The sequence below is a fragment of the Patulibacter brassicae genome, assembly GCF_033949425.1.
Classification (GTDB): Bacteria; Actinomycetota; Thermoleophilia; order Solirubrobacterales; family Solirubrobacteraceae; genus Patulibacter; species Patulibacter brassicae.
In genome coordinates this window covers 1-54,380 of sequence record NZ_JAXAVX010000016.1, presented here as the reverse complement: position 1 = coordinate 54,380, position 54,380 = coordinate 1, and the positions used below count along the sequence as shown (strand labels likewise).

The window sequence follows — 54,380 nt, the reverse complement described above, 5'->3', positions numbered from 1 at the left end:
GGCCCGCGGACGTGACGGCCTCCGTGCGACGGGCGTCGCCGCTACGTGGTGCGGACGATGAGCACCGAGCAGGGAGCGTGGTGGCTGACCTTGTTCGGCACCGAGCCGAGGAGGAAGCGCTTCGCGCCGGTCATGCCCTTGTTGCCGACGACGATGAGGTCGGCCCCGGACTCCTCGGCGACGTCGAGGATCGCGTCGGCCGGGTCGCCCTGGCGGGCGTACGTCCGGACCTGCTTGACGCCGCGAGAGGTCGCCATGTCCTCGGCCTGGCCGAGCGTCACCTCGACGTCGGCGCGCTCGTTGACCATCCACTCGATGTCGCTCGGCGCCTGCTTGGCCTCCTCGCGGAGACGGGCGCTGGAGACGGGCTCGTAGGCCGAGACGATCTCCATCCGGGCCCCGACGGCGGCGGCGATGTCGATCGCCTCCTTGACCGCCTGCTTGGCGGTGTCGGAGCCATCGGTGCCGACGACGATCGAGCCGAACATGGATCTCCTTGGCGAGCGTGCGAGAAGGGGTTGCGAGGCGCCGTCGAGCGGGTCCCGCCCGGCGGCGCGCCGATCATCGCACACCGCCGCGCGCCCGAGGGAGCGATCCGCGCCCGGCCGAACGCGGGTCCGGCCGAGGCCGTCCGGTCAGGCCCAGAGCTTGATCGCGGCGATGACCATGCTGATCAGCACGCAGACCACGAGCACGACCTGCATCCAGAACCACGTCGGCGGCATCGCTGCAGGGTACGGGCTGCCCCGCCCCGCGCGCCGAGCCGTCCTGGCGCATCGGCGCGCTCGCGGCGCGCCGCGGCGTCGTGCGAGGATGCCGGGCGATGCTGATCGGTCCCGATCGCGATCCGCCGCCGCGGCCGGCGAAGCGGGGGAAGAAGGCGAAGGCGCGCAAGGCCCGCGCGACCACGAGCCCGGCGGCCGAGCCGCTCGTGCCGGAGCCGGCCCCGGACGCGGGCACCGGCTTCGCTCGTCCCGCGGTCTGGCCACTGATCCCGGAGCCGGACACCGCGCCGGTTCCGACGGACGCCGATGCCTCGTCGTCCGGCCCGCCGTCGGACGAGCCCGCTCCGGCGGGATCCGCCGACCCGACGACCGCCGACCCGACGACCGCGGCCGCGCCGCCCGCCGACGTCCCGCCGGCCGATCCTCCCGCGGCGCCCGGCGACGTCCCGCCGCCGTCCGACGCCGACGCTCCCGAGGACGCGCTCGTCCTCCTGGACCGGATCCGCGAGCGCGTGGGGCACCTCATCGAGCGCGGCGCCACCTCGGCGGCCCCCGCCGGCGGTCCGGCCGCCGAGGACGCCGCGATCCCGGACGCCGCGGTCCCGGACGTCCCCGCGGAGCCGGCGCCGGAGCCCGCCGGACCTCCGTCCGCGGCGACCCTGCTGGCGCGCGAGCTGCTCGCCGGCGGCACGCCGCCCGCCGAGGTCGCCCGCCGTCTCGGCGAGCACTACGGGGTCGCGGATCCCGGCGCCGTCCTCGCCGGGCTGGCGCCGGCGACCGGCTGAGGCGCGCGAGACGAACGCCCGACCGGCGCCCGGGTCGATCAGGCCTCCGCGTCGCGGAGGTAGCGGTCGTAGCTGCGGGGCGTGGACGCCGGTCCCGAGACGACGAGGACCCGCGGGGCGCCCGGGGGCAGCAGCGCCGCGGCGCGGGCGAGCTCGTCGCGGGTGATGCGGCCGGGGCGCGCCACGAGCACGACGGTCCCGTGGCGGCCGTGGGCCAGCAGCTCGCGGGTGTCGGCGACGGGCAGGAGCGGCGCGGCGTCCAGCAGGACGAGCGCGTCGAGCGCGCGCAGCTCGTCGAGGACCCGCGCGCCGTCCTCGCTGCCCAGGAGCTCCGGGGCGTTCGGCGGCAGCGCGCCGGCCGGAACCAGTCGCAGTCCGGGCTCGACCTCCACGAGCAGGTCGGCCACGGGCACGCCGCCGACGAGGGCGGCCGTGAGGCCCTGCGGCGGCGTCGGGGCGCCGAGCAGGGCGGCGAGCCCGGGGCGGCGCAGGTCCGCCTCCACGAGGACGACCGGCCGGCCGGCGCGCGCCAGGGCGCGTCCGAGCCCGGCCACGACGGTCGTCTTGCCCTCGCCCGGTGCCGCGGAGGTGACCGCGACGATCGGTCCGGCCTCGCCGTCGTGCAGGCGCAGGGCCGCCCGGAGCATGCGGAACGCCTCCTCCTGGCGCCGCCGCTCGGGCGCGTGGTCGCCGGGCGGCGGGACGTGCGCGACCGGGGTCAGGCCGGTGATCGCCGCCGCGTCGGCGCCGTCGCGCACCCGCCGCCGGCGACGGGCCCACAGCGCGGCGGCGGCCGTGCCGAGCGCGAGGCCCGCCAGGGCCCCGGCGGCGGCGGGCCACGCGCGGTCGGGGTCGGCCAGCAGACCGGCACCGGCGCCGAGGGCGGCGAGCAGCAGGGGAGGGAGGAGGAGCACGAGCCGCGGCATCGGGATCAGCGCTGCGGATCCTAGGGGCCGGGGAGGACCGCGGCCGACCGCGCGGCCGGTCGAGCGCGGCGACGCCCGTCGGCTAGCCTTCGCGCCCGGTGCGGGCCGGGACGACCGTCGTCGCCGATCCGCCACGACGCCATGCCCCAGCCCGCCGCCCCGCCCGCCCCGAACGACCGCGCGGCGCGGCGCGTCGGACGCGCATGAGCGGCGGGGACGCCCCGAGCGGTCGCGATCTCGCCGCGCGCGGGGTGCAGCGGACGCTCCTCCGGGTGCTCGGCGCCCGGTTCTCGCCGGTCGAGGTGCGCGCGGTCGACGACCTCGCGCCGTGCTACCGGCGCGTGACCTTCCACGGACCCGAGCTCCTCGCGCGCCGGCCGATGACGCCCGCGCTCTGGCTGCGGCTCTGGTTCGAGGACGGCGACCGACGGGCCCAGCGCGCGTTCACCTTCGTCGATCCGGACCCGGGATCGGGCACCTTCGACGTCTGGTTCGCGCTGCACGACGCCGACGGGCCTGCCGTGCGATGGGCGCGGACCGCCCGCCCGGGCGACGTGCTCGGGGCGACCGTCCTCACGCGCCCGCTCGTGCTGCCGACCCCGCCGCCCGCCGCGGCGCTGCTCGCGGGGGACGAGACGGCGGTCCCGGCGATCGCCTCGATCCTGGCGGCGCTGCCGCCGAGCGTCGCCGTGCGGGTGCTGCTGCAGGGCCCGCCGGGGCTGCCGCTGCGCTCGGCCGGGCACGTCCGGGTCGAGCACGTGCCGGACCTCGCCGGCGCCGTCGCGACCCTGGCGCTCGAGCACCCCGACACCTACGCGTGGGTCGCGGCGGAGTCCGACGTCGTGCGCGACGTCAAGCGCCTCCTGCGCGAGCAGCACGGGCTCCCGCCCGCCCGCGTCGGCGGACAGGGGTACTGGCGGGCGGGCCAGGCGATGGGCTCCTCGCGCTGAGCGCCGTCCCGGCGAGGGCGGTCAGTCCGACAGGTCGCGCAGCGCCTCGTTGATCCGCCGTCGCGCGTCGTTCACCCGCTCGACGACGGCCCCGGACTCGCTGTCGAAGCGGACCTTCGCGCGCAGGGCGGCCTGGACGTCCCGCCGGCGCAGCGACCGCCGGAACTCGCGCAGCGGCGCCGACCACTGCTGGAACGCGGCGATGAGCGAGCGGTGGGCCCCGGCGACCGCCGCGGGCGGTCGGACCTCCTCCAGCTCCCGCCGCACGCCGTCGATCCGGCGCTGCAGGCGGGCCGCCGCGTCGGCGACGTCCTGGCGCTCGCGCGCCGCGGACACGGTCCGGTTCAGCGTCGCGAGATCCCGCTCGAAGGCGGCCTGGATCGCGTTGACCCGCTCGGCGTAGGCGTTCGCCTCGCGGACCTCCTCGGCCTGCCCGCCGCACCCCGTCGCGCCGATCGCGGCGAGGACGGCGAGCAGCAGCACGAGGGAGCGGCGGAGCACGGCGCGGACCCTATCCGTTCGCCGGCCGCGGCCTCCCCGCCTGGCCCGCGCCGCGCCGCGCGCCCGCGGGCGGGAAGATCCGCGGATGGCGGTCGCCGCACCACCCGCGCCCGCCGACGGCGCGCTGCCGGCCGCCGCCGTCGACGAGCTGCCCCAGCACGCCCTCGGCGTCTACGTCCACGTGCCCTGGTGCGCCTCGCGCTGCGGCTACTGCGACTTCAACACGTACGTCCCGCCGGAGGGGGCGCTCCCCGGCCTGGGCCGCCGGTTCGCCCGCGCGGCCGACGCGGAGCTCGCCCTCGCGGCCCGGGTCCTGCGACCGTCCACGGGCACGCGCCCGGCGGTCGGGACGGTGTTCCTCGGCGGCGGCACGCCGAGCCTGCTGGAGCCGGAGGCGCTCGGCGACGTCCTGCGGGCGATCGACGCCCGGCTCGGGCTCGCGCCGGGCGCGGAGGTCACCTGCGAGTGCAACCCCGAGTCGGTCGATCCGGCGCGGCTCGCGGCGCTGCGCGCGGCCGGCGTCACGCGCGTCTCCTTCGGCATGCAGAGCGCGCGGGGCCACGTGCTGGCCGCGCTCGACCGCCGGCACACGGCCGGGCGGGCCGTCGCGGCCGCCACCGAGGCGCGCGCGACGGGCTTCGACGCCGTCGGGCTCGACCTCATCTTCGGCGCGGACGGCGAGACGGACGAGGACTGGCGGGCCTCGCTCGACGCGGCGATCGCGGCCGGCCCCGACAGCGTCTCGGCGTACGCGCTGACCATCGAGCCCGGCACCCGCTACGGCGCGCTCGTCCGCCGGGGCGAGCGGCGCGTCGCCGACGACGGGACCCTCGGGCGGCGGTACGCGATCGCCGACGAGCGGCTGGCGGCCGCCGGGTACGCGCCGTACGAGCTGTCGAACTGGGCCCGGACGCCGGCCGGGATCTGTCGGCACAACGTCGGCTACTGGCGGGGCGCGAGCTGGTGGGGCGTCGGCCCCGGCGCGCACTCGCACGTTGGCGGGGTGCGGTGGTGGAACGTCCTGCGGCCCGAGGCGTGGATGGCGCGGCTGGAGGAGGGCCGCTCGCCGGCGGCGGGCCGCGAGGTCCTCGACGCCGAGCAGCGGCACCTGGAGCGGCTCATGACCGGCGTCCGGCTCCCCGACGGGCTCCCGGCGACGGCGCTCGGCGAGGCCGGGCACCGGGAGGCGGCGGCGCTCGTCGAGGACGGGCTGCTCGACGCCGGGGCGTGGCGCGCCGGACGAGCGGTGCTCACGCCGGCGGGACGCCCCCTGGCCGATGGGGTCCTGCGGCGGATCGCGACGTGAGCGCGGCGGCGAAGCACCGAGGACTCCCGGAGCGGGTCACGAGCGCCCGCGATCCGCGCGTCGTCCGCCTGCGGGCGCTGCAGCGCGACGCCGCCTCGCGCGACGCGGCGGGCCTCGCCGTCGTCGACGACGAGGCGCTGCTGCTCGCCGCGCTCGATGCGGGGTGCGCGGTCGAGCTGGCGCTCGCGGACGCCGACGCGGTCGACGCGCCGGTGGCGGGCTGGCGCGCCGCGTTGCCGGCTCCGCCGGTCCCCGCGTCGAGCGACGCGCTGCGGGCGCTGGGCGCGCTGGGGCGCCGCCCCCGGGTCGTCGCCGCGGTCCGGCGCCCGCCGGCGACGCCGGAGCCGGCCGCCGGCCTCGCGCTCGCGGGCGTGCGGGACGCCGGCAACGTCGGCGCGATCGTGCGGACCGCGGCGGCCCTGCGCCTGCCCGCCGTGACGCTGCTGCCCGGGTGCGGGGATCCGTGGGGACGCAAGGCGCTGCGCGCCGCGCAGGGCGCGACGTTCGCGCCCGGCCTCGTGCGCCGCGCCGACGACGTCGCCGCGCTCCGCGGATCCGGACCGGTCCTCGCGGCGGTGCCGCGCGGGGGCGCGGATCCCGCGACCCTCGACGGCGCCGCGACCGTCCTGCTCGGCGCGGAGGACGCGGGGCTCGGCACGGCGCTCGTCGCCGCGTGCGACGGCGCCGTGACGATCGCCGCCGACGGCTTCGAGTCGCTCGGCGTCGCCGCCGCGGCCGCCATCCTCGCCGACGCGCTCGCGCGCGCCCGCCGCGCCGCGGGCCTGCGTCCGCCCGCCGGACCGCGGCCGGGTGGACGACGCGCCTGAGCGCGAGCGCCGAGGGCTCCGCGCCGCATCCGCCGCGGTGGAACCCGCAACGCACCACGCCGATGCGGGGAGCGCGCCGGAGCGGGGGCGTCGCGGCGGGCGGACCCGACGCCGGGTCCTGCCGGCTGGCAGCGGTCAGCCGCGCTCGACGACGGTGAGCGTCGCGCGGCCGGCGCGGTCCGCGTCGCCGAGCTCCACGGTCCAGCCGGCGGCCTCGATCCGGGAGGCGACCGCCTCCGCGGTGCGGGGCGGACGTCCGTCGTCGACGAGCAGCGCCCGAGCGACGGCGCCACGGGTGGCCTTCGCCATGTGGCTGACGACGGTCCGGCGGCCGGCCTGCTCGCGCACGACGTCGACCCCGACGAGCGGCGCGGCCTCCGGTCGCCAGAGCGAGCGGTACGAGCCCGACCGCAGGTCGACGCAGAGCTCGTCGGCCGGCAGCGCCTCGCGCAGGACCGGTGCCCAGACGGCGGCCGGCGTCGCGAGGCCCGGCAGCCGGGCCCCGGCCGACAGGCGGTAGGAGGGGATCCGGTCCGCGAGCCGCAGGACGCCCCAGAGGGCGCTGAAGACGAGGACCCGCCGGCTCGCGCGCCGCTTCGCGCCGGCAGGCAGCCCCTCGACGTCGAGGTGGTCGTAGAGCACGCCGGTGTAGATCCGCGAGGCGGGCGCGGTCGGCTGGGCGCGCAGCGCTGCGTTGCGCGCGACCTCCTCCGCGCCGCGGGCGCCCAGGCCGAGGACGTCGACGGCCCCGGCCGGGTCCTCCCGGCAGAGCCCGATCAGCGCGTCCAGGACGGCCGCCCGGGTCGCGGTGAGCTCCGGATGGGCGAGCGCGTCGAGGTCCAGCGGCCGGCCTCGCCGGGGGACGGCCTTGCCCTCGGAGGGCGGCAGCAGCAGGAGCACGCGGGGGGACGATACGCGCCGCCCGTCGCGGCCGACCGGCCGTCGCGCTCAGGGACGCGCGACGAGCGCCAGGCGCAGCGCGTTGCCCGACGGGTCCCGCACGACCGGCGCGTCCTCGACCTCGTCCTCGGGCGCGAGGCCGACGTCCGCCAGGCGCAGCAGCGCGTCCTCGCGCGCCGTCGCGTCCGCGTACTCGAGCGTCACGTGGCGCAGGCCACGGGCCCCCGGGACCGCCGGGCGACCCTGGGAGCCCCACGTGTTCAGGCCGACGTGGTGGTGGTAGCCGCCCGTGGCCACGAAGAGCGCTCCCGGGTAGGACTCCGTCATGACGTCGAACCCGAGCAGCTCGACGTAGAAGCGGCGCGTCGGGACGAGGTCGGCGACCTGCAGGTGGACGTGCCCCATGGTCGTGGCGTCGGGCGCGGTCGGCGCAGGGTCGCTCGTGCGGGCGGTCGCGAGGACGTCGCGCAGGTCCAGGGGCAGCGTCGCCATCGCCACGCTGCCGTCCTGCCAGTCCCACGCCTCGCGCTCGCGATCGCGGTAGAGCTCGATCCCGTTGCCCTCGGGATCGCGCAGGTAGACGGCCTCGCTGACGAGGTGGTCGGAGGCCCCGTCGAGCCGGCCACCGGCCCGGCCGAGCCGCAGCAGCGCCTCCGCGAGGTCGCCGCGCGAGGGGTACAGCAGCGCGAGGTGGAAGAGCCCGGACGCGCGCGGCGCCGGGACGGCGTCCGGACGGGCGTGGAGGGCGACGAGCTCGCGGTCCCCCGTGCCCAGCCGCACGGTCCCGCCGTCCGCGTCGCGGACCTGCAGGCCCAGCGCGTCGCGGTAGAAGCCGGCGACCCGGTCGAGGTCGGCGACGTCGAGGGCCACCACGCCGGCACGCAGGGTGGTCTGGGTGGTGGTGGTCATGCGACGAGGGTATCAGTGATTGCACAAGCAATCAAAAGACGGGCGGACGTCCACCGCGGACGCCCTGGGCGGCGAGGGGCCTCGCCGCCCGGCCGGATCAGGCGTTGGGCAGCTCGGGCCCGTCCTCGCCCTCCTGGACGTTCTGGGCCATCTGCTCGGCGAGCTGCGGCAGGAGGTCGGCCACCTGCATCCCGAGGACCTGGGCGAACGTCGCGACGACCTGCGTCTCGCCGTCCTCGACCTCCACCTCCTGGATCTGCGGCGAGAAGATCGCCTCCGCCTGGACCTCGCCCGGCTCCTCCGGATGGTCGGAGAGGATGATCACCGCGCGGCCGGGGCCGTCCGGCACGACGCTCCCGCCGAGGACGTCGCGGACGGCGCCGAGGATCTCGGCCACCATCTCGGACCAGAGGACGCGGGCGTCCTCGCGCTCCTCGTCGTCCATGTCCGCCAGGTGGTGGCGGTTGCGGCGGGCGAGCGCCTCGACGCCCGCGGCGACCGACCGCTGCTCGAGCAGCTGGTCGAGGTGCAGCGGGACGGAGGGCTGCGGGATCGGGGCGGCTTCGTCGCTCACCCGTCGCACGCTACGCCATCGGCGGGAGCGAGCGTCCCGCCGCCCGCGAGCCCGGTGTCCCGGAACGACCGACGGCGCCCATCGGGCGCCGTCGGCATGGTCCGCGACCGGACCGCGGTGCGGGCGTGGCTCAGCCGGCGCCGACGCCCACGGCCTTGCCGCCCTTGCGGATGACGCGGGTCGAGCTGACCTTGCGGCAACCGCGCAGGAACGGCACGTCGTCGCGGTTCGCGCGCACCGTGTCGCGCGGCGAGCGGCAGGTGACGCGCGCCGGCGGGCCGGCGATCGCGACGCTCACGTGCGCCTTGCCGCTGCGGTGCGTCGTGATCCGGTCGCCGAGGCGGGTCTGGGCGCTGCCGGCGTCGACGGAGTCGTTGCCCGCGCCCGTCGTGATGACGTCGTCGCCCGAGCCGCCGAACAGGGAGTCGTTGCCGCTCCCGCCGTCGATCCGGTCGTCGCCCTGGGTGCCGTAGATCACGTCGCGGCCGTCCTGGCCGTAGAGGCGGTCATCGCCGCCGCCGCCGACGATCCGGTCCTTGCCGGCGCCGCCGTAGACGCGGTCGTTGCCCTCGCCGCCGGAGATCCGGTCGTTGCCCTGGTTGCCGTCGAGGCAGTCGTTGCCGTCGACGCCGTAGAGGCGATCGTTGCCGCGCAGGCCGAGGATCCGGTCCGCGCCGCGGGTGCCGTAGATCTTGTCGGCGCCGTTGGTCCCGACCACGACGTAGTCCTTGCCGGGCCCGTAGAGGCAGCGGGAGTTCGGCAGCTGGCCGAGGCCGGCGAGACGACGCGCCTCGACGAGCGGGATGACCGTGCCACCGCGCGGGACGTCGGTGCTGTTCGGCACGCCGATGACGATCGCGCCGTAGCGGTCGGTGCCCGGGATGACGCAGACGACCGGCTTGGAGCCCTGGCCGATCGAGCCGGGCGGGCAGAGCTGGTTCTCCGGGTCGGTCGGATCGATCGGCCCGTTGTTGCCGCAGACGTCGCCGTCGGCGGCGATCTTCGTCTGGCCGATCACGACGTCGGCCAGCGGGGTGCCGGCGGCGGCGAGGACCTTCACGCGCAGCGGCGTGACGACGATCGAGTTGCCGGTCTTCACGACCTGGTTGACCGGGTCGATGCTCAGGACGCCGTCGAGGCCCAGGCCGCGGAGGAGGTCCCCGAGGCCGTTGACGAGCTGGTCGAGCGTGACGGGCACGCCCGCGAGCTTCACGTCGGTCAGCACGGAGCTGCCCTGGAAGTCCGGCACGCCGCCCTTGCAGACGGCGGTCGCGGTCGCCTTCACCGCGCCGACGGAGAGCAGCGCGCCGCCGATCGGCAGCTCGATGTTCGCCGTCGTGGTCTCGGCGGTGACGGTCTGCGCGTTCGTCGCGCCGGTCTGCGGCGTGATCGTCGTCTTCGCCTTGACGGCGGTGGCGGCGGCGAGCTGGTTCACCAGCGGGACCGCGGCGCCCGTGTCGCCGGCACCCTGCTCGTCGGACGTGCAGGACGGCTTGTCGAAGGTCGCGCCGGGGGCGCTGCCCTTGATGCCGTTGGCGAGGATCGGCTCGACGGCCGACTGGCCGGCGAGGGAGGCGTAGAGCGCGCTGGCGCGACACTGCCAGGATGGGGTCGCGGCGTCGGCGGCGTGCGGCGCGGCGAGCGCGACGAGCGTCGCCAGGGCGAGCGTCACGGCGACGAGGGTCCGCCTCGCACGCAGGCGCCCGTCCGCGAGTGACGGGGAGAAGTTGGGGGTCGGCACCCGACCATTCCTACCGAACGCGCCCCGCTCCCGGCGCACCGAACCGTGCGATCGCGCCAGAACCAACGGACAGCGGGGTCGACGGCTTGAGGGATATCCAACGAATGTCCAGTTAGAAGTCCCCGATCGGGGGGTTTCCTGCGATCGGGGGAGGGGCGGGCTCCGGCCGGTCAGTGGAGGGCGGCCGCTCTCGGCACCCGTGATCGGCGGAACGGGCGTCCCACCGTCCAGTCGCTGCCGGACGCCGTGACGCGGACCGTCCGCCCGTGGTCGCCGCCGATGATCAGCGGTGCGGTCCACGCGCGAGCCGACGCGCCGGACCGCACGGTCCCGGAACGACGACGGCCCCGCCGAGGCGGGGCCGTCGAGGCACGTCGAAGGGGGTGTCGGCTAGGAGCGGCCGGCGAGCTCGACGATCAGGTGCTCGGTGATCGGCACCTGGATCTCCTGCCGGGTGGGCAGGCGCAGCACGCGGCCCGAGAGCCCGTCGTGGTCGGCCTCGAGCCAGGCCGGGACGATCGCGATGAGCTCGGTCGACTCCTGCGCGAGCGGCTTGATCGGGCTGCCGTCCTTGATCGTCACGACGTCGCCCGGCTTGAGCCGCGCGGAGGCGATCGTGTGGCGCACGCCGTTGACGAGCACGTGGCCGTGCGAGACGAACTGCCGCGCCTGCGCGCGGGTCGACGCGAAGCCGAGGCGGGTCACGACGTTGTCGACGCGCAGCTCGAGGAGCTGCAGCAGGCGCTCGCCGGTGACGGTGTCGTCGGCGTTGCGCTTGGCGGCCTCCGTCAGGAGACGGCGGAACTGCCGCTCGCGCACGCCGTAGTAGCGCTTCGCCCGCTGCTTCTCGCGCAGCTGCTGCGCGTAGACGGACGTCTTCATGCGGCGACCGCCGCCGTGCTGCCCGGGGGGCAGCGCGCCGCGGCGCTCCAGCGCGCCCTTGCCGGCCAGGCGGCGGGCGCCCTTCAGCTCGAGGTCGACGCCCTCACGGCGGGAGAGCCGCTCGACCGGTCCGGTGTAACGACCCATGTCCGAGGGCCTCCTAGATTCCTGCTCCGAAAGTCACGAGCCGGATAGGGTAGCCGACCCGCCGCGGCCGTGACTGCCGCCCTCGCGCGGCCCTCGCGCGGGGACGTCCGGGCCCTCCGGCATTCTCGCGCAGTCCCGCGTCGATGTCGTCCTCGGGGCAGGAACGACGCACGCGACGGGCAATCTGCGCATGATGGGCGCTCGTGACGGGCGCCCGGCGCCCCGCCGGGCCCGTCCACCGCCGTCCCCTCCCGCTGCGACCCAGATGAGCGACACCTCGACCGACCGCGACGCCGAGCGCGCCGACACCGGCGACGAGGAGCTCGTGCGCTCGTCGGGCGACGAGGCGTCCGAGCGCCCCGCCGTCGCGTCGGAGGACGCGCCCGAGGGCGCCGAGGGGCTGACGGGCGCCGACGCCGGCGGCGGTCCTCCCGACGGCGACGATCCGGCGGACGACCGCGGGACCGGCGGCGGCGACGGCGAGCCCGAGCCGGAGGACGAGGACGGCGAGCCCGAGGCCGGCGATCCCGTCGGCGACGAGGAGGGCTCCGACGAGGAGCCCAGGGGCGAGCTGGGCTCCGACGGCGAGGATCTCGAGCCGGACGACGAGGCCGCCCCGCCCGTCATCGGCTGCCTGCGCTGCGACGCGCGCGTGCCGCTCGGCTCGCGCTACTGCCCGCGCTGCGGGACCCCCCTCGTGCGCTCGGGGGAGGACGCCGCCGTCCGGCTCTCGCGGACCCGGCGCAACGCGCCGATGCTCGTGCGCCTCGTCGTCCCGGCGATCGTCGCCGCGATCGTCGGCGTCGTGGCGTGGCTCGCGGTCCTCCACGATCCGACGGCCGCGTTCGACCGCGATCTGGAGCAGCAGCTCGAGATCGCCGTGGACGCCAACCGCGAGCTCTCCGCGACGCTCACCGCGCTGAAGCCGGGCGACGCGACGCCGCCGGTCCTCGCCCGCGCGCAGCGTGCGCTGGACGGGGTGACCGCGGCCCGCGACGGCCTCGACCGGCTCGACGTGCCCGACGGCGACGAGGGGCGCGTCACGCGCGCCCGCGCGGCGCTGACCTCCGACCTGCGGTACCTCGCGACCGTCGTCGCGGTGCTGCGCGACGTCCGCAGCGACCAGCTCTCCGAGCTCGGCTCCGCCTCCGCCGGAGCCGCCGCCGCGTTGCGGACGATCTCCGACGAGGTCGAGATCGATGGGGCGATCGACGGCACGCGCGAGCTCGGCATCGCCGTGCGCGCGGCGCGTCGCTCGGCCGGGGGCGGCGGCAGCAGCCGCGCCGCGTCGCCGACGACGTCGCCGTTCCTCGCGGCGATCGACACCGTCCTCGGCGACCAGCGGCCCGCGCTCGACGCGACCCGCCGCGCGTTCGCGCTGCTGCGCGCCGCCCGCGACGGCGCGACGACGTACGACGGCCCGGGCGAGGCTCCCCGCGACGCGGGCGCCGCGGTGCGCGAGGCCGACAAGCTCCTGCAGCAGGTCGCCGAGCAGCGCCCGGCCGGCGCGGCGGCGGCGCGGGGCGTGACGGCTCGGCAGGAGAACCAGCAGTCGATCGTCGCGAAGCTCGCGGCGGCCTTCGAGGCCGCCGGCCGCTCGGCCACGACGCTCGTGTCGTGCCTCGACGAGGACGGCGAGGCGGTCGCGAAGGCGGAGCGCTGCCTGACGGCCGTCCGGGGTGACTCCGAGCGCGAGAACGACGCGCGCGCGGCGTTCCTCGCCTCGATCGCGCCGGCGCGCCAGGCCGCCGACCTGTCGCCGCTGTCGGCGGACTTCTAGCGCGGCCGCGGCGCGGCGCCGTCAGCCCGCCGCCGCGGCGCTCGCGCCGAGCGACGCGACGACGAGGCGGCGGACGGTCTCGCGGACCTGATCGCCCGCGATCGGGAAGAACCAGGGCAGGCCGCCCGGCAGCTCGCGGATGCCGTTGCCGACGCGCGCGAGGTGGGCGAGGCCCAGGATCTGCACGTACATCGCGTTGGCCGCGTAGTCGGCGTCCTCGACGCGGAACTCGCCGGTCGCCTCGCCCTGGCGCAGCAGGGCGACGGGCCGGTGCAGGGCCTCGGCCACCGCCCGGCCCATTCGGAGCATCGCGCCCTCGTCGATCTGCTCGAGCAGGACCGTGCCGGGCTGGCGGAGCATGGAGAGCGCGACGTCGACGAACGCGGGGTGCTCGAGGCAGAAGTCGAAGAACGCCTCGGTCAGCCGCAGCAGCCCCTCGGTCGTCGACTCGTCCTCAAGCAGTGCCGCGAACCGCTCGAGCAGGTCGTCGACGTAGCTCACGATCGTCAGCGCGAGCAGCTCCTCCTTGCCGGAGAAGTGGCGGTAGATGATCGCGCGGTTCAGCCCCGCCTCGCGGGCGACGTCCTCGATCTGCACGTCGCGGCCCTCGCTGCGGTCCAGGAGCGCCTTCGTCGCGGCGAGGATCTCGCGCTCCCGATCACGGCGGCGGGCGGCGGCGCCGGAGCGTCGGGCAGGGGGGTCCGCGGTGGTCATGGGCGATTGATCGTAGACGAGTTGTAACTCTCAGTTACACTTTCGTTCCACGACGACCCCCCGGTCGTCCGACCGGCACCGCGGCGCGGCCGCCGGACTGGCCCTCTCTCCATCACCAGCAACGGGAACCACCACCATGAGCAGCACGACCGGCGTCGACGTCATGGCTCTCGCGGGCGAGCTCGCGCAGGAGCGGATGAAGCCCGAGTGGACGACCTTCAACCTCGAGCTCAACGAGGAGCAGCGCGAGCTGCAGGCCTGGGTCCACGACTTCGCCGAGCACACCATCCGGCCGGCCGGCGCGGAGTGGGACGAGCGCGAGGAGTTCCCCTGGCCGATCGTCAAGGAGGCCGCGCAGATCGGCCTCTACGGCCTCGACGGCACGCTGTCGATGTTCATCGACCCGTCCGGCCTGCTGACGCCGATCTTCCTCGAGGAGATCTTCTGGGGCGACGCCGGCATCGGCATGGCGCTCCAGGGCACGGGCCTCGCCGTCTCGGCGATCTTCGGCCAGGGCACGCCCGAGCAGATCAACGAGTGGCTGCCGCGCTGCTACGGCACGCCGGAGGACCCGCAGGTCGCGGCCTTCTGCTCCTCGGAGCCGAACGCCGGCTCGGACGTCTCGAACGTCCGCACGACGGCGAAGTACGACGAGGCCACCGACGAGTGGGTCATCAACGGCTCGAAGTCGTGGGCGACGAACGGCGGCATCGCCGACGTCCACGTCGTGATCGCGTCGGTGGACCCGTCGCTGGGCTCCCGCGGGCACGCCGCGTTCGTCGTGCCCAAGAGCGAGGTGAAGGGCATCTCGCAGGGCGCGAAGGTGAAGAAGCACGGCATCCGCGCCTCGCACACGGCCGACGTCAACCTCGACGACGCCCGCGTCCCGGGCCGCTACCTGCTCGGCGGCAAGGAGAAGCTCGACGCTCGCCTGGCGAAGGTCCGCGAGGGCAAGCGCTCCAAGGGCAACGCCTCGATGGCGACGTTCGAGGCCTCGCGGCCGGCCGTCGGCGCGATGGCGATCGGCATCGCCCGCGCCGCCTACGAGTACGCGCTGGACTACGCGAAGGAGCGCGAGCAGTTCGGGCGCAAGATCATCGAGAACCAGGCGATCGCGTTCAAGCTCGCGAACATGAAGACCGAGCTCGACGCCGCCCGGCTGCTCGTGCACCGCGCCGCCTGGATGGGCGCCGGCACGCTGCGCGGCAAGCCGATCCCGTTCGAGAACGCCGAGGGCTCGATGGCGAAGTACAAGGCCTCCGAGGCGGGCGTCCGGATCACCGAGGAGGCGATCCAGATCCTCGGCGGCAACGGCTACACCCGCGAGTACCCCGTCGAGCGGTTCCACCGCGACTCGAAGATCATGACGATCTTCGAGGGGACCTCCGAGATCCAGCAGCTCGTCATCGCGCGCACGATCTCGGGCATCCGCGTCCCGTAGCGGCCTGCGCGGCCCGCGCGGTCGCCGCCGCCCCCGAAGACGACGAAGGGCGCCCGGTGGGCGCCCTTCGTGCGTTCCGGCCGCCCGCGCGCGGCGCGGGCGCGACCGCGGGTCAGCTCGCGGTCGAGCTGCCGCCCAGGCTCTTGCAGGACGGTGCCTTCTCGCCCAGGGCCTTCGGCAGCGGCTCGCTGGAGCCGAAGTCGAGCGACTGGATGTTCTGGAGCACCGAGCCGAGCTGCTGCGGCGTGTTCGCCTTCGCGATCTGGGACTTCACCTGCGTGATCCCCTTCTGGACCTGCTCGGAGCCCTTCTCGACCGAGTCCTGGAACTTCTCGAACTCCTTCGGCGCGTCGGCGTCGGCCATCGCCTTGATCTGCGTGCCGAACGTGTCGAAGAGCTTCGTCATGCCGGACTTCATCGCCGGGACGATCTTCGTCTGGTCCGAGCCGGCCGCCTTCGCGGCGTCCGTCACCGACTTCTGGAGCGCCGCGACCTCGTCGTTGACGGCCTTGCAGGCGGTCTCGTAGGTCTTGACGTAGTCGGCCTCGTTGCCTCCGTCGTCGCCCCCGCAGCCGGAGAAGGCGAGGGCCGCGACCGCGGCGATCGCAGGGACGGAGAGACGGCTGTACGCGCGCATAGGGGCGCCACCCTACTGGCCGGATGGCGCCAGGGGGGATCGATCGCGCCACGCGGCGGCGCCGACGACGTCCGGAGGCGTGGCGACCCGCCAGGAGCGCGTCCTCGCGCCATCTCCGGGCGCGGGGTCGTCCCGCGCGCCCCCGCCGACCGCAGGCGACCGCGCGCGCACGGGGAACGGTCGTACCCTGCACGGGTGCCTCGCGACGCCGCCACGCCGCCCGTTCCCGGCCTGCCCGACGCCGTGGCGGGGCGCGACGTGCCGCTCGCGCGCCTGACGACGCTCGGCCTGGGCGGCCCGGCCGAGCGCGTCCTCGTGGCGCGCGACGAGGACGCGCTCGTGGACGCGGTCACCGACGCGGACCGCGAGCAGCGACCGCTGCTCCTCGTCGGCGGCGGCAGCAACCTCGTCGTCGCCGACGACCCGCTGCCCGGCGACGTCGTCGTCGTGCGGACCGCCGGGACGACCGACGTCGACGGCCCGGAGCGCGACGGTCGTCCGACGGTCGACCGCACGGTGGCCGCCGGCGCGTCGTGGGACGCGGTCGTCGCGAGCGCCGTCGCCGACGGACTGGCCGGGATCGAGTGCCTCTCCGGCATCCCGGGCGCGACCGGGGCGACCCCGATCCAGAACGTCGGCGCGTACGGCCAGGAGGTCGCCGACACGATCGTCGCGGTGCGGGTCCTCGACCGGCGCACCGGCGAGGTCCGCGAGCTCCCGGCGGAGGCCTGCGGGTTCGCCTACCGCGACAGCGCGTTCAAGGGCCGGGCGCGATACGTCGTGCTCGCCGTGACGTTCCGGCTGCCGCGCGACGAGCGCAGCGCCCCGATCCGCTACGCGGAGCTCGCCGCGACGCTCGGCGTCGCGGTCGGCGAGCGCGTCCCGGCGGCGGAGGCGCGCGACGCGGTGCTCGCGCTGCGACGCGGCAAGGGGATGGTGCTCGACCCGGGCGATCCGGACACGCGCTCGGCCGGCTCGTTCTTCACGAACCCGATCCTCGACGCGGAGGCGTTCGCCGCGCTCGAGCGCCGGGTGGCCGAGCGGCTGGGCGCCGACGTGGCGCCGCCGCGGCATCCGGCGGGCGACGGACGGTGGAAGAGCTCGGCCGCGTGGCTCATCGACCGGGCCGGCTTCGGGCGCGGTCACGCGCGCCCCGGTGCGGCGATCTCGTCGAAGCACGCGCTCGCGCTCACGAGCCGCGGCGGGACCACCGACGACCTGCTCGCGCTCGCGCACGAGGTGGCCGACGGGGTGCGGGCGGCGTTCGGGGTGCAGCTGCACCCCGAGCCGGTGCTCGTCGGCGCCCGCTGGGACGCCGACCGGGACGGACGGCGCTAGAGCGCCGAGCAGGCGGGGGCCTTGTCCTTCAGGCCCTGCGGCGCCTCGACGCTGCCGTTGAGCTTCTGCAGGTCGCTGCTGGAGAACGCGGCCTGGAAGCCCTTCGCGTCGCCCTGGGCGAGGGCGCTCTTGGCCTTGTCGAAGGCCTCGCTGATCTTCGAGATGTTGCCCGTCACGCCCTCGTCGAACTTCTTCCACGAGTCGGGGGCATCGGCGTCGTCGATCCGCTTGAGGACCGTCTCCATCGTCGAGATGTAGCTCGAGACGGGCTTGCCGGCGGCCTGCAGCGCCTGCTTCTCCTGGTTGGCCTTGAACTTGCCCTGGAGGGCGACGAGGTCGCTCTGGAGCGTCGTCTGGGCCTTCGTGAGGTCGGTGCAGGCGGTGTTCCAGACCTTCGCGTAGTCGTCCTCGCTGCCGCCGGAGTCCCCGCCACAGGCGGCGAGGCCGGTGGCGAGCGAGACAGCGGCGAGGAGTCCGACGGCCCGGTGCATGCGGGAGGAAGGCATGAGCGGGACCATACGCGACCGACCCGCTCGGAGAGGCACTCGTGCCCCGCGGGGCGCCGCGGGGCCGGTCCGCCCGACGCTCAGAGCCCGCCGCCGCCCTGGCAGCTCTCCGCCTCGGCGGCCAGCTCGTTGGGCAGCTCGGGGAAGCGGACGGGGGTCTCGGCGGCGCCGCCGACGGCGCCCGAGGTCACGCGGTCGCGGATCTGGTCGATCTGCCGCAGCCCGGCGTCGATCGCCGTCCCCATCTCGCGCTGGAACGCGGCGAACTCGTCGGGCGCCCGGGCGCTGCGCAGCGTCCGCAGCACGCGCTCGCGGCGCTCGGCGAGCGCGAGCACCGGCTCCTGGACCGCGCGGGGGACGGTCGTCGTGGTCGTCGGCGTCGTGCCCGTCGCTCCCTGCCGGATCGCGGCGATGAACTCCTGCTGCGCGGCCTTGAGGTCGCGGCAGCCGCGGTCCCACGTCCGGACGTAGGCGGTCCGGGCGTCGCCGCCCGAGTCCGCGTCGTCGCCGCACGCGGCGAGGGTCGCGCCGAGGACGAGGAGGAGCAGGAAGGAGGAGAGGCGCCGCACGGCGGCGATGCTACGGCGCGGTGCGGGCGGGTGCGGGGACGGCCGTCGTCGGGCGCGTGGCCGCTCCGCCGGGCGCGGTCGGGGTGCCGCACGCCGGCGTCCGGCGACGCAGCTCGTCGGGCGCCGGCGGGGTCCGCAGGCCGCCGAGATCGAGCGCCGCGGCGGGGTCCGCGGCCGCGTCGCCGCGCAGCCGCTCCCGGGCGGCGACGATCCGGCGCCGGGCCTCGGCGAGCGCCCGCACCGCCTCGCGGTGGTACGTCGACCAGGCCCGGGGCGGACGGGCGGCGTCGATCCGCGCGAGGGTCCGCTCCGCGCTGGCCAGCCAGCGGAGGACCGACCGTCGGTCGAGGCGCCGGGCGGCGGCCGCGGCGCCGGTGCGCAGGTCGCGACAGACGCCGGTCCAGGTCGCGGCGTAGCGCGCGGCGGCGCGCGCCTCGGGACCCCGGTCGGGCGGCGGTGCGGCCGGATCGCCGCCGCCCGCGACGAGCGCGACGGTCGCGATCGCGACGAGCACGAGCACGGACGCGACGGCGGCCGCGATCCGGCGCCGCCGGCTCACCGCAGCGCGGTGCAGTCGGGCGTCTCGTCCCGCAGCACGGCCGGCGCGTCGGCGCGCGCCGGGCCGACCCCGCCGAGCGCGAGCGCGGCGAGACCCGCGGCGTCCCCGCGGCGGACGCGGTCCGCGCCGTCGGCGACGACGCGCGCCTGGCGCTCGAGGTCCGCGATCGCGGCGCGGTGCCAGGCGCGGAGGCCGTCGGGCGGCGCGACCTCGCGCACCTGCCGCAGCTCGGTCGCCACGGCGCGGGAGAACCGCTCGGCGGCCGGGCCGGCCTCGCGGCCGACGACCGCGGCGGGCAGCGCGGAGCGGGCGGCCGCGTCGCCGGTGTCCGGCGTCTGGTCGGCGGCGCTCACGAGCGCCTGCTGGAGCTCGCGGGCGCCGTCCTCCAGCGCGCGGCAGCTCGCGCTCCAGGCGTCGGCGTAGCGGTCGTCGTCCCCGCCGCAGCCGGCGAGCACGGCGATGACGGCGAGCACCGGGAGGCCGGCGCGCAGCGCGCGCCCGAGGGGGGCGGCGGGCATGCGCCGGATCGTACGGGGCCGGTCGCGCAGGCGCCCGGCGCCCGCCGGCCGCCCGTCGTCGGGCTTCAGCCCGCGAACGCCTTGCACGCGGGCGCTCGGGAGGCGATCGCCGCGGGGACCTTCACGCCGGCCGCGCCGCTGGCCTGGACCTTCGTCGCCACGCGGCCCAGGGCGGCGGTGTCGCCGGCGAGCAGCTGCGACCGCGAGCCGCCGATGGCCGACGTGATGCTGTCCAGCGCGCTGAGGGTCCGGGTGTGGAAGCCGCGCTGGCTCGCCGGCGGGGTGCCCTTGCGCAGGGCCGACGCCGCGCCCTTGAGCCCGTCGCTGAACGCGACGGTCGCCTGCCCGAGGAGCTTGCGGGCGCCGGCGGAGCTCGTGTCCCCGCCGGAGGCGAGCTCCTGGAACGCCTGGTTGTACGCCTGCCCGGCGCTCGTGAACTGCTGGCAGAAGCCGTTCACGGCGCTCGAGTAGGACGCGATCGTCGGGCCGCCGCCGGTCCGGCCCGTGGAGCCGCCGTCGCCACCGCCGTCCCCGCCGCCGGCGGACGGCGTCGAGCGGGTCGTCGTCGACGTGCTGCGCGACGAGCTCGTGCGCGTCGTCGTCCGGGTCTGCCCGTCCGTGGAGCCGCCGGTCGCGCCGTCCTGCGGGACCGTCGCCCCGGCGACCGGGGCGGCGCCGTCGCCGCCGGCGACCGGCTCGCCGTACCCGGCGCCGCCGCACGCGGCGAGGGTCAGGGCGCAGCTCGTCGCCGCCAGGGCGAGGCCGGCGCGCAGGAGCGGGGTCGGTCGGGACCGCAGCACGGCCGCTCAGGGTACCGCCGCGCGACGTCGCGGTGCGCCGGGCGGCGCCGCGCGCGACGGGCCGCGGTCAGCGGACGGCGGCCCGGCAGGCCGGCGCGCTCTCGAGGATCCCGTCGGGGATCTCGGGCAGCGCGGCGGGACCGGTGCGCTCGAGCTGCTGGGCCAGTGCGGTGGGCAGCGTGCCCGACGCGGCCTGACGGGCCGCCCGGCGCAGCGTCGCGGCGTGCTCGCGCAGGGCGCCGACCGCCCCGTCGCGGAAGTCGCGGTCGTCGTCGGGCGCCTGCGCGTCGGCGAGCGTGGACGCCGCGCGGTCGACCCGCTGCGCGTACCGGTCCACGGCGGTGCGCAGCGCGGCGCTGACGGAGTCGCCGTCCCCCCGCACGAGCTCCTCGCGCAGCGTCGTGACCGCCGCGGCCACGTCCCGGCACGTCCGGTCGGTGGCGGCCGCGAACGCCGTCGGGTCGGCGTCGTCGCCGCACCCCGCGAGGGTCATCGCGAGCGCCGCGGAGAGCGCGGCGGCGGTGCGGCGGGCGGGCATGCCGGACACCCTACGCCTACGCTGGCGCCATGCGGCTGCCGCTCGAACGCCTCGCCGACGCCTCCGCCGCGCTCTCGCGCGGGGAGGAGGCGACCGAGGAGCAGGCCTGGACGTCGGCGCGCGACGCGCTGGACGACGCCGACCGCGTGCTGGAGGAGCTGCGGGGCGCCTACCGGGACCTGCCGGAGGAGGCGCGCCCGCGCCTGGCGGCGCTCGCCGGCCCGCTGCGGCAGCGGCGCGATGGGCTGGCCGCGCGGATCCCGGCGCCGCGCGCGGTCAGCGAGGGCAGCGCGGTCCACGACCCGGACGAGGACGAGGATCCCGCCGGGGAGGCCGGCGCCACCGGCGCCGGGCCCGCCGTCAGTTGACCGACGGGTCCTCGGGCGGGTGCGCGAGGCGGGCGAAGGGCCCGCCGAGCCGCTCGAGCGCGCGGGTCCACAGCTCCTCGGCCTCCGGCAGGAAGAGGTCGTCCGGACGGGCCGGCAGGGCGATCCAGTCGCCGCGTCCCAGCTCCTCCTCGAGCTGGCCCGGCGCCCAGCCCGCGTAGCCGGCGTAGGCGCGGGCCCGGTCGACGTCCGGCGCCTCGTCGTCGTCGCCCCGGACCATGCCGACGCGGCCGAGCACGAGCAGCGCCGCGTCCGCCGGATCGCGGAACTCGGCGACGGTCAGCAGCGCCTCCGGCTGCACCGGTCCGCCGTCGTGGACCACGTCCTCCGGCGAGAAGAGCCCCGAGAGGTCGGGCACCGCGACCTCGACCGCCGTGGTGGTCGGGCGGTTCAGCACGACGCCGAGCGCACCCTCCTCGTCGTGGTCGACGAGCAGCACGACCGTGCGCGTGAAGCTCGGGTCGCCGATCGTGGGCGACGCGACGAGCAGGTGGCCGGAGAGCCAGCGCGGCACGCCCCTGATGCTGGCAGACCGGGCGCCCGACCTCCACCACCACCGGGATCGCGGCCGCGGCGGGCGTACGCTCGGGGCATGCGCCTCGCGAGCTTCCGGCGACGCGACGACCCCTCCGGCGCCGTCCTCGGCGGCGAGATCCGCGACGACGTCGTCGTGGCGTTCGCCGACGGCGAGAGCGTGCTGGACCGCCTGCGCAGCGGCGACCGCCGGCCCGCGACGGGCCCCGTGCTGCCGCTGGCGGAGGTCGAGCTGCGGATGCCCCACCCGCCGCCGGTGCTCTACGGCGTCGGGCGCAACTACGCCGCGCACGCCGCCGAGCTCGGGAACGAGGCACCGGGCGAGCCGCTGGTCTTCACGATGCCGCCGACGGCCGCCGGGCATCCGGACGACCCGGTCTCGCGGGGGCGGCTCACGACCCGCCTGGACTACGAGGCGGAGCTGGCGGTCGTGCTCGGCACCCTCCCGAGCGGCGAGGTCGGCGTCGCCGGCTACGCCGTGGCCGACGACGTCTCCGCGCGCGATCTGCAGGCGAGCGAGGAGCAGTGGACGCGCGCGAAGGGCAGCGACGGCTGGTGCCCGTTCGGACCCTGGATCACGACCGCCGACGAGGTCCCCGACCCGCACGCCCTGCGGATCCGCAGCTGGGTCGACGACGAGCCGCGCCAGGACGCGTCGACGGCCGACATGGTGTTCCGGGTGCCGCGGATCGTCGACCACCTGCGGGCGGCGATCACCCTGCGCCCGGGCGACCTCGTCCTGACGGGGACCCCCGCCGGCGTCGGTCACGGGCTGCGGCCTCCGCGCTACCTCGAGCCGGGGCAGGTCGTCCGGGTCGAGATCGAGGGCCTCGGCGCGATTCGCCACGCGGTCGTCCCGTAGCGCGCCGCCCCGGACGGGCCGGGTGTGGCGGGACGGATGCGGGAGCGGTCGCCGTTGTGCGCCGGCCACAGGACCGCCGGGCGGCGTGGGCGCATCATGCGAGACGCGATGTCGACCACCAGCCCCGCTCCCGCCGCCCCGACGCCCGCGACCGGCGGCCCGCGCCCGTCGATCGCCATCATCGGCGCCGGCTTCGGCGGCATCGGCGTCGCCATCCGCCTCGCGCAGGCGGGCTTCCGCAACCTCCGGATCTTCGACCGGGCCGATGGCGTCGGCGGCGTCTGGCGCGACAACACGTACCCGGGCGCCGCGTGCGACGTGCCCTCGCCGCTGTACTCGTACTCCTTCGCGCCGAACCACGAGTGGCCGAACCGCTACTCCGAGCAGCCCGCGATCCTCGAGTACATCGACGGCTGCGTGGACCGCTTCGGCCTGCGCGACCGGCTGCAGCTGTCGACCACCGTCGAGCGCGCGGTGTTCGACGACGCCGAGGGCCGGTGGCGGCTGGAGACCGATCGCGGCGCGTTCGACGCCGACGTGCTCATCCCCGCCTGCGGGCAGCTCAGCGAGCCGGCCTACCCGGCCATCGACGGCATCGACCGGTTCACCGGCACGGCGTTCCACAGCGCCCGCTGGCGGCACGACGTCGACCTCTCCGGCAAGCACGTCGCGGTCGTCGGGACGGGCGCCAGCGCGATCCAGTTCATCCCGCGGATCGCGCCGCAGGTCGAGCGGCTGACCGTCTACCAGCGGTCGGCGCCCTACATCCTGCCGCGGTTCCAGGCGACCTACGCCGAGCGGCACCACCGGCTCTTCGCCCGCCTGCCGATCCTCCAGAAGCTCGAGCGGCTCGGCTGGTTCGCCTTCGGCGAGGCGGGGACCTACGGCATGGTGCGCCACCCGATCACGAGCGAGCCGTTCCGTCGCTGGTGCCTGCGCCACCTCCGCAGCAAGGTCGCCGACGACGAGCTGCGCCGGATCCTCACGCCCGACTACGCGTTCGGCTGCAAGCGCGTCCTCTTCAGCGAGAACTACTACGACGCGATGGTCCGCCCGAACGTCGACGTCGTGCCGGAGTCCGTCCGCGAGGTCACCGCGACCGGCCTCGTCTCGACGTCCGGGGTCGAGCGGCCGGCCGACGTCATCATCTACGGGACGGGCTTCCGCTCGAAGGACTTCGTCGCGCCGATGGAGATCGTCGGCCGCGGCGGGCGCGAGCTGAGCGCCGAGTGGGCCGCCGGCGAGCGCGCGCACCTGGGGATCACCGTCTCGGGCTTCCCGAACATGTTCCTCGTCTACGGGCCGAACACGAACCTCGGTTCCGGATCGATCGTCTACGTCATCGAGAGCCAGGCGAACTACGTCGTCGACGCGCTGCAGCGGCTGGCCGCCCGGGGCGGCGGCTGGATGGACGTGCGTCCCGAGGTGCTCGAGTCGTTCGACCGCGAGACGCAGGAGCGACTGTCGCGGACGGTCTGGCAGACCGGCTGCGAGAGCTGGTACGTCGACGCGAACGGCCGCAACGCGAACAACTGGCCGGCCCAGGTGCTCGAGTACCGCCGCCGCACCCGCCAGGTCGATCCCGCCGACTTCACCTGGGTCGCGCCGACGACGGCGCCCGCGTCGCCGGACCGCGTCGCCGTCCCGGCGTAGCGCCGGCTACCGCGACCGGTCGCCGAGCACCAGCGGCGCCAGGCGGCACGCGAGCAGGATCTCGGTCGGGTGCGCGTCGAGGGGATGCCCGAGCGCGCGCTCGATCCGCCGCACGCGGTTGGCGACGGTGTTCTCGTGCAGGTCCAGGCGCAGCGCCGCGCGTCGCGGGCGGCTCTGCTCCTCCAGGTGGACCTGGGCGGTCCGCAGGAGCTCGTCGCGGTCCGGCAGGGCCAGCAGCGGCCCCAGCCGGCGCCGGACGAGCGCCCGGGCCCCGTCGAGCTCGACGCTCGCGAGCGCCTCGACCGCGATCTCGCCGTAGGGCCAGACGGCGCGGTCGCCGCCGTGGAGCTCGGCGACGCGCCGCGCGTGCAGCGCCTCGCGGTGACTGCGCCGGAAGCCGTCGAGATCGCGACCGGCGGTCCCGATCGCCAGCCGCGGGCCGTGCCCGGCGCGGGCGGCGATCGCCGCCAGCAGCGCGGGCTCGTCGGGAGCGGCGCTGCTGCCGACCCACCCGAACGCCGCGGCGCCCTCGAGCGCGACGACGAGCGGGGTCCCCGTCCCGAGGCCGGTGAGCGCGGCCGTGAGCGCGCGCTCGAGCGTCGCGCTGCCCTGCGTGGCGTCCTCGCGGCCGGCGGGCCAGGCCACGACGGCGACGTGGTGCCGGCGCAGGTCGTAGCGCAGCCGGCCCCCGGCGGTGGTCAGGTCGATCGCGCCGCCGTCGAGCAGCGCGCGCACGGTCTCGGCCCGCACGGCGGCGCTCGAGCGCGTCCACTGCTCGCGCTCCTCGTGGAAGACGTCCCGTGCCCGGTCGGAGAGCAGCTCGATGAACGCGAACATCGCCTCGGCGCTCTCCGCGAGCGCCTGCCCGACGAGCGCCGGGTCGTCCAGCCGCTCGCGCACGAGCCCGACCCAGATGTGCCAGACCGTCGCGTGCGCCGTCTGGTAGGTCCGCAGGAGCGCGTCCAGGGGCACGCCCCGGTGCGCGAGGCGCCGGGCGTACTCGACGGCGAGCGCGGGCAGGTCGATCCGCGCGGGATCGACGCGCCGCTCGCCGATCGCGCCGAAGAGGCGCAGGTTGTCGGCGACGCTCTCGCGCGTGGCGCGCTGCAGATCGGCGTCGCCGCCGAGGTCCGGCACGCGCCGGTGGATCGCCTCGGTGACCGTGTCCACGACGGCGTCGAACCACGCCGGGTCGGCGACGAGCGACGCGACCAGGGCCCCCCAGGGCGGCAGCGGATCGGCGGCGCCGCCACCGGCGCGCGCGGGATCGGGCGGGGGAGGCATCCGGCGGCGACCCTACCGGCTGCCCGGCCGCGCGACGGCCGGTCCGGACGACCGACGGACCGCGCCTCGGGGTGGGGCCGCGGCACCGCCGCGTCGCCGCGAACGGTGCCGACGACCCACGCGACGGCCCGGGGGGCGCGCCTAGGCTCGATCCGCGATGCCCTACCTGCCCCGAACCGTCCTGCGCTCGACCATCCGCGCCGGGGTCCGGCCGCTGCTGCACCCGCGGGTCCCGTTCGCGGTCCAGCGGACCGGCCTGAGCGTCGTCGGCGCCCTGCTGCCGTCGCCGGGGCCGGTCGAGCGCGAGCGCACGACGCTCGGCGGCCAGCCGTCCCTGCGGGTCTCGCCGGTCGGCGGCGGCAGCCGGACGGTGCTCTACCTCCACGGCGGCGCCTACACGACCGGGTCCTCCCGCAGCCACGGCGCGCTCGGGGCCGGCCTCGCGCTCGGCGCCGATGCGGACGTGCACCTGCTCGACTACCGCCTCGCGCCGGAGCACCCGTTCCCGGCCGCGCTCGAGGACGCGGTCGCGGCCTACCGGCAGCTCGCCGGCGCGACCGGCCCCTCGCGCCTGCTCCTCGCGGGCGACTCGGCCGGCGGCGGCCTCGCGCTGGCGACGCTCGCCGTGCTGCGCGACGAGGGCGTCGGCCTGCCGGCGGCGGTCGGCCTCATCTCGCCCTGGACCGACCTGACGCTCTGCGGGCCGACGGTGACGGCGAACGCGTCCCGCGATCCGCTGCTGTCCGTCGGCTGGCTCTCGCAGAGCGCCGACGCCTACGCCGGCGGGCGGCGGCTCACCGAGCCGGGGATCTCGCCGAAGGACATCGCGCTGGACGGCCTGCCCCCGCTCGTGGTCCAGTCCGGCGCCGACGACGTCGTCGTCGGCGATGGCGACGCGCTCGTGGCTCGGGCGCGCGAGGCCGGGCACCCCGTGAGCTACGAGCGCCTCGAGGGCCTCTGGCACGACTTCCAGCTCCAGGCCGGCACCCTGCGCGAGGCCGACGAGGCGCTCGAGCGCCTCGGCCGCGATCTCGTCGCGGCCGCCGAGCGCGGCTGACCCGGAACGTGGCGCGCCCGCCGGTCGGCGGGCGCGCGGCCGCGTGGCGGACCCCCGTGCGGGGGTCGCGGCCGGTGCTCGGTCAGTCCTTGTCGGACGGGGTCGGCGAGACCTCGTCCTCGGCGCCGAGGACCCGGTCGATGAGGCCGTACTCGCGGGCCTCCTCGGGGCTGAAGAAGCGGTCGCGCTCCATGTCGCGGTCGATCGTCTCGCGCGACTGGCCGGTGAGGCCCACGTAGATCTCGTTGAGCTTCGAGCGCGTCTTCAGGAGCTCGCGGGCGTGGATCTCGATGTCGGAGGCCTGCCCCTCGAAGCCCGTCACCGACGGCTGGTGGGTGAGGATCCGGCTGTTGGGGAGCGAGAAGCGCTTGCCCTTCGCGCCGGCGGCCAGCAGCAGCGAGCCGGCGGACATCGCGATGCCGACGCAGATCGTGCGCACGTCCGGGCGCACGAAGTTCATCGTGTCCATGATCGCCAGGCCGGCGGTGACCGAGCCGCCCGGCGAGTTGATGTAGAGCGAGATGTCCTTGTCCTCGTCGTCCGAGGCGAGGTGCAGCAGCTGCGCGACGACGAGGTTCGCGATCTGGTCGTCGATCGGCTGCCCGAGGAAGATGATCCGCTCGTTGAGGAGGCGGCTGAAGATGTCGTACTCGCGCTCACCACGCGCGGTGCGCTCGACGACGACCGGAACCAGAGGCATGCGGGACACCCTACTGGCCGGCGGATCCCGCCCCGGTCGCCGCGGACGGACGCCGCTCGGCGCGGGGCGGGCGCGCCGCGCCGGCTCGCGGACGGGACCGGCGCGCCGCGCCGGACGCGGGGCCGAACGCCCGTCGCGGCCGGGAGCGACGGACGCTGCCCTACAGTCGGAGAGGTGCGCCGCTCGTCGATCGACCAGCGCACCGATCATCACCCCCTCCCGGAGTCCCCGGCGACCCTCGCGCCGGCCCTGCGGGTCAGCGGCTTCACGAAGACCTACGCCGACGGCTTCACCGCGGTGCGCGATCTCGCGCTCGAGGTGCCCGCCGGCAGCTTCTTCGGGCTGCTCGGCCCCAACGGGGCGGGGAAGACGACCCTGATCGGTGCGATCACCAACCTCGTGCGTCCCACCGCGGGCCGGATCGAGGTCTTCGGCCACGAGCACGAGACCCGCCACGCGCGGCGGCTCGTTGGGCTCGCGGAGCAGGAGATCAACCTCGACCGCTTCCTCGACGTCGAGGAGGTGCTCGTCTACCACGCCGGCTACTTCGGGATCTCCCGCCGCAACGCGAAGGCGCGCGCGAAGGAGCTCATGGACGTCTTCGACCTCTCGGCGAAGGCCCACGTGCGCCCACCCGCGCTGTCGGGTGGCATGCGCCGGCGCCTGCTCTTCGCCCGCGCGCTCATGCACCGGCCCCGGCTGCTCATCCTCGACGAGCCGACCGCGGGCGTGGACGTGGAGCTGCGCAGCGAGCTCTGGGAGTACACGCGGCGCCTGCATCGCGAGGGCACGACGATCCTCCTCACGACGCACTACCTCGAGGAGGCCGAGGCGCTGTGCGAGGACCTCGCGCTCATCCGTGGCGGGCGGATCGTCGCCCGGGACAGCGCGGCGGGGCTCCGCGCCCGCTACGGCGCCCGCGACATCGCCGAGGTCTACGCGAAGGCGATGTCGGCGGCCGCGGCCGACGGGATCGCGGCCACCGGCGCGGACGCGCAGGCCGCGGCGGCGATGACGCCGGCCGAGGAGGTGGCGCGGTGAGCGCCGCCGCCGAGCCCTACGTCGAGGAGCGCCCCGGGGTCGTCTGGCTCTGCGAGCGCGAGATCGTCCGCTTCCTGAAGCTCTGGGTCCAGACGATCGTCGCGCCGTGCGTCTCGTCGCTGCTGTTCATCGTCGTCTTCGGCATGGCCCTCGGCGACAGCATCGCCTCGGTCGGCGGGGTGCCGTACGACCAGTTCATCGTGCCGGGGCTCGTCGTCCAGGCCGTCCTCACGGCCGCGTTCTCGAACAACAGCTCGACGGTCTTCCAGGCGCGCTCGGACCGGTTCATCAACGACGTCCTGTCGAGCCCCCTGCGGTGGTGGGAGGTGAACCTCGGCCTCGCGATCGGCGGCGTCGTGCGCGGCCTCATCACGGGCGTCCTCCTCACGGCGGCCGCGATCGCGATGACGGGCATCGGCGTCGAGCGCCCGCTCGTGCTCGTCGTGGCCGGCGCGCTCGTCCTCGTCGCGTTCGCGCAGTTCGGCGTGATCGCCGGGATCTACGCGCGGTCGTGGGACTTCATGGCGTTCGTCACGACGCTCGTGATCCTGCCGCTGAGCTTCCTCGGCGGGGTCTTCTACTCCGTCGACCGCCTCCCCGACGCGTGGGAGGTCGTGAGCCACGTCAACCCGATCTTCTACCTCGTGCAGGCGTTCCGCTACGGGTTCTCGGGGCAGGCCGACGTGCCGGTGGGGATCTCGCTCGCGGTGATCGCCGCGCTCGCCCTCGTGCTCAGCGCGTGGTGCGCCTGGCTCTTCCGCACCGGGCACCGGCTGAAGCCGTGAGCGGCGCGCCGCGCCGACCGGTGAGCGCCACCTCTGCTTCTACCTCGGCGTGGACCGGGTGGACCTCGGCGTCGCCGTGGCGATCGAGTTCCTCGGGCCGCTGACGGTCGGTGCCGCGCTCGCGCGTCGCCCGGCCGATCGCCTCTGGGTCCTGCTCGCTGCCGCGGGCGTGCTCGCGCTCACCGAGCCGTGGAGCAGCGGCGGCGCCGATCTCGTCGGCGTCGGGTGGCTGCTCGGCGCGGCGGCCTGCTGGGGCGCCTACATCCCGCTCGGCGCGCGGGCGAGCACCGCGCTGCCCGGCCTGCAGCCCGTCGCGCTGGCGATGCTCGTGGCCCTGCTCGTGGCGCTCGTGCCCGGCGTCGTCCAGGGCGGCGACGCGCTGCTGCGCGGCGACGTCCTGCTCGTCGGACTGGTCGCCGCGACCGCCGGCTCGGCGATCCCCTACGCCCTCGAGCAGCTGGCCCTGCGGGACATCGCCCCCGGGGTCTTCGGGGTCCTCATGGCGATCGAGCCGGGGGTCGCGATGCTCGCCGGCCTCGCGGTCCTGCACCAGGAGCCGCGCCTGCTGGGCCTCGCGGGACTCGTGCTCGTCACCGCCGCGGGCGTCGGCGCGACGCGCGCCTCGGTCCGCGCCGCGCGGGCGGTCGCGGCCGGGCCGCAGCCCTGACCGGCCGCACGCCCGCGGCGTCGCAGTGGTGCGGACGCTCCCGGGGCGCGCCATACTTCCGGCGCCGTGCCGCCCGCGAACGTCCCCAACGTCCTGACCGTCGGGCGGATCCTGCTCGTGCCGGTGTTCATCATCGCGCTGCTCGAGCGGACGGAGACGGGGGACGACGTCGCGGCCGCGGTGTTCGTCGTCGCCTCGGCGACCGACTTCGTCGACGGCTGGCTGGCCCGGCGCAGCGAGCAGATCTCGAGCTTCGGGAAGCTCGCCGATCCCCTGGCCGACAAGCTCCTGGTGGGCGGCGCGATGGTGGCGCTCGTCCACCTCGACCGCCTCGCGCTCTGGGTCGCGGTCGTCGTCATCGGCCGCGAGCTCGTCGTCCAGCTCGCCCGGACGTTCGCCGCCCGCCAGGGAGAGGTCATCGCCGCCGCGTGGCTGGGCAAGTGGAAGGCCGCGATCCAGATGCTCGTGATCCTCCTGCTGATCCTCGTCGTCCCGTCCCCCGGCTGGCTCGACGCGCTCGTCTACGCGATGGTGGCGATCACGCTCTGGAGCGGCGCGGACTACTTCCTCGGGATGCGCCGGGCCATGCGGTCCGGCGACGCCACCGCGGCGACCTGAGCGATGGCGCGGACGACCCCGGCGGGCCGGCGCCCGCAGCGGCCGGCGCCCTCGCGCGGATCGCTCGGACCCGAGGCGATCGTGGCCGCGGCCCGCGAGCTCGTCGCCGAGGTCGGGCTCGAGGCGGTCTCGATGCGCCTGCTCGCGGAGCGCCTGCGCTGCACGCCCCGGGCGCTCTACCGCCACGTCGCCGGCAAGGACGAGCTGCTGGAGCTCCTCGCCGACGCCGTCCTGGCCGACGTGCCGGAGGCGCGCGCGGGACGGCCCTGGGAGGAGGAGCTCGCGACGTTCTTCGTCGCGATGCGCGAGCACCTCGTCGCGGAGCCGGCGCTCACCCGGCTCGTCGCGGAGCGGACCGTCTCCGGGCCGCACTTCCGGCGCCACTTCGACCGCCTCGTGGCCCTGCTGCTCGACGCGGGCTTCGACGAGGTGGCCGCCGTCGACCTCGTGCTCGCGGTCGCGTACTACACGCTCGGCGCGTCGCTGCCGGGCACCGGCGACGCGATCCAGGCGCGCTACGCGGCCGGCTGGGACGCGGCGCTGGACGAGTCGGTCCCGGCCCTCCGCCGGGTCGCGCCGGCGCTCGCCGAGGGCTCCGCGGAGTCGCGGTTCCGCGCCGCGCTGCGGCGGATGCTCGCGGCGTACGCGCCCTGACCGCGGATCAGCGCGCGGCGTCCAGCCACTGGCGCAGCGAGGTGTGCTGCGCGGGCTCCTCGCCCCGGGCGAGCTCCGCCCGGAGCTCGCCGAGCGTGCCGTAGCGCTCGGCGACGACGTCGTGCTGGTGGATCGTCTCGAGGTTCTCCTGCTTGGCCAGGACGAAGGCCCCGTCGGCGAGACCGCCGAAGCGCTCGAGCGTCGACCGCAGCATCTCGCGCACGCAGTCCTCGACGAAGCGCGGGTTGCGGTGGGCCTTCTCCACGACGGTGCCCTCGTCGGAGCGCTTCATGAGCTCGTAGATCTCGGCGCTCATCGAGCCCTCCACGACCCGCACGAGATCCAGCGCGTCGACGTCGACCTCGGAGTCCTCGGTCCGCCCGATGAGGAGCGTGCCGAGGCCGCGCTGGTTGTGGGTGGCGACCGGGACGGCCTCGAGGATGGTCGCGATCTGCTCGTCGTCGAAGCCGGCGTCCCGCAGGCGGCCGGTCGAGGAGTCCCGCAGGTGCTCTTGCGCGCACGGGCAGGCCGTCATGCCCTGCGCGGTGACGCCGGTGACGGTCCGCGAGCCGTGCTCGGTCGCCGCCGCGATCCCGTGGAGGGTGAAGATCTCCTGCGTCCGGATGCCCGAGACCGGCGCGGTGCGGTCCTCGGGGTAGCGCGCCGTCAGCCGGACCTCGGCGCGGCGGGCGCCCTGGCGCTCGCGGATCGCCTCGGCGACCCGGCGGGCGAGGTGCTCCGCCCGGACGGCGCGACCGCCGCCCTCGCCGACGATCTCCTCGGCGATGACCTCGTTGACGACCTCCTCGAAGCGCGACATGTGCGCGCCCTTCTGGTGCGGTCCGAGGTCGACGACCGTCTCGAACGTCGCGAGGTACGGCAGCTCCTCGCCCGGCCGGCCGACGCGGATGACCTTCTCCACGCCGGCGACGCCCACGCGCGAGAGGGCGACGGCGACGGTCGGGCGCTGGGCCTGGACGTCGAGGGCGGACGGGACGGGCGTGGTGGGCATCGTCGACGGGCGGGTCGGGGGCCGGCGAGCGCGGCTCGCCGGGGGCTCCGGGTGGAGCGGCGGTCCCCACAAGGTACCCCTCGCCGGGCCCCGGTCCGCGTTCGCGCGCGATCGAACGGCTCGTTCGATCCTCGTCGGCCACCGCCCCGAACCCCCGGTGGCATCGGGGTTTCTGTGACGGCCGTCACCGAAGCGCGGATCCTGTGCTACACCTTGCTGACCGCCGCACCATCGACACGGTGTCAGGGGCAAGCGCTCCGGACGGGTGTTGGGGGAGCGCGGGGGAGTCAGCACCAGCAACACCGCCGTCGACGCGCGTCGCCGACGACAGTCCAGCAACCGACGAGGAGCAGGTTCGGACGTGAGCGACAACGAGGTCCTGTTGACCGAGGATTCCCCGATCACGGAGATCGAGGAGCTGCGCAATCTGATCGCCGAGGGCCAGGAGCGCGGGTTCCTCACGGTCGCCCAGATCGCGAGCGCGCTAGAGGAGGCCGAGGTCACGAAGGAGCAGGTCCGCGACCTGCACGCTCACCTCGAGGAGCTCGGGGTCGACGTCCTCCAGGGCGCCGCCGACCAGACCGACCGCGCGGCGAGCGAGGCCGAGCGGCTCGAGCAGGCCGGCAACCGCAAGGACCGCGAGCCGGGCGCGCCGAAGGGCCGTCCGCAGATCGACCTCACCGTCGAGCCCAGCCTCGACTCGCTGCGCATGTACCTGCGCTCGATCGGCCGCGTCGCGCTGCTGACCGCCGACCAGGAGGTCCAGCTCGCCAAGCGCATCGAGCGCGGCGACGTCGAGGCCAAGCAGGCGATGATCGAGGCGAACCTCCGCCTCGTCGTGTCGATCGCCAAGGCGTACCTCGGGCGCGGCCTCTCCTTCCTCGACCTCATCCAGGAGGGCTCGCTGGGCCTCATCCGCGCGGTCGAGAAGTTCGACTACCGCCGCGGCTACAAGTTCTCGACCTACGCGACCTGGTGGATCCGCCAGGCCGTGACCCGGGCGATCGCCGACAAGGGCCGCACGATCCGGATCCCGGTCCACATGGTCGAGAAGCTCAACAAGGTCGTGCACGTCGAGCGCCAGCTCGTCCAGGCCCTGGGCCGCCAGCCGTCGCCGGAGGAGATCGCGACCGAGGTCGAGATGGACCCGCGCGACGTCCGCGACATCCTGCGGATCTCGCAGCAGCCGATCTCGCTCGAGAAGCCGGTCGGCGAGGACGAGGAGTCCTCGCTCGGCGACTTCGTGGAGGACAAGGACGCCGAGTCGCCCTTCGAGCTCACGAGCGAGCAGCTGCGCAAGGAGCACGTCCGCCGCGCGCTCTCGACGCTGCCCAAGCGCGAGCGCGAGGTCATCGAGATGCGCTTCGGCCTGACCGGCGACCAGCCGTGCACGCTGGAGGAGGTCGGCCGGGCGTTCGACGTCACGCGCGAGCGCATCCGCCAGATCGAGAGCCACACGCTCAAGAAGCTCGAGTCGCTGCCCGAGGCGCAGCGACTCCGCGACGCGGTCTGAGGCGCCGCCGGCCCGCTGGGGAGGCGGACCGGCCGGACGACTCGCGGCCCCGGAACTGCGTCCGGGGCCGGCACGTCGCAGGGTCCAGCGGGCCGTCGGCCCGCTCCGGTCGTCGTACGCGACACCGGCCACCGGACCGCCCTGGGGAGGGGCGGTCCGGTCGCGTCGGCGTCGCTCCGAGCGCCGCGGGTCTCCGCGACGCTCGGAGCGGCGCCGCCGCCCACGGCGACCGCCGGGCGGGACGGCACGGTCCGCCGTCCCTCGCTAGGATCGGTCGCCGCTCGGGGGGATGTCCGAGTGGTTAAAGGAGACGGGCTGTAAACCCGTTGGCTCTGCCTACGCAGGTTCGAATCCTGCTCCCCCCACCTCGACGAACGACCGGCCCTCGGGCCGGTCGTTCGCGTTCTGGGACCGCGGCGGGGACGGGACGGGACGGGACGACGGGACGGCCGCCGCGGGACGGGCGGCGGGCGCCGGGCGGGCGGGCGCGATGAGGCGCAGGGCGAGGACGGACATGCGGGACGGTCGGGGAACGCTGGCTGGGACGACGACAGCCTGACCGGCCGGCTCGGGGCGCGCCATGGGGGAAGCCCCCGGATCGTCCCCGGGGTGGCCCGGGGCTCGGGCGCGTCCGAGCGGGCGCGCCGTAGGCTGTGGCCGTGCGCACCGTGCAGGCCACCCGCTACGTCGCGCCGCTGCGCGAGGGCGGCTCGGTCCCCGCGCTGGTGGAGGCCGACGACCTCGGGCTCTACGTCGTGAAGCTCCACGGCGCCGCGCAGGGCGCCAAGGCGCTCGTCGCCGAGCTCGTCGTCGGCGGGCTCGTGGCCGCGGTCGCGGAGGCGGCGCCCGAGCTCGGGCTCCACGTGCCCGAGCTCGTGCTCGTCGACCTGCCGCTCGAGCTCTCCGTCGCCGAGCCCGACCCCGAGATCCAGGACCACCTGAAGGCCAGCGCGGGACGCAACGTCGGCCTGGACTTCCTGCCGCGGGCGCTGCCCTACACGCCGGCGGGCGGGCTCCAGCCGGGACCGGCGCTCGCCGCCGCGGTCGTGTGGCTCGACGCGCTGTGCGAGAACGTCGACCGGACGCCCCGCAACCCGAACCTCCTGACGTGGCACGACCGGCTGTGGCTCATCGACCACGGCGCGGCCCGCTACCGCCACCACGCCGGCCTCGACCCCGCGCAGGCGCACGGGCGGTTCGCCGCCGTCCGCGACCACGTCCTGCTGCCCCGGGCGGGCTCGATCGAGGAGGCCGACGCGCGCCTGGCGCCCCTCGTCGACGAGGCGCTCGTGCGCCGGCTCGTCGCGGAGGTCCCGGACGAGTGGCTTCCGCCGCAGGAGGCGTCGCTGCACGCCGAGGACCTGCTCGCGCGCGTCCGCGGTCCGCGCGCGTTCGTCGAGGAGGCCGAGCGTGCCCGCCGCGCCTGAGCCCGGCGCGGGCCGGCCGCGCGAGGTCTTCCAGTACGCGCTGCTGCGGGTCGTGCCCGACCAGGAGCGCGGCGAGGGGCTGAACGTCGCGGTCGTCGTCCACTGCCGCCGGCGGGCGTTCCTCGGGGTCCGGACGCACGTCGATCCGGCGCGGCTCGCCGTGCTGGACCCGACGCTGGACCTCGCCGCGATCGCCGCGCACCTGCGGGCGGTCGAGGGGGTGGCGGCAGGCGACCCGGACGCGGGCGCGGTGGCGGCGATGGACCGCTCGGACCGCTTCGGCTGGATCACCGCGCCGTCGAGCACGATCCTGCAGCCCTCGCCCGTCCACACGGGGGTGTGCGACGACCCCGACGCCGTCCTGGAGCGCCTCGCCCGGCGCCTCGTCGCGCCGCCCCGTCCGGCCGCGGACGCGGGCGCGGCGGGCGACGGCGCCGCGGCCCGGCCACCTGGACTACGCTGGCGCGCATGATCGGTCGCCGCCTGCTGCCCGTGCCCCTGGTGCTCGCCGCCGTCCTCGCCGTCGGCTGCGGGGACGAGCGCACCGCCACCGTCGCGTCGGAGGGGCACGGGACCGACACCGAGCACAGCGCCTCGGCGGGGTCCGGCGAGCACGGCGGCGCGGGCCTGGAGGGGCTGTACGCCTCGATCGGCAAGGACGTCAAGACGGCTCCCGGCAGCCCGAAGACGTCGGGCGAGCCGCCCGCCGAGCTCGTCAAGCACGACGTGGTCGAGGGCAAGGGCGCGGCCGCGAAGGTCGGCGACGACGTCGAGGTCCAGTACCAGCTGACGGTCTGGGGCGCCGACGGGCAGGTCGTCGACTCCTCGTGGCAGCGTGGTCAGCCGGCGACGTTCCCGCTGCAGAGCGGGGGGCTCATCGAGGGCTGGATCCAGGGCGTCCCCGGGATGAAGGTCGGCGGCCGTCGGATCCTCGTCGTGCCGCCGGACCTCGGCTACGGCCCGGCCGGCCAGCCGCCGGCGATCCCGGCCAACGCGACGCTCGTCTTCGTCATCGACCTCGTCGGCACCGGCAAGGGCGGCTGAGCCGGGACGCGCGGCGCCGCAGCGCGGCGCCGCGTCCGGCGCGGGTCAGCCGCGCTCGGCGAGCCGCTTGAGCTCGTTCGCGCGTCCGCCGACGAGCATCGGTCGCACGGCGGCCTCGAGCGGCCCGGTGATGAGCCGGCCGAGGATCCGGCCGAAGTCGACCTCGATCGCGTACGTCGCGCGGGTCCGGCCGTCGCCGAGGTCCTCGAGCGTCCAGCTGCCCGCGACGGACTTCACGTCGCCCTTCTCCTGGACCCAGGAGAGCCGGTGCGGCGCCTCGCGGGTGAAGCGCACCCGGGACACGAGCTTGCGGACCTTCGCGTCGTTGACGAACTCGCCCACGACGAGCCGGCCGTCGGCGTCCGCCTCGATCTCCCGCATCTCCAGCAGGCCGTCCTGCCACTCCGGTGCATCGCGCACCTCGTCGATCAGCGCCCAGACCGCGTCGATCGGGGCGTCGATCTCGCTCGTGGACTCGCCGCTCAGGGCCATCTCGTCCTCCTCGTCGGTTGCGGGCCGCACGCTAGCGGCCGCGGGGGCGTCGGTCAGCCGGCGAGGCGCCGCCGCAGCTCCTCGGGGCGGTTCAGCACGAGGCGCTGCCGGAGCTTCTCCTCGACGTCGCCGCGGATGAGCATGCCGAGCCCGAAGCCGGGATCGATCTGCAGCGCGTACGTCGCGCGGGTGCGCCCGCCGCCGAGGTCCTCGAGCGTCCAGGACCCCTCGAGGGCGGAGAGGTCGCCGCGCTCCTGCCGCCAGGCGACGCGCGTGGGCTCGGCGTACGTCACGGCGGCGGTCGAGCGCAGGACCTTGACCTTCGCGTCGATCGACGTGGTCACGCGCGCCCCGCGTCCGGCGGCGTCGCGCTCGAGGACCTCGATGTCGCCGATCGTGCCCTGCCACTCGGCGGCGTGGTCGAAGTCCGAGACGACCGCCCAGACCGCGTCGATCGGGTGGTCGAGCTCGACGTCGGCGCTCCCGCCTACGCGGCCCATCGCGGCGCTCCCGTGATCATGGCGGCGACGCTACCGACCCGCGCGGGCGGACGGGTGAAGATCCGTGGCGGGCCGCGCTGCGCGACCGGGACGTCCGCTAGCGTCGCCGCGGTGGCGGGCGGGGAGCGGACGGAGCGGGTGGCGGCGTCGCCGGAGGCGTGCTTCGCGCTGCTGCTGGACTTCGAGCGCTACCGCACGTGGCAGAGCACGGTGCGCCGCTGCGTCGTGCTGGAGCGCGACGACGCCGGGCGCGGTCGCGTCGTGGAGACCGAGATCGACCTGAAGGTCCGCCGGGCGCGCTACGTCCTGCGCTACCACTACGACCCGCCGCGGCGGATCTGGTGGGACTACGTCGAGGGAGACGTCCGGTCGATCAGCGGCGAGTACCGCTTCGATCCCGTGGGCGAGGACGCCACCGACGTCACGTACGCCGTCGACGTCGAGCTCGGCTTCGCGGTGCCCGGCCGGGTGGCGCGGGCGGTCGCCGAGCGCTCGCTGGCCACCGCCCTGCGCGAGCTGCGGGTCGCGCTCGAGGCCTGAGGGGCCGAGTGCGACCGGAAGGACGGCGCGCTCAGTCGCGCGGCCGCGGGCGGTCCTGGGTGGCGCCCAGGTGGCCGAGCTGGAGGAAGCCGGCGCCGAGTGAATGGAGCAGATCGCGGATCATGATGATCGCATCATAAGTAACGCCGGGACGCCTCGCTGTGCGGCTCGGCACACCGAGGGGTCGGCCGGGCGCGGAGGCGCGCGGGCCGCGGGGGCGCGCCGCCCGCGGGCCGCGTCACGCCGCGCGCGCCGTCCCGCTACTCTTCTCCACCTCGCCCTCTTAGCTCAGTTGGTAGAGCACTTCCATGGTAAGGAAGGGGTCGCCGGTTCGAGTCCGGCAGAGGGCTCTCGGAAGCCTCGCGTTCGCGGGGCTTCTGTCGTTCCGGGGTCAGGCGTCCCCGCCCCGGTGCACGCGCCGGTAGGCCGTCGGGGTGAGCCCGACCCGTCGACGCAGGTGCTCTCGCAGCGCGGCGGTGCTCGGGAAGCCGGCGAGCTGGGCGATCCGCTCGACGTCGTCGTCGGAGCTCTCGAGCAGCTCGCGAGCCCGCGCGACCCGCTGCTCGGTCAGCCACTGCTTCGGCGGGCAGCCGACCTCGCCGGCGAAGCGGCGGTTGAAGGTCCGCACGCTCATGTGGGCATGGCGGGCGAGGTCCGCGATGGCGAGCCGCTCGCCGAGGCGGTCGCAGGCCCAGTCGAGCGTCGGCCCGAGGCCGGTCGCCGCCGCGGGACGGGCGCTCGGCGGGATGAACTGCGCCTGGCCGCCGTCGCGGTGCGGCGCGGTGACGTTCCAGGACGCCAGCCGTGCGGCGACCGCCGCCCCGGCGTGGCGGCGCACGACGTGCAGGCAGAGGTCCAATCCGGCCGCGAGGCCGGCGGAGGTCAGGACGTCGCCCTCGTCGACGTACAGCACGTCGGGGCGGACCTCCACGTCCGGGTAGCCGGCCGCCAGGTCCGCGCAGTAGTCCCAGTGGGTCGTCGCGGTCCGGCCGTCCAGCAGGCCGGCCTGCGCGAGCACGAACGCCCCGATGCAGATGCTCATGACCGTCGCGCCGCGCTCGTGGGCGGCGCGCAGCGCGTCGAGCGCGGCAGGTGGGGCCGGCGCGTCGTGCGGGAAGCTGCCGGGGACGACCACGAGCTCGGCCGCGGCGACCGCCTCGAGCCCGTGCTCGACCTCGAGCAGGAACCCGTCCGGGGTCCGCACCCGTCCGGGGCGGACGCCGCAGGTCGCCAGCGTGAAGCCGTCGGCGACGCCATCGCGCCCGGCCCCGCGGCCGAGCGTCTGGACGGCGCAGCCGAGGTCGAAGGTCACCACGCCGTCGAGGGCCAGGGCGCACGCGCGGACGGTCACCCGCGACAGTGTGGCCGAAAATCGACGGAACGCGGCGAATCGGCCACTGGTCGGCGCCCGCGTCCCGCGCTTGGATCGTCCGCATGGGCGCACCGGCGAGCATGGACTGGCGATGGGCGAGGCGGACCGGGGGGATCCTGAGCGGTGCGCAGAAGCGAGCGCTCGCCGTCGAGCTCGCGAAGGTCGTCGCGCGCTACCCCGGCTCGCGCCTGCGCACGGCGCTCGGCCGGCGCGGCGGCGCCCGGCTGGACCTCGACGCCCTGCGGTGGCCCGACTCCTCCCTCGCCCGCGACGCGGAGGCCGAGGCGATCGCCGTGCTGTCCCCGCACATGCTCCACCACTCCTACCGGGTGTACGTGCTGGGCCTGCTGCTGGCGCAGATCGAGGGGGCCCGGGTCGACGAGGAGCTCGCGTTCGTCGCGTCGATCCTCCACGACACGCACCTCGAGCACCCCACCCCGGGGCGCTGCTTCGCCGTCGTCGGCGGCGAGCGGGCCGAGCGCTTCGCCCTCGACCACGGGGCCGCGCCGGAGGCGGCCTCGGCGGTCGGCGCCGCGATCGGCGCGCACATCACGGTCGGCGCAGGCGACGACCTGTCCGACCTCGGGGGGTTCGTCTCGGCGGGAGCGTTCACCGACATCACCGGCTTCCGCCTCGACGAGGTCGACCCGGCGTGGGTGGCGCAGCTCCTGGAGCGCCACCCGCGCCACGAGCTGACGCGCCACCTGCTGCGCGCCTGGCGCGAGGAGTCCCGCGCGGTCCCCGGTGGCCGCGCGCAGTGGCTCACGCGGTACGGCGCCTTCCCGCTCCTCCTGCGGGCGGCGCCCTACGCCGAGTAGCGCGGCGCGGCGGACCCAGGCGTCAGCGCCGCCCGCCGGCGGCGCGGCGGCGCGGCGCCTCGTCGTCGCTGGCCGCCGGGCGCACCGCGGTGAGGTGCCGGCCCGATCGCTCCGCGGCCTCGTGGTCGGCGCGGTGCCGTCCCTGACGCCACCAGTGGACGAGGAACGCCGCCAGCACGAGGGCGTTGACCGCCAGGACGACCCCCAGCGCCACGAGCAGGACCTGCCCCATCGGGCCACGGTAGCGGGGCCGCCGGAGGCACGGGGCGCGACGCCCCGCTCCGTCAGCGGGTCACGCGGATGGTGATCGCCGCGCCGTCCGCCGCGCTCGTGCTCGATCGGGAGGCGTTCGCCACGACGCGCCACTTCCCGGGCTTCGCGCCGCGGAGGCTCAGCTGCGTGTACGACTGGCCGCAGGCGGTGTTCGGGCCGACGCCACCGCGCAGCGCGACGCGCCGCAGGCGCTTGCCCTTCGACGAGACGAGGTGCACGTACGGCTTGGCGGCGCGCAGGCCCGTGATGTACAGCGGGATCGATCCGCCGGTCGGCGCGCGCTTCGTGCGGGCGAGGATCCGGCGCCGGTCGACCTGCAGGTAGGCGTAGGTGTTGTCGAACCCGTAGCTCGTGGCGCCCGTCGCGTCCGTCGCCTGGACGCGGACGCTGTAGCCGAGCAGCGGCAGGCCGGCGACCGTCGATCCCGGAGGGATCGCGAACGCCTGGCGGAACTGCGGCACGAGCGTGCCCGGCAGGGCCGTCGACGGCGCGTAGGTGATCGGACCCGGCTCCCGGCGGATCGCGTGCTGCGCCTCGGGCAGCAGGGACGGCGAGCCGTCCTTCAGCACCTGCGGCACCAGCACGACGTACCCGCGTTGACGCGACTGGAGGGCGGTCTCCGTGTAGTCGACGGCGACGCTCGCGGTGCCGCCGGGCGCGACGCACCTCGGCTCGTAGGTCGTCTGGGTCGCCGTGGCGGCCGCGGGGACGCCGAGCGGCGACCCGACGAGGAGGGCGAGGAGCGCGCGGGAGCGGAGCATGTGCGCGACGGTACCTGGCGCGCGGGCGCCAGGCGAGCGCCGGAGACCGGCGGCGCTCCGGGGCGGCGGCGACCGACCACCCGGACGCCGGTGCGATGGCGCGGCCCGCCCGTCGCCCGAGGGGGTCGGGGAGATAGCGTGTCCGACCGTGGGGGCCGGAGATCCTCCGCGAGCGACTCTCGACATCCAGGCGACGCAGGGCGGACGCAATGAGCAAGGTCATCTACACCTACACCGACGAGGCGCCGGCGCTGGCCACGCACTCGTTCCTGCCGATCATCGAGGCCTTCGCCGGGGCCGCCGGCGTCGAGGTGGAGCTCCGCGACATCTCGCTCGCGGGCCGGATCCTCGCGCAGTTCCCCGACCGCCTGACCGACGAGCAGCGCGTCCCCGACGCCCTGGCGGAGCTCGGTGAGCTCGCCAAGACGCCCGAGGCGAACATCATCAAGCTGCCGAACATCTCGGCGTCGATCCCACAGCTCAAGGCGGCCATCAAGGAGCTGCAGGACGCCGGGTACGACGTCCCCGCCTACCCCGAGAACCCGCAGACCGACGAGGAGCGCGCCGCGCGCGAGGCCTACGACCGGGTCAAGGGCTCGGCCGTGAACCCCGTCCTGCGACAGGGCAACTCCGACCGCCGCGCTCCGGCGTCGGTCAAGGCCTACGCGAAGAAGCACCCGCACCGCAACAAGCCGTTCGCGGAGGGCTCCAAGACCGCGGTCACGAGCCTCGCGGACCACGACTTCCGCCACAACGAGCGCTCCGTCGTCGCCTCCGCCGACGACACGCTGCGGATCGAGCTCGTCACCGCCGACGGCGAGACGCGCGTGCTGAAGGAGGCGCTCCCCGTCCTGGAGGGCGAGATCGTCGACGCCTCCGTCCTCGAGGCCGCCCCCCTGCAGTCCTTCCTCCGCGACACCGTCGCCCGGGCGAAGGAGGAGGGCATCCTCTACTCCGTCCACCTCAAGGCGACGATGATGAAGGTCTCCGACCCGATCATCTTCGGCCACGCCGTGAAGGCGTTCTTCGCCGACGTCTTCGAGCGCTACGGCGACGACCTCGCCGCCGCGGGCCTCTCGGCCAACGACGGGCTCGGCACGATCCTCCCGGGCCTCGACGCGCTGCCGAACGGCGCGGAGATCAAGGCCGCCTTCGAGCAGGCGATCGCCGACGGTCCCCGCCTCTCCTACGTGAACTCCGACAAGGGGATCACGAACCTCCACGTCCCCAGCGACGTCATCATCGACGCGTCGCTGCCGGCCCTCATCCGCAACGGCGGGCGCCTCTGGGGCCCGCAGGGCGAGGAGGACGACGCCCTCGTCGTCATCCCGGACTCCTCCTACGCCGGCGTGTACGACGCGGTGATCGAGGACGTGAAGGCCAACGGCCCGCTCGATCCCGCGACGATCGGCAGCGTGCCGAACGTGGGCCTCATGGCGCAGGCCGCGCAGGAGTACGGCAGCCACGACAAGACGTTCGAGATCGACGCCGCCGGCACCGTCCGCGTCGTGAGCGGCGCCGGCGAGGTCCTGCTCGAGCAGGCCGTCCAGCCCGGCGACATCTGGCGCGGCACGCAGACGAAGGACGTGCCGATCCGCGACTGGGTCCGGCTGGCCGTCGAGCGCGCCCGGGTCAGCGGCGACCCGGCGATCTTCTGGCTCGACGAGACGCGCGCGCACGACGCGAACCTCATCGCGAAGGTCAACGCGTACCTGCCCGAGCACGACACCGACGGGCTCGACATCCGGATCCTCGCGCCGGCCGAGGCCACGAAGGTCTCGCTCGACCGCCTGCGCCAGGGCCGGAACACGATCTCGGTCACCGGCAACGTGCTGCGCGACTACAACACCGACCTCTTCCCGATCCTCGAGGTCGGCACGAGCGCGAAGATGCTCTCCGTCGTACCGCTGATCGCGGGCGGGGGGCTGTTCGAGACGGGCGCGGGCGGCTCGGCGCCCAAGCACGTGCAGCAGCTCGTCGAGGAGGGCTACCTGCGCTGGGACAGCCTCGGCGAGTTCTTCGCCCTCGTCCCGTCGCTGGAGAAGCACGCCGAGCAGGCGGGCAACGACGCCGCGAAGGTCCTCGCCGGGGCGCTCGATCGCGGGACGGGCCGGTTCCTGGACGAGAACCGCTCGCCGGGGCGCAAGCTCGGCACGATCGACAACCGCGGCAGCCACTTCTACCTCGCCCTGTACTGGGCCCAGGAGCTGGCGTCGCAGACCGAGGACGCCGCCCTCGCCGAGCGCTTCGCCCCGCTCGCCGAGCAGCTCGCGGCGAACGAGGAGCGGATCGTCGGCGAGCTCGCGGCGGCCCAGGGCTCCCCGGTCGACCTCGGCGGCTACTACTTCGTCGACCGGGCGAAGGCCGACGCGGCGATGCGCCCGAGCGCGACGCTCAACGACGCGATCGCGTCGGTGCAGGCCGCCACGGCCTGACGCCGGCGCCGGCGCCGCGCCCCCCCTGCGGCTCGGGTGGCGCGCGCCGGGGACGGCGCTCAGCGCCGCGCGGCCTTCCAGCAGGCCATTCCCGCGTAGACCTCGTCGATCGTCAGCGAGCGCTCCGGCATCGGCGTCGGAGCGTCGCGCGACGCGCGCAGGCCGTCGAGCAGGATCGTCAGGAGCCGTCGCCAGACCTCCGGCTCCAGCGGCTCGGAGAAGTCGACGGCGGTGCCGACGGCGAGCTGGACGAGCGGGATGTCGAACGGCGAGACGTCGTCGCGCAGCGCGCCGGTGGCCTGGGCGCGTCGGACGAGCTCCTCGGCCCGGGGGCGCATCTTCTCGCGCATCGCCGCGACGCGGTCGCGGCCGCGGCCGGTGCTCATGAGCAGCTCCTTCAGCCCGCGGTCGGCGGCCTGGAGCTCCTGGCTGCGGGTGAGGAAGTGGACGAGCCCCTCCCAGGCGTCCTCGTGCGCGAGGCCCTCGTCGGCGGCGCCGACGATCGCCGAGATCCGCTGCTCGAAGAGGGCGTCGATCAGGCCGTCCTTCTCGGGGAAGCGGCGGTACACCGTGCCGACGCCGACCTCGGCGCGCGCGGCGACCTCGTCCATCGTGGCCGACAGCCCCTGCTCCGTGAAGACCTCGCGAGCGGCCTGGAGGATCCGCCGGCGGTTGCGCTCGGCGTCGGCGCGGAGGGGGCGATCGGGCGGCGCGACCTGGGAGTCGTCGGCATCGGGCACGGATCGATCGTAGCGAAACGGAGGACAGGCCTCCGGTTGTCTGCTACCTTCTCCGAAGCGAAGTTGAGGAACGGCCTCCACTTGGAGGTCCATCCTCCGCTTCACCGTCCCGAACGGGTGGCGGCCGTCCCGCAGCACGGGCCGCCACCCGGTCCCGTCCCGTCCCAGGAGCTCACCCATGTCCTCCTCTCCCGACACCCCGGTCGCGGCGCCGGCCGCGGTCGACCCGCACCACGAGCGGCGCTGGCTGATCCTCGTCGTCGTCGGCATCGCCCAGCTGATGGTCGTGCTCGACGCGACGATCACGAACATCGCGCTGCCCTCCGCCCAGGCGGACCTCGGCTTCTCCGACGGCTCGCGCCAGTGGGTCATCACCGCGTACGCGCTCGCCTTCGGCAGCCTCCTCCTGCTCGGGGGGCGGCTCGGCGACCTGCTCGGACGCAAGCGCGTCTTCGTCGTCGGCCTGCTCGGCTTCGCGACCGCGTCCGCGGTCGGCGGTGCCGCGGGCAGCTTCGGCGTGCTCGTCGGCGCCCGTGCCGCCCAGGGCGTGTTCGCCGCGCTGCTCGCGCCCGCCGCCCTCGGCCTGCTCTCCACGACGTTCACCGATCCGGCGGAGCGCGCCAAGGCGTTCGGCGTGTTCGGCGCGATCGCCGGCGCGGGCGCCGGCATCGGCATGCTGCTCGGCGGCGTCCTCACCGACCTCCTGTCCTGGCGCTGGAGCCTCTACGTCAACCTGCTGTTCGCGATCCCCGCGGCGACGGCGGCCGTCCGCCTGCTGCACGGCACGCGCGCGGGCTCGCTCCGCGGCCGGATCGACGTGCCGGGCACGCTCACCGCGACCGCGGGCCTGCTCGCGCTCGTCTACGGCTTCTCGCACGCGGAGAGCGACGGCTGGGGCAACGGCCTGACCGTCGCGATGCTCGCCGCCGCCGCGGTCCTGCTCGTCTCGTTCGTGCTCGTCGAGCGCCGCAGCGACAAGCCGCTGCTGCCGCTCTCCGTCGTCACCGACCGGGCGCGCGCGTCGGCCTACCTCTCCTTCGGCCTCGCCGGCGCCGCGATGTTCGCCGTGTTCCTCTTCATGACGTTCTACCTGCAGCGGACGCTCGGCTTCTCGCCCCTGGAGACCGGGTTCGCGTTCCTGCCGCTGAACCTCGTGATCATCGCCACCGCGACGACGGTGTCGACCCGGATCCTGCCGCGGACCGGCCCCCGGCCGCTCGTCCCGACGGGGATGCTCCTCGGTGCCGCGTCGATGCTCTGGTTCACCGGGCTCGACGTCGACGGCGGCTACGCCGGGCACATCCTGCCGGGGCTCCTCGTCATGGGCGTCGGCATGGGCCTGATCTTCGCCCCGGCGATGGCGACCGCGACGCTCGGCGTCGCGCCGCAGCACGCCGGCGTCGCCTCGGCGATGGTCTCGACCGGCCAGCAGGTTGGCGGCGCGGTCGGCACGGCGCTCCTCAGCACGCTCGCCGCCAGCGCCACGTCGGGCTACGTCGACGGGCGCGTCCCGTCCCAGCAGGTGCTCGCCGAGGCGGCCGTCCACGGGTACACGACGGCCTTCTGGTGGGCCGCGGGGATCTTCCTGCTCGGCGCCGCCGTCTCGGCCGCGCTCCTGCCGCGCCGCGCCGCCGCGCAGGCGCCGGTCGGCGAGCCCGTGCTCGCCCACTGAGCCTGCCCGTCCCGCCGGCTCGGCCGGCGGGACGCGGGCGGACCGCGTCCCCTCAGCGCGAGTCGACCGGGCCCGGGCGCAGGGTCGGGAGCACCGTCCCGAGCAGGCCGCGGACCGTCGCGCTCGTGACGTTCAGCCAGTCGAAGTGGTCGCGCCAGAGCGTGATCCGCCCGTCGCGGACCTCGAACGTCCCGCAGACCCAGAACGCGACGCGCAGGCGGCCGACCTCGAGGACGTCGGTCCGCTCCGTGAGCACGACCGGGCCGTTCACGGCGATCCGGTGCGTGTGCGCCTCGAAGCCCGTGGCGAGCCTCAGGGCCGCGCCGAGCACCCGCCGCAGCGCCTCGCGGCCGTGGACCGTCGGCAGCGAGACGTTCTCGTAGACGAGGTCCTCGGCCACGAGGTTCACCGCCCGCTCCACGTCGCGCAGCTCGAGCGAGGCGAGGAAGGCGCGGACGACGGTGGCCTCGGGGGTGTCGAGCGCGTCGGTCCCGCCCGTGCCGGAGAGGGGCCCGGAGTCGGAGAACGTCATGCCTCCCGACGGTAGCCGGTCCCCGGCGGGCGCGGAAGGGCGGGTGGGACCGGCGGCCGCGGGCGACGCGCCTAGCGCTCGCCGGGCGCGGGCGCGGGCGCCGTGGCGGTCGTCGCCGCGGGCGCGTCGTCGTCGCGCTCGACCGGCACGTCGAGACGCTCGCGGCGCGCGGTCGAGGAGCCGGTCCCCGGGTCGACGGACACGAGGTCGGCGGCCAGCGGCCGGAAGCGCTCGCGCCGGCCGGCGTCGTAGAGCAGCCGGGCGATCCCGACCGCGGTCGGGTCGCCGGCGAGGTTGCCCGTGCCGCCCGCGCCGACGCTGCCGCCGTTGAGCACCGTCACCCGGTCGCCGGGGCGGTCGAGCTCGGCGGCGTGCGTGTGCCCGACGACGAAGACGAGCGGGCGTCGCGGCGGGTCGGCCTCCAGCTCGCGCAGCGCGATCCCGAGCATCGCGGGCTCGTGGACCATGACGACGTCGACCCGTCCCCGCAGCGGGCGCAGCCAGTCGGCGAACGCCTGCTGGTCCTCCGCGCTCGGGCCCCCGTCGTCGTAGCGGTCCCGGTAGCCCTCGCTGCGCAGCCGCACGAACGGGTCCCCGTAGCCGGCGACGCGCACGCCGCCGACCTCGACCGTCGGGTCGCGCCGCGATCCGGGACGGGGCCGGCCGTCGCGGCCGAGCGGCCCGAAGCGTCCGAGGACGAGCGCGCCCCGGCGCGCCAGCGCTCGCGCGAGCAGGTCGGAGTCGTGGTTGCCGGTGACGAAGACGAACGGGCGCCCGAGGTGCACGACCCGCTCGAGGAGGTTCGACTCCAGCGGCGAGCCGCGATCGGTGAGGTCGCCGGCGAAGAGCAGCGGGCCGCCGTCGGTGATCCGCCCGAGGATCGGCAGCGCCAGCACGTTGTTGTGCAGGTCGGAGGCGACCGTGAGCCGGCGTGCGCCGCCGAGCGACGTGCGCCGCGCCGGGTCGACGACGAGGCGGGCGAGGCCGACGAGCTGCGCGTCGAGCTCCTGGTCCAGGACGCCGGCGGAGCGCTGGGCGTCGGAGAGGACCGAGAGCGCGCGCGGGATGTCCGGCCCGAAGGCGTAGTACTGCGGGCGGTCCAGCGCGCCGCGCGGGGGCAGGAGGACGACGAGCAGGATCCCGCCGGCGACCGCGGTGCCGGCGGCCAGCGACGCGGTCCAGCGCAGGCGCGGCCCGTTGCGGGAGCGGACCGCCAGCGCGACGAGCAGGCCGGTCAGGGCCCCGGCGAGGACGGCGATGAGGATCGAGCCGCGCAGGTACCCGGCCAGCGCGTCGCGCGCCTCCGCCTGGACCTCGTGGGCGTCGAGCCGCCCCGCCTCGGCGACCCGGCGGGCGGCGTCGCGGTCGACGGTCCGCAGGTCGACCTCCAGGCGCGCCGGCAGGCGGATCGCCGCGTAGCGCACGCCCCAGTCCACGAGCGGGACGTAGAGGTCCAGCGCGCCGCGGTGCCCGGGGGAGAGCGACATCCGGATCTCGCCGACCGAGAGCCGCGCGGTCCGGTCGTGGACGGCGAGCGCCGCCGTCCCGCCGCCGACCGTGGCGACGACGACGGCGAGGACGGTCAGGACGCGGCGCGCCCGCGGCGCCGCCGTGCCGAGGCGCCGGGCGAGCGCCTGCAGCTGGGTGGGGGCGCGGGCCACGTCCCGAGGGTACGCGGGCCGACCGCGCCCCGGCGTCGCCACGGACGCCTCGGCCGGGGACGCGGCGCGCGGTCCGTCGGGCGCGGCCGGGTCAGGCCGCGCCGGCGGCGGCGCGCGCGGCCTCGACCATCTCCTCGATCCGCGTGAGCTTCACCCGCGGGCGGCCCTGCGGCTCGCCGAGCGCCTGCTCGTGCGCGTCGATCCGCTGCCACGCCGCCCAGTCGATGAGATCCGGCTGGCGCTCGGCGAGGAGCTCGCCGAGGTCGCTCGCGTCCTCGGACGGCGCCGGCAGGGCGCCGGCGGCGACGTCCTCGAGCAGCGCGTCGACGGTGCCCTGGGCGCACTTCTTGTTCGTGCCGATGATCCCCGACGGGCCGCGCTTGATCCAGCCGGCGGTGTAGACGCCCGGGACCTGCTCGTCGGTGTTCTCGTCGATCACGCGGCCCGCGACGTTGCGGATCGTCGCGCGCTGGTCGTCGAAGGGCACGTCGGCGAGCTTCGTGCCGCGGTAGCCGATCGAGCGCAGGACGAGGCCGCACTCGATGACCTCCGTCTCCTCCGTCGGGCGGGCGGAGAGCCAGCCGTCGTCGTCGGCGACGAGCTCGTTCCGCACGAGCTCGATCCCCTCGACCTTGTCCTCGCCGAGGATCCGGACGGGGGAGGCGAGGAACCGCAGGACGATCCGGCGCTTCTTGCCGTCCGGCGTGCGCGTGGAGTACTCCGTGGCGATCTCGACGTTGCGCTTCTCGCGCACGTCGGCGCCGTCGCGCTCGAGCCACGTCCTCGAGTGCTCGTCGAGGGCGACCTCCGCGGGGTCCACGACGATGTCGCAGTCGGCCATCTCGCCGAGCTCGCGCAGCTCCGGGTTCGTGAACGCCGCCTGCGCCAGCCCGCGCCGGCCGACCATGACGATCTCCTCGATCCCGGATTCCGCCAGCGCGGCGATCGCGTGGTCGGCGGTGTCGGTCTCGCGCAGCTCGTCGGCGGAGAGCCCGAGCATCCGGGCGACGTCGACGGCGACGTTGCCGTTGCCGATGACCACGGCGCGCTTCACCGACAGGTCGAACTCGGCGTCCCGGTGGTCGGGGTGGCCGTTGTACCAGGCGACGAACTCGGTGGCGGCGTGCGAGCCCGGGAGGTCCTCGCCGGGGATCCCGAGGCGCCGGTCGTGCGAGGCGCCGGTCGTGTAGATCACCGCGTGGTGGCGCTCGAGCAGCTCCGCGTGCGAGACGTCGCGACCCACCTCGACGTTGCCGAAGAAGCGGAAGCCGGGCTTCGCGGCCGTCTTCTCGTAGATCCGGGTGACGGACTTGATCTTCGGGTGGTCGGGCGCGACGCCGAAGCGCACGAGCCCGAACGGCACGGGCAGGCGGTCCAGCAGCGTGATCTCGACCTCGACGTCCTTGGCGGCCAGGAGCTGGCCGGCGGCGTAGAAGCCGGCCGGGCCGGCGCCGACGATGGCGACCTTCAAGGGGCTGGCGGTTCCGGGCTGGTCGGACACGGGCATCTCGGGTGTCGGGTGCGGGTCGGCGACCGCGGGGGGTCGCGGGGCGCCGCGGACGCCGTACGGCGCCGGGCGGGATCCCCCACCGGCATCGTACGGATTCGAATGTCTGGACGCCCTGTCCGGACGATATGGCTTCCCGCCGTTCGGGCGGGGCGCGACGGCCCTGTCTCTCCCGTTCGGATGGTCCGCACGGGCGGTTCGGACGACCCGCCGCTCCTGACGACGCGCGGCGCCGACGCCCTCTCGGGGGTCCGGTCCCCCGCGTCGGGGGTCGTCGCGGTCGGACGTCAGCGCGTGGGGGTGCCCGCGGCGAACGCGTCGGCCGCCGCGAGGTCGAAGGCGCCGTGGTCGCTGCCCAGGCCGCCCGCCACGAGCGCCGCGCAGGCGCTGCCGAGGATCGCGCTGCCGCGCGGGTCGCGCCCGAGCGCCAGTCCCCGGAGGTAGCCGGCGGAGAACGCGTCGCCGCAGCCCGACGTGTCCACGACGTCGATCGCGAAGGCCGGGACCTCGAGGACCTCCTCGGCCGTGACCACGAGCGCGCCGTCGGCGCCGCGCGTGACCGCGACGGTGCCCGCGCCGCGCGCCACGAGCGCCCGGCAGCCGGCGACGAGGTCCTCCTCGCCGGTGAAGCCGCGGACCTGCGCGTCGTTGGGCAGCAGGTGGTCGATGCCCGGCAGCGCGGGCGCGATCCACTCCAGGAGCCCGGGGTCCCCGTCGGCGAGGACGTCGGCCGAGGTCGTCGCGCCCGCATCGCGGGCGAGCGTCAGGAGCTCGAGGGCGAGCTCGCCGCCGAGGAACTCGGGTCCGCCGAGGTGCAGGTGCGTGCTCTCGCCGATCGCGGCGCGGACGTCCTCGCCGGGCACCCAGCCGCCGTTGGCGCCGATGACGTGGAGGGCGGGACGGTCGCCGTTGGGACGGATCGGCAGGACGCTCGCCGACGTCTGGACGTCGTCCCGGCGCGCGACGAGATCCGGCCGCACGCCGCAGCCGCGCAGGAGCGTCAGGAGGAGGTCGCCGAGCGGATCGCTGCCGACGGCGCCGGCGGTCCGGACCTCGGCGCCGAGCTTCGCGAGCGTGATCGCGGTGCCGGCCGCCGTCCCGGCCGGGACGGCGCGGATCTCCTCCAGGAGCTGCGAGCCCTGGCCGGCCGGGATCTCCTGGACGGGGCGGGCGAGGACGTCCAGGACGTGGACGCCGAGGCAGAGGGCGCGCACCGCTCAGGCCTCCGAGCGGTCGTGGGACGCGGCGTGGGTGGTGCCGTAGCTCCGGGCGACGGCGGCGTCGATCACCGCCTGCACCTGGCCGGCGTCGAGGACCTGGACCGGGCCCGCGGCGCGCGCCCGCAGGTACACGTCGCAGCACCACTCCAGGAGGTCGGTCTGGTCGATCGCGCCGGCGAGGTCGCCGCCGACGACGGTCGCGCCGTGGTTGGCCATCAGGGCGGCCTGGCGCCCGTCGCGCAGCGCCTCGCCGACGAGCGCGGCGAGCTCGGGCGTCCCGAACGGGGCGAAGGGCGCGATCCGCACCGCGCCGCCGAGCCGCAGCAGCTCGTAGTGCACGAGCGGCAGCTCGTCGAGCTCCAGGCAGGACACGGCGGTCGCGGCCGGCGGGTGGCTGTGGACGACCGCGCCGGCGCCGTGGTCGCGGTAGGCGACGAGGTGGAGGTCGAGCTCGGAGGTCGCGCGGAGCGGTCCCCACCGGTGCTCGCCGTCGAGGCCGACCACCGCGACGTCGTCGCCCCGCAGCGTTCCGAGCCGCGCTCCGGTCGGGGTGACGACGACGTCGTCCCCGACCCGCAGGCTGAGGTTGCCGCTCGTTCCCCGGACGAGCCCGGTCGCGGCGAGCTCCCGGGCCGCCTCGGCGATCTGCTCCCGTTCCCCGGCGTGCATGACGGGGAGTCTCCCTGACGGCGCGTCACGCGTGTCGATCGCTGTGCGAACTGGCGGTTGCGCCGTGGGGAACGTGCGGCGTATGCTGAAAGCGCTTCAGGTTTCACCCTCGTAACCGACGACCGTCCGGGTCGCCGCGCCACGGGGGTCCGACGCGCCGCCGCATGCCCTCGACCGACCAGCCCGACCTCCTCGGCCTCCGCCGCACGCCGACCCAGCGCCGGAGCCTCGAGCGGCTGCACCGCGCCCTCGACGCGGCCGACCGCCTCGTCGCGGCGGAGGGCGTCGACGCGCTCACCACGACGACGGTCGCGCGAGAGGCCGACATCTCCGTCGGGTCGCTCTACCAGTACTTCCCCGACCGCGAGGCGATCATCACCGCCCTCGCGAGCCGCTACCTCGCCGGTTTCGACGAGCTCGTCGAGCAGGTCGTCGAGGCGGCCAGCCGCGAGATCTGGCCGGATCCGATCGGCGTCGTGCTCGACGCGTTCGTCGCGCGCTGGCGGTCGGAGCCCGGCTACCGCGCGCTGTGGCTCGGCAGCCAGCTGCCGCCCCAGCTCGTGGAGGCCGACCGCGACAACAACCGCCTGATCGCCGACGCGGCCCGCCGGATCCTCGTCGGCCAGGGCCACCTGCCCGACACCCCCGAGCTCGCCCGCCGCTGCTGGGTGGCGGTGCTCTGCTGCGACGCGCTGCTGCGCGAGGCGTTCCGCGCCGACCCGGAGGGCGATCCCGAGCTGCTGGCCGAGGCCGGCGTCGTGCTCCGGGGCTACCTCCTCGACCCGGCGGACGCGTCCGCCGACCCCTCACCGAAGGACCCGCGATGACCGACCACGCCCTCTCCCGCCGGCGCCTCCTCGGCGCGGGCGCCGCCGCCTCGACCGGGGCGCTCGCCGCCGCCGCGCTGCCCGACGTCGCGGACGCGAAGGCGCGCCGCAAGCCCCGGAAGGCCCGGCCGCGATCGGTCGACGTCGTCGTCGTCGGCGGCGGGCTCTCCGGCCTGACGGCCGCCCGGCGGGTCGCCGCCGCGGGACGCTCGGTCGTCGTGCTCGAGGCCCGGGACCGCGTCGGGGGGCGGACGCTGAACCACGACGTCGCGCCGGGGCGGCCCGTCGAGGCCGGGGGCGAGTACGTCGGCCCGACGCAGAACCACGTCCTGAACGCCTGTCGCGAGATGCAGATCGGCGTCTACCAGGCGTACTTCAAGGGCGACTCGAGCTACGTCGCCGACGGGCAGGTCACGCGCTACCAGGGCGACATCCCGCCCGCGGCGCTGGACCTCGTCGGCCTCCAGGACCTGCTGTCGCAGGTCAACGGCATGGCGGACTCGTTCCGGGTCGGCGAGCCGTGGGGCCATCCGCAGGCCGCGGAGCTCGAGGGGCAGAGCGTCGACAGCTGGCTGCGCAGCCGCGGGCTGCTCATGACCCCGCGGGTCCACGAGCTCGTCGAGTGCCTCATCGAGCCGAGCTTCGGCGCGTCGAACCGCGAGATCTCGATGCTCCTCTTCGCCCGGTTCGTCAACGGCTCCGGGGACGAGCAGCACAAGGGCACGGTCGAGCGGATGCTCGGCGGCAAGGGCGGCGGTCAGGACTCGCGGATCCTCGGCGGCAGCCAGCTCATCTCCCTCGCGATGGCCGACGCGCTCGGCGCCGCGCGCGTCCGCCTGAACGCGCCCGTCCGCCGCGTGACGCAGGCCGGCGGGCGGCTCGAGGTCGTCTCGGACGCCGGCACCTGGAAGGCGCGCAAGGTCGTCGTCGCCGTGCCGCCGCCCCTCGCCGCGGCGATCGACTTCCAGCCCGTCCTCCCGGCCGAGCACCGGATGCTGCTGCAGCGCTCGCCGATGGGGGCGCTCATGAAGTGCGAGGCGGTCTACGACAAGCCGTTCTGGCGCGAGCAGGGCCTCAACGGCTCGGCGGTCGTCGCCGGCGGCTACCCGATGAAGGTCATCTTCGACAACACCCCGCCCGAGGGCGGCCCCGGGGTCCTCTTCGGCTTCTGCGGCGGCGACTCGTGGCGACGCTTCAGCGGCCTGCCCGTCCGCGAGCGGCGGGAGCTCGTGCTGCGGCAGTTCGCCAAGCACGTCGGCCCGCAGGCGCTGAAGGCGAAGGACTACTTCGACATGGACTGGGGCCGCGAGCCGTGGTCGGCCGGCGGCCCGGTCGCGATCCCCTCGGCGGGCACGCTGACGGGCTTCGGCCGCTGGATCCGCCGCCCGCACGGGGACGTCCACTTCGCCGGCACGGAGACGGCCGACTACTGGGCCGGGTTCATGGACGGCGCGATCAGCGCCGGCAAGCGCGCCGCGCGCGAGGTGCTCGCGTGAGCGCCCGGTCGCGCGCCTCCCGGACGGGCGGCGTGGCGCTGCTGGTCGCCACCGCGCTGCTGGCGCCCGCGGCGGGGGCCTCGGCGCACTCCGCCCACGCCGCCGAGGAGGAGATGCGCGAGGCCGCGAAGCTCCCGCAGCGACCGACGACGGCCCCGCGCGGCGCCGCCGAGCTGCGTGCCGCGACGGCGATCGGGCCGGCGTCCTCGTTCGACGCGGGCGAGCTGCCCCCGCCGGACCCGCGCGCGCCCGCCGACGGGCTGCGGGCGGGGGTCGGACGGGCCGACATGACGCCGCCGCTCATGGGCAAGTACTTCCTCGGCGGCTGGACCCGGGCGGACCAGATCGGCCACGGCGTCTCGACGCGGCTGACCGTCAGCGCGCTGACGCTGCAGCGCGGGAGCGAGAAGCTCGCCCTCGTCGCGCTGGCCGGCTTCGCCGTGCCGCAGGGCCTGCAGCAGGCGATCGCGGCGAAGGTCGCCGACCTCGGCTTCACCGAGCGCAACGTCATCATCTCGGCGACGCACACCCACTCGTCGGTCGGGGGCTACTCCCCGTCGGAGACGCTGAACACCGCGGCGCCGGGGCCGCAGATGATCCTCACCGATCCGGTGAGCCTCGCGCGGTTCGTCTCGCCCGCGCCGGCCGACCGGCAGCTCTACACCTTCCTCGTCGAGCGCGCCGCCCTCGCGATCCGCCGTTCGGCGACGACGCTCGTGCCCGCCGTCGCCGGGTGGGGGCACACGACGCTCTACGGCCTGACGCGCAACCGCAGCCTCCCCGCGCGGATGGCGGACCTCGGGATCACCGATCCGGCGAAGGTCCCGTACGAGCGGACGATCAACCCGAACGTCGACGTCCTGCGAGTGGACGCCCTGAGCGCGGCGACGTGCGCGGGCACGGTCCGCGCGGCCAAGCGGCGGGCCACGGCCTCGCGCAAGCGCGCCCGGACGCTGGCCGTCCGGCGCGATCGCGCACGGCGGGCGGCCCGCCGGGCGACGGGCGCGGTGTCGACGAACGGCAGCTCCTCCCGCCCGAAGAGCACGACCCCGACG

Annotated in this window: 58 protein-coding genes and 2 tRNA genes; 29 read left to right on the top strand and 31 right to left on the bottom strand. The window is 75.9% G+C overall.

What is annotated here, in order from left to right; translation table 11 throughout:
• Positions 1-41: 41 nt before the first annotated feature.
• Positions 42-488 (bottom strand): universal stress protein, encoded by a 447-nt coding sequence (locus tag SK069_RS18515; RefSeq protein WP_319955745.1) that lies wholly within the window; start codon positions 486-488, stop codon positions 42-44.
• Positions 489-823: 335 nt separating this feature from the next.
• Here SK069_RS18515 and SK069_RS18510 point away from each other — a divergent pair, with 335 nt between their 5' ends.
• Complete coding sequence (locus tag SK069_RS18510) at positions 824-1,510, top strand: hypothetical protein (RefSeq protein ID WP_319955744.1); 687 nt, start codon at positions 824-826, stop codon at positions 1,508-1,510.
• A gap of 38 nt (positions 1,511-1,548) precedes the next feature.
• On the opposite strand, the gene SK069_RS18505 is transcribed toward SK069_RS18510, so the two are convergent.
• Positions 1,549-2,436, bottom strand: coding sequence for a CpsD/CapB family tyrosine-protein kinase (locus SK069_RS18505; protein ID WP_319955743.1), 888 nt, complete (start codon positions 2,434-2,436; stop codon positions 1,549-1,551).
• Between the two features lie 203 nt (positions 2,437-2,639).
• Between SK069_RS18505 and SK069_RS18500 the strand changes: the two genes are divergently transcribed.
• Positions 2,640-3,386, top strand: coding sequence for a siderophore-interacting protein (locus SK069_RS18500; RefSeq protein ID WP_319955742.1), 747 nt, complete (start codon positions 2,640-2,642; stop codon positions 3,384-3,386).
• 21 nt (positions 3,387-3,407) lie between these two features.
• Here the strand turns inward: SK069_RS18500 and SK069_RS18495 are convergent, their stop codons facing one another.
• Complete coding sequence (locus SK069_RS18495) at positions 3,408-3,887, bottom strand: hypothetical protein (protein ID WP_319955741.1); 480 nt, start codon at positions 3,885-3,887, stop codon at positions 3,408-3,410.
• An 85-nt stretch (positions 3,888-3,972) separates the two neighbouring features.
• Between SK069_RS18495 and hemW the strand changes: the two genes are divergently transcribed.
• The gene (gene hemW / locus SK069_RS18490; RefSeq protein ID WP_319955740.1) at positions 3,973-5,193 is read left to right on the top strand and encodes a radical SAM family heme chaperone HemW; all 1,221 of its coding nucleotides are present in this window, start codon (positions 3,973-3,975) and stop codon (positions 5,191-5,193) included.
• Positions 5,190-6,020, top strand: coding sequence for a TrmH family RNA methyltransferase (locus tag SK069_RS18485; protein ID WP_319955739.1), 831 nt, complete (start codon positions 5,190-5,192; stop codon positions 6,018-6,020). Before hemW ends, SK069_RS18485 begins: the two co-directional genes overlap by 4 nt.
• 135 nt (positions 6,021-6,155) lie before the next feature.
• Here SK069_RS18485 and SK069_RS18480 read toward each other — a convergent pair whose 3' ends face one another.
• The 5 genes from SK069_RS18480 to rpsD all read right to left on the bottom strand — a co-directional run bounded on the left by SK069_RS18480 (position 6,156) and on the right by rpsD (position 11,173).
• Positions 6,156-6,920 (bottom strand): YaaA family protein, encoded by a 765-nt coding sequence (locus SK069_RS18480; protein ID WP_319955738.1) that lies wholly within the window; start codon positions 6,918-6,920, stop codon positions 6,156-6,158.
• Positions 6,921-6,968: 48 nt separating this feature from the next.
• Positions 6,969-7,829 (bottom strand): VOC family protein, encoded by an 861-nt coding sequence (locus SK069_RS18475; RefSeq protein WP_319955737.1) that lies wholly within the window; start codon positions 7,827-7,829, stop codon positions 6,969-6,971.
• A 97-nt stretch (positions 7,830-7,926) separates the two neighbouring features.
• Complete coding sequence (locus SK069_RS18470) at positions 7,927-8,403, bottom strand: hypothetical protein (protein ID WP_319955736.1); 477 nt, start codon at positions 8,401-8,403, stop codon at positions 7,927-7,929.
• Positions 8,404-8,533: 130 nt separating this feature from the next.
• Complete coding sequence (locus SK069_RS18465; RefSeq protein WP_319955735.1) at positions 8,534-10,144, bottom strand: calcium-binding protein; 1,611 nt, start codon at positions 10,142-10,144, stop codon at positions 8,534-8,536.
• 390 nt (positions 10,145-10,534) lie between these two features.
• A complete protein-coding gene (rpsD, locus tag SK069_RS18460; protein WP_319955734.1) occupies positions 10,535-11,173 on the bottom strand; it encodes a 30S ribosomal protein S4 in 639 nt (212 codons plus the stop codon).
• Positions 11,174-11,438: 265 nt separating this feature from the next.
• Between rpsD and SK069_RS18455 the strand changes: the two genes are divergently transcribed.
• The gene (locus SK069_RS18455; protein WP_319955733.1) at positions 11,439-12,953 is read left to right on the top strand and encodes a zinc ribbon domain-containing protein; all 1,515 of its coding nucleotides are present in this window, start codon (positions 11,439-11,441) and stop codon (positions 12,951-12,953) included.
• A 21-nt stretch (positions 12,954-12,974) separates the two neighbouring features.
• Here the strand turns inward: SK069_RS18455 and SK069_RS18450 are convergent, their stop codons facing one another.
• Positions 12,975-13,667, bottom strand: a complete 693-nt coding sequence (locus SK069_RS18450; protein ID WP_319955732.1) for a TetR/AcrR family transcriptional regulator — start codon at positions 13,665-13,667, stop codon at positions 12,975-12,977.
• Positions 13,668-13,830: 163 nt separating this feature from the next.
• Between SK069_RS18450 and SK069_RS18445 the strand changes: the two genes are divergently transcribed.
• Complete coding sequence (locus tag SK069_RS18445) at positions 13,831-15,108, top strand: acyl-CoA dehydrogenase family protein (RefSeq protein WP_406628314.1); 1,278 nt, start codon at positions 13,831-13,833, stop codon at positions 15,106-15,108.
• Between the two features lie 112 nt (positions 15,109-15,220).
• Here SK069_RS18445 and SK069_RS18440 read toward each other — a convergent pair whose 3' ends face one another.
• Positions 15,221-15,745, bottom strand: coding sequence for a hypothetical protein (locus SK069_RS18440; RefSeq protein WP_319955730.1), 525 nt, complete (start codon positions 15,743-15,745; stop codon positions 15,221-15,223).
• A gap of 243 nt (positions 15,746-15,988) precedes the next feature.
• On the opposite strand from SK069_RS18440, the gene SK069_RS18435 reads away from it, so the two are divergent.
• A complete protein-coding gene (locus tag SK069_RS18435) occupies positions 15,989-17,083 on the top strand; it encodes a UDP-N-acetylmuramate dehydrogenase (RefSeq protein ID WP_406628313.1) in 1,095 nt (364 codons plus the stop codon).
• Here the strand turns inward: SK069_RS18435 and SK069_RS18430 are convergent.
• From SK069_RS18430 to SK069_RS18405, 6 genes are all read right to left on the bottom strand, one after another.
• Positions 17,080-17,589 (bottom strand): hypothetical protein, encoded by a 510-nt coding sequence (locus SK069_RS18430; RefSeq protein WP_319955728.1) that lies wholly within the window; start codon positions 17,587-17,589, stop codon positions 17,080-17,082. The two genes, SK069_RS18435 and SK069_RS18430, sit on opposite strands and share 4 nt — an antisense overlap.
• 80 nt (positions 17,590-17,669) lie before the next feature.
• A complete protein-coding gene (locus SK069_RS18425) occupies positions 17,670-18,158 on the bottom strand; it encodes a hypothetical protein (RefSeq protein ID WP_319955727.1) in 489 nt (162 codons plus the stop codon).
• A gap of 10 nt (positions 18,159-18,168) precedes the next feature.
• Entirely contained in the window at positions 18,169-18,717 is a 549-nt protein-coding gene (locus SK069_RS18420; protein ID WP_319955726.1) for a hypothetical protein, read from the bottom strand.
• Positions 18,714-19,235 (bottom strand): hypothetical protein, encoded by a 522-nt coding sequence (locus tag SK069_RS18415; protein ID WP_319955725.1) that lies wholly within the window; start codon positions 19,233-19,235, stop codon positions 18,714-18,716. The genes SK069_RS18420 and SK069_RS18415 overlap by 4 nt, the downstream gene beginning before the upstream one ends.
• A gap of 65 nt (positions 19,236-19,300) precedes the next feature.
• On the bottom strand, positions 19,301-20,035 hold the full coding sequence (locus tag SK069_RS18410; protein WP_319955724.1) for a hypothetical protein: 735 nt from the start codon (positions 20,033-20,035) through the stop codon (positions 19,301-19,303).
• 67 nt (positions 20,036-20,102) lie between these two features.
• Positions 20,103-20,573: a hypothetical protein gene (locus SK069_RS18405; RefSeq protein WP_319955723.1), complete on the bottom strand. Its 471-nt coding sequence runs from the start codon at positions 20,571-20,573 to the stop codon at positions 20,103-20,105.
• A 29-nt stretch (positions 20,574-20,602) separates the two neighbouring features.
• On the opposite strand from SK069_RS18405, the gene SK069_RS18400 reads away from it, so the two are divergent.
• Positions 20,603-20,941 carry a hypothetical protein gene (locus tag SK069_RS18400; RefSeq protein ID WP_319955722.1) on the top strand — a complete coding sequence of 113 codons (339 nt, stop codon included), beginning with the start codon at positions 20,603-20,605 and terminating at the stop codon, positions 20,939-20,941.
• Here the strand turns inward: SK069_RS18400 and SK069_RS18395 are convergent.
• Positions 20,934-21,473 carry a YqgE/AlgH family protein gene (locus tag SK069_RS18395; RefSeq protein WP_319955721.1) on the bottom strand — a complete coding sequence of 180 codons (540 nt, stop codon included), beginning with the start codon at positions 21,471-21,473 and terminating at the stop codon, positions 20,934-20,936. The two genes, SK069_RS18400 and SK069_RS18395, sit on opposite strands and share 8 nt — an antisense overlap.
• Before the next feature lie 78 nt (positions 21,474-21,551).
• On the opposite strand from SK069_RS18395, the gene SK069_RS18390 reads away from it, so the two are divergent.
• Positions 21,552-22,355 (top strand): fumarylacetoacetate hydrolase family protein, encoded by an 804-nt coding sequence (locus SK069_RS18390; RefSeq protein WP_319955720.1) that lies wholly within the window; start codon positions 21,552-21,554, stop codon positions 22,353-22,355.
• Between the two features lie 108 nt (positions 22,356-22,463).
• A complete protein-coding gene (locus tag SK069_RS18385) occupies positions 22,464-24,008 on the top strand; it encodes a flavin-containing monooxygenase (RefSeq protein WP_319955719.1) in 1,545 nt (514 codons plus the stop codon).
• A gap of 6 nt (positions 24,009-24,014) precedes the next feature.
• On the opposite strand, the gene SK069_RS18380 is transcribed toward SK069_RS18385, so the two are convergent.
• On the bottom strand, positions 24,015-25,292 hold the full coding sequence (locus SK069_RS18380) for a PucR family transcriptional regulator (protein ID WP_319955718.1): 1,278 nt from the start codon (positions 25,290-25,292) through the stop codon (positions 24,015-24,017).
• 157 nt (positions 25,293-25,449) lie between these two features.
• Between SK069_RS18380 and SK069_RS18375 the strand changes: the two genes are divergently transcribed.
• The gene (locus tag SK069_RS18375) at positions 25,450-26,349 is read left to right on the top strand and encodes an alpha/beta hydrolase (RefSeq protein ID WP_319955717.1); all 900 of its coding nucleotides are present in this window, start codon (positions 25,450-25,452) and stop codon (positions 26,347-26,349) included.
• An 82-nt stretch (positions 26,350-26,431) separates the two neighbouring features.
• Here SK069_RS18375 and SK069_RS18370 read toward each other — a convergent pair whose 3' ends face one another.
• Complete coding sequence (locus SK069_RS18370; RefSeq protein WP_406628312.1) at positions 26,432-27,049, bottom strand: ATP-dependent Clp protease proteolytic subunit; 618 nt, start codon at positions 27,047-27,049, stop codon at positions 26,432-26,434.
• 174 nt (positions 27,050-27,223) lie between these two features.
• Between SK069_RS18370 and SK069_RS18365 the strand changes: the two genes are divergently transcribed.
• From SK069_RS18365 to SK069_RS18345, 5 genes are all read left to right on the top strand, one after another.
• Positions 27,224-28,090 (top strand): ABC transporter ATP-binding protein, encoded by an 867-nt coding sequence (locus tag SK069_RS18365; RefSeq protein WP_319955716.1) that lies wholly within the window; start codon positions 27,224-27,226, stop codon positions 28,088-28,090.
• Entirely contained in the window at positions 28,087-28,875 is a 789-nt protein-coding gene (locus SK069_RS18360; protein ID WP_319955715.1) for an ABC transporter permease, read from the top strand. Before SK069_RS18365 ends, SK069_RS18360 begins: the two co-directional genes overlap by 4 nt.
• 49 nt (positions 28,876-28,924) lie before the next feature.
• Positions 28,925-29,542 (top strand): EamA family transporter, encoded by a 618-nt coding sequence (locus SK069_RS18355; RefSeq protein ID WP_319955714.1) that lies wholly within the window; start codon positions 28,925-28,927, stop codon positions 29,540-29,542.
• A 66-nt stretch (positions 29,543-29,608) separates the two neighbouring features.
• Positions 29,609-30,160, top strand: coding sequence for a CDP-diacylglycerol--glycerol-3-phosphate 3-phosphatidyltransferase (gene pgsA / locus SK069_RS18350; protein ID WP_319955713.1), 552 nt, complete (start codon positions 29,609-29,611; stop codon positions 30,158-30,160).
• A 3-nt stretch (positions 30,161-30,163) separates the two neighbouring features.
• On the top strand, positions 30,164-30,814 hold the full coding sequence (locus SK069_RS18345; protein ID WP_319955712.1) for a TetR/AcrR family transcriptional regulator: 651 nt from the start codon (positions 30,164-30,166) through the stop codon (positions 30,812-30,814).
• A 7-nt stretch (positions 30,815-30,821) separates the two neighbouring features.
• Here SK069_RS18345 and mptA read toward each other — a convergent pair whose 3' ends face one another.
• Positions 30,822-31,826 carry a GTP cyclohydrolase MptA gene (gene mptA / locus SK069_RS18340; RefSeq protein ID WP_319955711.1) on the bottom strand — a complete coding sequence of 335 codons (1,005 nt, stop codon included), beginning with the start codon at positions 31,824-31,826 and terminating at the stop codon, positions 30,822-30,824.
• Between the two features lie 361 nt (positions 31,827-32,187).
• Between mptA and SK069_RS18335 the strand changes: the two genes are divergently transcribed.
• From SK069_RS18335 to SK069_RS18315, 5 genes are all read left to right on the top strand, one after another.
• A complete protein-coding gene (locus tag SK069_RS18335) occupies positions 32,188-33,339 on the top strand; it encodes a sigma-70 family RNA polymerase sigma factor (protein ID WP_319955710.1) in 1,152 nt (383 codons plus the stop codon).
• Between the two features lie 283 nt (positions 33,340-33,622).
• Positions 33,623-33,704: transfer RNA gene (locus tag SK069_RS18330), tRNA-Tyr, on the top strand.
• 294 nt (positions 33,705-33,998) lie between these two features.
• Positions 33,999-34,766, top strand: coding sequence for a HipA family kinase (locus SK069_RS18325; RefSeq protein ID WP_319955709.1), 768 nt, complete (start codon positions 33,999-34,001; stop codon positions 34,764-34,766).
• On the top strand, positions 34,750-35,238 hold the full coding sequence (locus SK069_RS18320) for a DUF3037 domain-containing protein (RefSeq protein WP_319955708.1): 489 nt from the start codon (positions 34,750-34,752) through the stop codon (positions 35,236-35,238). The genes SK069_RS18325 and SK069_RS18320 overlap by 17 nt, the downstream gene beginning before the upstream one ends.
• A complete protein-coding gene (locus tag SK069_RS18315; protein ID WP_319955707.1) occupies positions 35,235-35,810 on the top strand; it encodes an FKBP-type peptidyl-prolyl cis-trans isomerase in 576 nt (191 codons plus the stop codon). Before SK069_RS18320 ends, SK069_RS18315 begins: the two co-directional genes overlap by 4 nt.
• A 45-nt stretch (positions 35,811-35,855) precedes the next feature.
• On the opposite strand, the gene SK069_RS18310 is transcribed toward SK069_RS18315, so the two are convergent.
• Together SK069_RS18310 and SK069_RS18305 are read right to left on the bottom strand one after the other, a co-directional pair.
• A complete protein-coding gene (locus tag SK069_RS18310; protein ID WP_319955706.1) occupies positions 35,856-36,302 on the bottom strand; it encodes a type II toxin-antitoxin system RatA family toxin in 447 nt (148 codons plus the stop codon).
• Between the two features lie 53 nt (positions 36,303-36,355).
• Positions 36,356-36,802, bottom strand: coding sequence for a type II toxin-antitoxin system RatA family toxin (locus tag SK069_RS18305; RefSeq protein ID WP_319955705.1), 447 nt, complete (start codon positions 36,800-36,802; stop codon positions 36,356-36,358).
• Positions 36,803-36,913: 111 nt separating this feature from the next.
• Between SK069_RS18305 and SK069_RS18300 the strand changes: the two genes are divergently transcribed.
• The gene (locus SK069_RS18300) at positions 36,914-37,342 is read left to right on the top strand and encodes a type II toxin-antitoxin system RatA family toxin (protein WP_319955704.1); all 429 of its coding nucleotides are present in this window, start codon (positions 36,914-36,916) and stop codon (positions 37,340-37,342) included.
• Between the two features lie 277 nt (positions 37,343-37,619).
• Positions 37,620-37,692, top strand: a tRNA-Thr gene (locus SK069_RS18295).
• Between the two features lie 41 nt (positions 37,693-37,733).
• Here SK069_RS18295 and SK069_RS18290 read toward each other — a convergent pair.
• Entirely contained in the window at positions 37,734-38,693 is a 960-nt protein-coding gene (locus tag SK069_RS18290) for a GlxA family transcriptional regulator (protein ID WP_319955703.1), read from the bottom strand.
• A gap of 83 nt (positions 38,694-38,776) precedes the next feature.
• Between SK069_RS18290 and SK069_RS18285 the strand changes: the two genes are divergently transcribed.
• A complete protein-coding gene (locus SK069_RS18285; protein WP_319955702.1) occupies positions 38,777-39,532 on the top strand; it encodes an HD domain-containing protein in 756 nt (251 codons plus the stop codon).
• Between the two features lie 22 nt (positions 39,533-39,554).
• Here the strand turns inward: SK069_RS18285 and SK069_RS18280 are convergent, their stop codons facing one another.
• Both SK069_RS18280 and SK069_RS18275 read right to left on the bottom strand, forming a co-directional pair.
• Complete coding sequence (locus tag SK069_RS18280) at positions 39,555-39,764, bottom strand: hypothetical protein (protein WP_319955701.1); 210 nt, start codon at positions 39,762-39,764, stop codon at positions 39,555-39,557.
• Positions 39,765-39,816: 52 nt separating this feature from the next.
• Positions 39,817-40,566, bottom strand: a complete 750-nt coding sequence (locus tag SK069_RS18275; protein ID WP_319955700.1) for a hypothetical protein — start codon at positions 40,564-40,566, stop codon at positions 39,817-39,819.
• A gap of 209 nt (positions 40,567-40,775) precedes the next feature.
• Here SK069_RS18275 and SK069_RS18270 point away from each other — a divergent pair, with 209 nt between their 5' ends.
• Positions 40,776-43,001, top strand: a complete 2,226-nt coding sequence (locus tag SK069_RS18270) for an NADP-dependent isocitrate dehydrogenase (RefSeq protein ID WP_319955699.1) — start codon at positions 40,776-40,778, stop codon at positions 42,999-43,001.
• 59 nt (positions 43,002-43,060) lie between these two features.
• Here the strand turns inward: SK069_RS18270 and SK069_RS18265 are convergent, their stop codons facing one another.
• Positions 43,061-43,741, bottom strand: a complete 681-nt coding sequence (locus SK069_RS18265; protein WP_319955698.1) for a TetR/AcrR family transcriptional regulator — start codon at positions 43,739-43,741, stop codon at positions 43,061-43,063.
• Between the two features lie 178 nt (positions 43,742-43,919).
• On the opposite strand from SK069_RS18265, the gene SK069_RS18260 reads away from it, so the two are divergent.
• Positions 43,920-45,413, top strand: a complete 1,494-nt coding sequence (locus tag SK069_RS18260) for an MFS transporter (protein WP_319955697.1) — start codon at positions 43,920-43,922, stop codon at positions 45,411-45,413.
• Positions 45,414-45,465: 52 nt separating this feature from the next.
• Here SK069_RS18260 and SK069_RS18255 read toward each other — a convergent pair whose 3' ends face one another.
• The 5 genes from SK069_RS18255 to SK069_RS18235 form a co-directional block, all read right to left on the bottom strand.
• The gene (locus SK069_RS18255; RefSeq protein WP_319955696.1) at positions 45,466-45,945 is read right to left on the bottom strand and encodes a limonene-1,2-epoxide hydrolase family protein; all 480 of its coding nucleotides are present in this window, start codon (positions 45,943-45,945) and stop codon (positions 45,466-45,468) included.
• Between the two features lie 71 nt (positions 45,946-46,016).
• Entirely contained in the window at positions 46,017-47,606 is a 1,590-nt protein-coding gene (locus SK069_RS18250; RefSeq protein ID WP_319955695.1) for a metallophosphoesterase family protein, read from the bottom strand.
• Positions 47,607-47,697: 91 nt separating this feature from the next.
• Positions 47,698-49,107, bottom strand: coding sequence for an FAD-dependent oxidoreductase (locus tag SK069_RS18245; RefSeq protein WP_319955694.1), 1,410 nt, complete (start codon positions 49,105-49,107; stop codon positions 47,698-47,700).
• 293 nt (positions 49,108-49,400) lie between these two features.
• Positions 49,401-50,327, bottom strand: coding sequence for a carbohydrate kinase family protein (locus SK069_RS18240; protein WP_319955693.1), 927 nt, complete (start codon positions 50,325-50,327; stop codon positions 49,401-49,403).
• Between the two features lie 3 nt (positions 50,328-50,330).
• On the bottom strand, positions 50,331-51,002 hold the full coding sequence (locus tag SK069_RS18235; protein ID WP_319955692.1) for a class II aldolase/adducin family protein: 672 nt from the start codon (positions 51,000-51,002) through the stop codon (positions 50,331-50,333).
• Positions 51,003-51,166: 164 nt separating this feature from the next.
• Between SK069_RS18235 and SK069_RS18230 the strand changes: the two genes are divergently transcribed.
• The 3 genes from SK069_RS18230 to SK069_RS18220 form a co-directional block, all read left to right on the top strand.
• On the top strand, positions 51,167-51,829 hold the full coding sequence (locus SK069_RS18230) for a TetR/AcrR family transcriptional regulator (RefSeq protein WP_319955691.1): 663 nt from the start codon (positions 51,167-51,169) through the stop codon (positions 51,827-51,829).
• Entirely contained in the window at positions 51,826-53,325 is a 1,500-nt protein-coding gene (locus SK069_RS18225; RefSeq protein ID WP_319955690.1) for a flavin monoamine oxidase family protein, read from the top strand. Before SK069_RS18230 ends, SK069_RS18225 begins: the two co-directional genes overlap by 4 nt.
• On the top strand, positions 53,322-54,380 hold a 1,059-nt coding region (locus SK069_RS18220), incomplete at its 3' end, for a neutral/alkaline non-lysosomal ceramidase N-terminal domain-containing protein (RefSeq protein ID WP_319955689.1). The genes SK069_RS18225 and SK069_RS18220, both read left to right, overlap by 4 nt.

Bases quoted from the DNA above. Each gene is read 5' to 3' on its own strand.
- SK069_RS18370 (WP_406628312.1), bottom strand. From the start codon at position 27,049: ATGCCTCTGGTTCCGGTCGTCGTCGAGCGCACCGCGCGTGGTGAGCGC.
- SK069_RS18260 (WP_319955697.1), top strand. From the start codon at position 43,920: ATGTCCTCCTCTCCCGACACCCCGGTCGCGGCGCCGGCCGCGGTCGAC.
- SK069_RS18230 (WP_319955691.1), top strand. From the start codon at position 51,167: ATGCCCTCGACCGACCAGCCCGACCTCCTCGGCCTCCGCCGCACGCCG.
- SK069_RS18475 (WP_319955737.1), bottom strand. From the start codon at position 7,829: ATGACCACCACCACCCAGACCACCCTGCGTGCCGGCGTGGTGGCCCTC.
- SK069_RS18390 (WP_319955720.1), top strand. From the start codon at position 21,552: ATGCGCCTCGCGAGCTTCCGGCGACGCGACGACCCCTCCGGCGCCGTC.
- hemW (WP_319955740.1), top strand. From the start codon at position 3,973: ATGGCGGTCGCCGCACCACCCGCGCCCGCCGACGGCGCGCTGCCGGCC.
- SK069_RS18385 (WP_319955719.1), top strand. From the start codon at position 22,464: ATGTCGACCACCAGCCCCGCTCCCGCCGCCCCGACGCCCGCGACCGGC.
- SK069_RS18415 (WP_319955725.1), bottom strand. From the start codon at position 19,235: ATGCCCGCCGCCCCCCTCGGGCGCGCGCTGCGCGCCGGCCTCCCGGTG.
- SK069_RS18500 (WP_319955742.1), top strand. From the start codon at position 2,640: ATGAGCGGCGGGGACGCCCCGAGCGGTCGCGATCTCGCCGCGCGCGGG.
- SK069_RS18315 (WP_319955707.1), top strand. From the start codon at position 35,235: ATGATCGGTCGCCGCCTGCTGCCCGTGCCCCTGGTGCTCGCCGCCGTC.
- SK069_RS18310 (WP_319955706.1), bottom strand. From the start codon at position 36,302: ATGGCCCTGAGCGGCGAGTCCACGAGCGAGATCGACGCCCCGATCGAC.
- rpsD (WP_319955734.1), bottom strand. From the start codon at position 11,173: ATGGGTCGTTACACCGGACCGGTCGAGCGGCTCTCCCGCCGTGAGGGC.
- SK069_RS18375 (WP_319955717.1), top strand. From the start codon at position 25,450: ATGCCCTACCTGCCCCGAACCGTCCTGCGCTCGACCATCCGCGCCGGG.
- SK069_RS18505 (WP_319955743.1), bottom strand. From the start codon at position 2,436: ATGCCGCGGCTCGTGCTCCTCCTCCCTCCCCTGCTGCTCGCCGCCCTC.
- SK069_RS18450 (WP_319955732.1), bottom strand. From the start codon at position 13,667: ATGACCACCGCGGACCCCCCTGCCCGACGCTCCGGCGCCGCCGCCCGC.
- SK069_RS18225 (WP_319955690.1), top strand. From the start codon at position 51,826: ATGACCGACCACGCCCTCTCCCGCCGGCGCCTCCTCGGCGCGGGCGCC.
- SK069_RS18380 (WP_319955718.1), bottom strand. From the start codon at position 25,292: ATGCCTCCCCCGCCCGATCCCGCGCGCGCCGGTGGCGGCGCCGCCGAT.
- SK069_RS18345 (WP_319955712.1), top strand. From the start codon at position 30,164: ATGGCGCGGACGACCCCGGCGGGCCGGCGCCCGCAGCGGCCGGCGCCC.
- SK069_RS18400 (WP_319955722.1), top strand. From the start codon at position 20,603: ATGCGGCTGCCGCTCGAACGCCTCGCCGACGCCTCCGCCGCGCTCTCG.
- SK069_RS18280 (WP_319955701.1), bottom strand. From the start codon at position 39,764: ATGGGGCAGGTCCTGCTCGTGGCGCTGGGGGTCGTCCTGGCGGTCAAC.
- SK069_RS18455 (WP_319955733.1), top strand. From the start codon at position 11,439: ATGAGCGACACCTCGACCGACCGCGACGCCGAGCGCGCCGACACCGGC.
- SK069_RS18515 (WP_319955745.1), bottom strand. From the start codon at position 488: ATGTTCGGCTCGATCGTCGTCGGCACCGATGGCTCCGACACCGCCAAG.
- SK069_RS18285 (WP_319955702.1), top strand. From the start codon at position 38,777: ATGGGCGCACCGGCGAGCATGGACTGGCGATGGGCGAGGCGGACCGGG.
- SK069_RS18440 (WP_319955730.1), bottom strand. From the start codon at position 15,745: ATGCGCGCGTACAGCCGTCTCTCCGTCCCTGCGATCGCCGCGGTCGCG.
- SK069_RS18275 (WP_319955700.1), bottom strand. From the start codon at position 40,566: ATGCTCCGCTCCCGCGCGCTCCTCGCCCTCCTCGTCGGGTCGCCGCTC.
- SK069_RS18305 (WP_319955705.1), bottom strand. From the start codon at position 36,802: ATGGGCCGCGTAGGCGGGAGCGCCGACGTCGAGCTCGACCACCCGATC.
- SK069_RS18405 (WP_319955723.1), bottom strand. From the start codon at position 20,573: ATGCCCGCCCGCCGCACCGCCGCCGCGCTCTCCGCGGCGCTCGCGATG.
- SK069_RS18445 (WP_406628314.1), top strand. From the start codon at position 13,831: ATGGCTCTCGCGGGCGAGCTCGCGCAGGAGCGGATGAAGCCCGAGTGG.
- SK069_RS18235 (WP_319955692.1), bottom strand. From the start codon at position 51,002: ATGCACGCCGGGGAACGGGAGCAGATCGCCGAGGCGGCCCGGGAGCTC.
- SK069_RS18270 (WP_319955699.1), top strand. From the start codon at position 40,776: ATGAGCAAGGTCATCTACACCTACACCGACGAGGCGCCGGCGCTGGCC.
- mptA (WP_319955711.1), bottom strand. From the start codon at position 31,826: ATGCCCACCACGCCCGTCCCGTCCGCCCTCGACGTCCAGGCCCAGCGC.
- SK069_RS18255 (WP_319955696.1), bottom strand. From the start codon at position 45,945: ATGACGTTCTCCGACTCCGGGCCCCTCTCCGGCACGGGCGGGACCGAC.
- SK069_RS18430 (WP_319955728.1), bottom strand. From the start codon at position 17,589: ATGCCTTCCTCCCGCATGCACCGGGCCGTCGGACTCCTCGCCGCTGTC.
- SK069_RS18510 (WP_319955744.1), top strand. From the start codon at position 824: ATGCTGATCGGTCCCGATCGCGATCCGCCGCCGCGGCCGGCGAAGCGG.